Origin of the sequence: Ralstonia sp. GX3-BWBA (genome assembly GCF_003290055.1) — a bacterium.
GTDB lineage: Bacteria > Pseudomonadota > Gammaproteobacteria > Burkholderiales > Burkholderiaceae > Ralstonia > Ralstonia holmesii.
This window is the reverse complement of record NZ_QMKS01000010.1, coordinates 1-54,142: the sequence shown is the minus strand read 5'-3', so window position 1 is coordinate 54,142 and position 54,142 is coordinate 1. Positions and strand designations below refer to the sequence as shown.

General features: G+C 63.5%; 59 protein-coding genes. 36 read left to right on the top strand and 23 right to left on the bottom strand.

Annotated elements, in window-relative coordinates; all coding sequences use genetic code 11:
- Window positions 1–104: 104 nt before the first annotated feature.
- The 3 genes from DOD19_RS13705 (at window position 105) to DOD19_RS13695 (ending at window position 4,856) form a co-directional block, all read left to right on the top strand.
- Window positions 105–1,394 (top strand): dicarboxylate/amino acid:cation symporter, encoded by a 1,290-nt coding sequence (locus tag DOD19_RS13705; protein WP_024976780.1) that lies wholly within the window; start codon window positions 105–107, stop codon window positions 1,392–1,394.
- A gap of 101 nt (window positions 1,395–1,495) precedes the next feature.
- Window positions 1,496–3,514, top strand: coding sequence for a sensor histidine kinase (locus DOD19_RS13700; protein ID WP_112186097.1), 2,019 nt, complete (start codon window positions 1,496–1,498; stop codon window positions 3,512–3,514).
- A gap of 25 nt (window positions 3,515–3,539) precedes the next feature.
- Entirely contained in the window at window positions 3,540–4,856 is a 1,317-nt protein-coding gene (locus tag DOD19_RS13695) for a sigma-54 dependent transcriptional regulator (RefSeq protein WP_024976778.1), read from the top strand.
- Between the two features lie 57 nt (window positions 4,857–4,913).
- Here DOD19_RS13695 and DOD19_RS13690 read toward each other — a convergent pair whose 3' ends face one another.
- The 3 genes from DOD19_RS13690 to DOD19_RS13680 form a co-directional block, all read right to left on the bottom strand.
- Complete coding sequence (locus DOD19_RS13690; protein WP_112186095.1) at window positions 4,914–5,651, bottom strand: DUF2278 family protein; 738 nt, start codon at window positions 5,649–5,651, stop codon at window positions 4,914–4,916.
- Between the two features lie 143 nt (window positions 5,652–5,794).
- Window positions 5,795–6,355 (bottom strand): TlpA disulfide reductase family protein, encoded by a 561-nt coding sequence (locus DOD19_RS13685; protein ID WP_112186093.1) that lies wholly within the window; start codon window positions 6,353–6,355, stop codon window positions 5,795–5,797.
- 102 nt (window positions 6,356–6,457) lie between these two features.
- Window positions 6,458–6,973 carry an O-acetyl-ADP-ribose deacetylase gene (locus tag DOD19_RS13680; protein WP_024976775.1) on the bottom strand — a complete coding sequence of 172 codons (516 nt, stop codon included), beginning with the start codon at window positions 6,971–6,973 and terminating at the stop codon, window positions 6,458–6,460.
- Between the two features lie 86 nt (window positions 6,974–7,059).
- Here DOD19_RS13680 and DOD19_RS13675 point away from each other — a divergent pair, with 86 nt between their 5' ends.
- Both DOD19_RS13675 and DOD19_RS13670 read left to right on the top strand, forming a co-directional pair.
- Entirely contained in the window at window positions 7,060–7,629 is a 570-nt protein-coding gene (locus DOD19_RS13675; RefSeq protein WP_024976774.1) for a hypothetical protein, read from the top strand.
- A gap of 96 nt (window positions 7,630–7,725) precedes the next feature.
- Entirely contained in the window at window positions 7,726–8,367 is a 642-nt protein-coding gene (locus DOD19_RS13670; RefSeq protein ID WP_024976773.1) for a LysE family transporter, read from the top strand.
- A 64-nt stretch (window positions 8,368–8,431) separates the two neighbouring features.
- Here DOD19_RS13670 and DOD19_RS13665 read toward each other — a convergent pair whose 3' ends face one another.
- From DOD19_RS13665 to DOD19_RS13655, 3 genes are all read right to left on the bottom strand, one after another.
- Window positions 8,432–9,964 carry a YifB family Mg chelatase-like AAA ATPase gene (locus DOD19_RS13665; protein ID WP_112186091.1) on the bottom strand — a complete coding sequence of 511 codons (1,533 nt, stop codon included), beginning with the start codon at window positions 9,962–9,964 and terminating at the stop codon, window positions 8,432–8,434.
- A gap of 214 nt (window positions 9,965–10,178) precedes the next feature.
- Window positions 10,179–10,691: a hypothetical protein gene (locus tag DOD19_RS13660; RefSeq protein WP_024976771.1), complete on the bottom strand. Its 513-nt coding sequence runs from the start codon at window positions 10,689–10,691 to the stop codon at window positions 10,179–10,181.
- Window positions 10,692–10,859: 168 nt separating this feature from the next.
- Window positions 10,860–11,117 carry an accessory factor UbiK family protein gene (locus DOD19_RS13655; RefSeq protein WP_024976770.1) on the bottom strand — a complete coding sequence of 86 codons (258 nt, stop codon included), beginning with the start codon at window positions 11,115–11,117 and terminating at the stop codon, window positions 10,860–10,862.
- A 531-nt stretch (window positions 11,118–11,648) separates the two neighbouring features.
- Between DOD19_RS13655 and DOD19_RS13650 the strand changes: the two genes are divergently transcribed.
- From DOD19_RS13650 to bfr, 10 genes are all read left to right on the top strand, one after another.
- Window positions 11,649–12,464 (top strand): TorF family putative porin, encoded by an 816-nt coding sequence (locus tag DOD19_RS13650; protein WP_112186089.1) that lies wholly within the window; start codon window positions 11,649–11,651, stop codon window positions 12,462–12,464.
- Between the two features lie 46 nt (window positions 12,465–12,510).
- Window positions 12,511–12,849 carry a P-II family nitrogen regulator gene (locus tag DOD19_RS13645; RefSeq protein WP_004637070.1) on the top strand — a complete coding sequence of 113 codons (339 nt, stop codon included), beginning with the start codon at window positions 12,511–12,513 and terminating at the stop codon, window positions 12,847–12,849.
- 30 nt (window positions 12,850–12,879) lie between these two features.
- Complete coding sequence (gene amt, locus DOD19_RS13640; RefSeq protein WP_112186087.1) at window positions 12,880–14,445, top strand: ammonium transporter; 1,566 nt, start codon at window positions 12,880–12,882, stop codon at window positions 14,443–14,445.
- A 367-nt stretch (window positions 14,446–14,812) separates the two neighbouring features.
- Entirely contained in the window at window positions 14,813–16,108 is a 1,296-nt protein-coding gene (gene gshA, locus DOD19_RS13635) for a glutamate--cysteine ligase (protein WP_024976767.1), read from the top strand.
- Between the two features lie 31 nt (window positions 16,109–16,139).
- Window positions 16,140–17,111 (top strand): glutathione synthase, encoded by a 972-nt coding sequence (gene gshB / locus DOD19_RS13630; RefSeq protein WP_024976766.1) that lies wholly within the window; start codon window positions 16,140–16,142, stop codon window positions 17,109–17,111.
- Window positions 17,112–17,230: 119 nt separating this feature from the next.
- A complete protein-coding gene (locus tag DOD19_RS13625; protein WP_024976765.1) occupies window positions 17,231–17,686 on the top strand; it encodes a PTS sugar transporter subunit IIA in 456 nt (151 codons plus the stop codon).
- Window positions 17,655–17,924, top strand: a complete 270-nt coding sequence (locus DOD19_RS13620) for an HPr family phosphocarrier protein (protein ID WP_004637085.1) — start codon at window positions 17,655–17,657, stop codon at window positions 17,922–17,924. Before DOD19_RS13625 ends, DOD19_RS13620 begins: the two co-directional genes overlap by 32 nt.
- A gap of 44 nt (window positions 17,925–17,968) precedes the next feature.
- Window positions 17,969–19,720 (top strand): phosphoenolpyruvate--protein phosphotransferase, encoded by a 1,752-nt coding sequence (ptsP, locus tag DOD19_RS13615; RefSeq protein ID WP_112186086.1) that lies wholly within the window; start codon window positions 17,969–17,971, stop codon window positions 19,718–19,720.
- 231 nt (window positions 19,721–19,951) lie between these two features.
- Entirely contained in the window at window positions 19,952–20,227 is a 276-nt protein-coding gene (locus tag DOD19_RS13610; protein ID WP_024976763.1) for a bacterioferritin-associated ferredoxin, read from the top strand.
- 148 nt (window positions 20,228–20,375) lie between these two features.
- The gene (gene bfr / locus DOD19_RS13605) at window positions 20,376–20,855 is read left to right on the top strand and encodes a bacterioferritin (RefSeq protein WP_004637092.1); all 480 of its coding nucleotides are present in this window, start codon (window positions 20,376–20,378) and stop codon (window positions 20,853–20,855) included.
- A 67-nt stretch (window positions 20,856–20,922) separates the two neighbouring features.
- Here the strand turns inward: bfr and moeB are convergent, their stop codons facing one another.
- From moeB to gpmA, 3 genes are all read right to left on the bottom strand, one after another.
- Entirely contained in the window at window positions 20,923–21,672 is a 750-nt protein-coding gene (gene moeB / locus DOD19_RS13600; RefSeq protein WP_112186084.1) for a molybdopterin-synthase adenylyltransferase MoeB, read from the bottom strand.
- Between the two features lie 69 nt (window positions 21,673–21,741).
- Window positions 21,742–23,358, bottom strand: a complete 1,617-nt coding sequence (locus tag DOD19_RS13595; protein ID WP_024976761.1) for a S41 family peptidase — start codon at window positions 23,356–23,358, stop codon at window positions 21,742–21,744.
- Window positions 23,359–23,476: 118 nt separating this feature from the next.
- Window positions 23,477–24,223 (bottom strand): 2,3-diphosphoglycerate-dependent phosphoglycerate mutase, encoded by a 747-nt coding sequence (gene gpmA / locus DOD19_RS13590; RefSeq protein WP_112186159.1) that lies wholly within the window; start codon window positions 24,221–24,223, stop codon window positions 23,477–23,479.
- A gap of 174 nt (window positions 24,224–24,397) precedes the next feature.
- On the opposite strand from gpmA, the gene DOD19_RS13585 reads away from it, so the two are divergent.
- The 4 genes from DOD19_RS13585 (at window position 24,398) to DOD19_RS13570 (ending at window position 26,913) form a co-directional block, all read left to right on the top strand.
- Complete coding sequence (locus tag DOD19_RS13585) at window positions 24,398–24,820, top strand: rhodanese-like domain-containing protein (RefSeq protein ID WP_024976759.1); 423 nt, start codon at window positions 24,398–24,400, stop codon at window positions 24,818–24,820.
- 18 nt (window positions 24,821–24,838) lie between these two features.
- A complete protein-coding gene (gene grxC / locus DOD19_RS13580) occupies window positions 24,839–25,096 on the top strand; it encodes a glutaredoxin 3 (protein WP_024976758.1) in 258 nt (85 codons plus the stop codon).
- 173 nt (window positions 25,097–25,269) lie between these two features.
- Complete coding sequence (gene secB / locus DOD19_RS13575; protein ID WP_024976757.1) at window positions 25,270–25,788, top strand: protein-export chaperone SecB; 519 nt, start codon at window positions 25,270–25,272, stop codon at window positions 25,786–25,788.
- A gap of 108 nt (window positions 25,789–25,896) precedes the next feature.
- Entirely contained in the window at window positions 25,897–26,913 is a 1,017-nt protein-coding gene (locus tag DOD19_RS13570) for an NAD(P)H-dependent glycerol-3-phosphate dehydrogenase (protein ID WP_112186082.1), read from the top strand.
- Between the two features lie 33 nt (window positions 26,914–26,946).
- On the opposite strand, the gene trmL is transcribed toward DOD19_RS13570, so the two are convergent.
- Both trmL and DOD19_RS13560 read right to left on the bottom strand, forming a co-directional pair.
- Window positions 26,947–27,417, bottom strand: a complete 471-nt coding sequence (gene trmL, locus DOD19_RS13565) for a tRNA (uridine(34)/cytosine(34)/5-carboxymethylaminomethyluridine(34)-2'-O)-methyltransferase TrmL (protein ID WP_024976755.1) — start codon at window positions 27,415–27,417, stop codon at window positions 26,947–26,949.
- Between the two features lie 111 nt (window positions 27,418–27,528).
- On the bottom strand, window positions 27,529–28,251 hold the full coding sequence (locus DOD19_RS13560; protein WP_112186080.1) for a ComF family protein: 723 nt from the start codon (window positions 28,249–28,251) through the stop codon (window positions 27,529–27,531).
- A gap of 108 nt (window positions 28,252–28,359) precedes the next feature.
- Here DOD19_RS13560 and DOD19_RS13555 point away from each other — a divergent pair, with 108 nt between their 5' ends.
- The 8 genes from DOD19_RS13555 (at window position 28,360) to DOD19_RS13525 (ending at window position 34,845) form a co-directional block, all read left to right on the top strand.
- The gene (locus tag DOD19_RS13555; protein WP_112186078.1) at window positions 28,360–29,301 is read left to right on the top strand and encodes a methyltransferase domain-containing protein; all 942 of its coding nucleotides are present in this window, start codon (window positions 28,360–28,362) and stop codon (window positions 29,299–29,301) included.
- A 193-nt stretch (window positions 29,302–29,494) separates the two neighbouring features.
- Complete coding sequence (locus tag DOD19_RS13550; protein WP_080693665.1) at window positions 29,495–29,680, top strand: hypothetical protein; 186 nt, start codon at window positions 29,495–29,497, stop codon at window positions 29,678–29,680.
- Between the two features lie 247 nt (window positions 29,681–29,927).
- Complete coding sequence (gene coxB, locus DOD19_RS13545; protein ID WP_024976751.1) at window positions 29,928–31,184, top strand: cytochrome c oxidase subunit II; 1,257 nt, start codon at window positions 29,928–29,930, stop codon at window positions 31,182–31,184.
- Between the two features lie 41 nt (window positions 31,185–31,225).
- A complete protein-coding gene (gene ctaD / locus DOD19_RS13540; protein WP_012761054.1) occupies window positions 31,226–32,830 on the top strand; it encodes a cytochrome c oxidase subunit I in 1,605 nt (534 codons plus the stop codon).
- 61 nt (window positions 32,831–32,891) lie between these two features.
- Window positions 32,892–33,020, top strand: a complete 129-nt coding sequence (locus tag DOD19_RS27940; RefSeq protein WP_239498010.1) for a cytochrome oxidase small assembly protein — start codon at window positions 32,892–32,894, stop codon at window positions 33,018–33,020.
- A gap of 49 nt (window positions 33,021–33,069) precedes the next feature.
- Window positions 33,070–33,678 (top strand): cytochrome c oxidase assembly protein, encoded by a 609-nt coding sequence (locus DOD19_RS13535; RefSeq protein WP_112186076.1) that lies wholly within the window; start codon window positions 33,070–33,072, stop codon window positions 33,676–33,678.
- 4 nt (window positions 33,679–33,682) lie between these two features.
- Window positions 33,683–33,895, top strand: coding sequence for a DUF2970 domain-containing protein (locus DOD19_RS13530; protein ID WP_024976749.1), 213 nt, complete (start codon window positions 33,683–33,685; stop codon window positions 33,893–33,895).
- Between the two features lie 89 nt (window positions 33,896–33,984).
- On the top strand, window positions 33,985–34,845 hold the full coding sequence (locus tag DOD19_RS13525) for a cytochrome c oxidase subunit 3 (protein ID WP_024976748.1): 861 nt from the start codon (window positions 33,985–33,987) through the stop codon (window positions 34,843–34,845).
- 126 nt (window positions 34,846–34,971) lie between these two features.
- Here DOD19_RS13525 and DOD19_RS13520 read toward each other — a convergent pair whose 3' ends face one another.
- Window positions 34,972–35,181 carry a twin transmembrane helix small protein gene (locus tag DOD19_RS13520; protein ID WP_024976747.1) on the bottom strand — a complete coding sequence of 70 codons (210 nt, stop codon included), beginning with the start codon at window positions 35,179–35,181 and terminating at the stop codon, window positions 34,972–34,974.
- 69 nt (window positions 35,182–35,250) lie between these two features.
- Here DOD19_RS13520 and DOD19_RS13515 point away from each other — a divergent pair, with 69 nt between their 5' ends.
- The 5 genes from DOD19_RS13515 (at window position 35,251) to DOD19_RS13495 (ending at window position 39,462) form a co-directional block, all read left to right on the top strand.
- On the top strand, window positions 35,251–36,021 hold the full coding sequence (locus tag DOD19_RS13515; protein ID WP_112186074.1) for an SURF1 family protein: 771 nt from the start codon (window positions 35,251–35,253) through the stop codon (window positions 36,019–36,021).
- Between the two features lie 52 nt (window positions 36,022–36,073).
- Window positions 36,074–36,730, top strand: a complete 657-nt coding sequence (locus tag DOD19_RS13510) for a cytochrome c oxidase subunit I (RefSeq protein WP_024976745.1) — start codon at window positions 36,074–36,076, stop codon at window positions 36,728–36,730.
- A 3-nt stretch (window positions 36,731–36,733) separates the two neighbouring features.
- On the top strand, window positions 36,734–37,825 hold the full coding sequence (locus tag DOD19_RS13505) for a COX15/CtaA family protein (RefSeq protein WP_112186072.1): 1,092 nt from the start codon (window positions 36,734–36,736) through the stop codon (window positions 37,823–37,825).
- 20 nt (window positions 37,826–37,845) lie between these two features.
- A complete protein-coding gene (gene cyoE, locus DOD19_RS13500) occupies window positions 37,846–38,787 on the top strand; it encodes a heme o synthase (RefSeq protein ID WP_024976743.1) in 942 nt (313 codons plus the stop codon).
- A gap of 69 nt (window positions 38,788–38,856) precedes the next feature.
- Window positions 38,857–39,462, top strand: coding sequence for an SCO family protein (locus DOD19_RS13495; RefSeq protein ID WP_024976742.1), 606 nt, complete (start codon window positions 38,857–38,859; stop codon window positions 39,460–39,462).
- 68 nt (window positions 39,463–39,530) lie between these two features.
- On the opposite strand, the gene rpoH is transcribed toward DOD19_RS13495, so the two are convergent.
- Complete coding sequence (gene rpoH / locus DOD19_RS13490; RefSeq protein ID WP_024976741.1) at window positions 39,531–40,460, bottom strand: RNA polymerase sigma factor RpoH; 930 nt, start codon at window positions 40,458–40,460, stop codon at window positions 39,531–39,533.
- A 199-nt stretch (window positions 40,461–40,659) separates the two neighbouring features.
- Complete coding sequence (locus DOD19_RS13485; RefSeq protein ID WP_112186071.1) at window positions 40,660–43,578, bottom strand: diguanylate cyclase; 2,919 nt, start codon at window positions 43,576–43,578, stop codon at window positions 40,660–40,662.
- Window positions 43,579–43,819: 241 nt separating this feature from the next.
- On the opposite strand from DOD19_RS13485, the gene DOD19_RS13480 reads away from it, so the two are divergent.
- Both DOD19_RS13480 and DOD19_RS13475 read left to right on the top strand, forming a co-directional pair.
- Window positions 43,820–44,224 (top strand): OsmC family protein, encoded by a 405-nt coding sequence (locus DOD19_RS13480; protein ID WP_024976739.1) that lies wholly within the window; start codon window positions 43,820–43,822, stop codon window positions 44,222–44,224.
- 13 nt (window positions 44,225–44,237) lie between these two features.
- Complete coding sequence (locus tag DOD19_RS13475; protein WP_112186068.1) at window positions 44,238–45,107, top strand: pirin family protein; 870 nt, start codon at window positions 44,238–44,240, stop codon at window positions 45,105–45,107.
- Between the two features lie 14 nt (window positions 45,108–45,121).
- Here the strand turns inward: DOD19_RS13475 and ybiB are convergent, their stop codons facing one another.
- The 6 genes from ybiB to DOD19_RS13450 all read right to left on the bottom strand — a co-directional run bounded on the left by ybiB (window position 45,122) and on the right by DOD19_RS13450 (window position 50,903).
- Window positions 45,122–46,132: a DNA-binding protein YbiB gene (gene ybiB, locus DOD19_RS13470; protein WP_112186066.1), complete on the bottom strand. Its 1,011-nt coding sequence runs from the start codon at window positions 46,130–46,132 to the stop codon at window positions 45,122–45,124.
- 171 nt (window positions 46,133–46,303) lie between these two features.
- Window positions 46,304–47,107 carry an ABC transporter ATP-binding protein gene (locus tag DOD19_RS13465; protein WP_024976736.1) on the bottom strand — a complete coding sequence of 268 codons (804 nt, stop codon included), beginning with the start codon at window positions 47,105–47,107 and terminating at the stop codon, window positions 46,304–46,306.
- Between the two features lie 19 nt (window positions 47,108–47,126).
- The gene (gene ntrB, locus DOD19_RS13460) at window positions 47,127–47,978 is read right to left on the bottom strand and encodes a nitrate ABC transporter permease (RefSeq protein ID WP_024976735.1); all 852 of its coding nucleotides are present in this window, start codon (window positions 47,976–47,978) and stop codon (window positions 47,127–47,129) included.
- Window positions 47,979–48,033: 55 nt separating this feature from the next.
- Window positions 48,034–49,314, bottom strand: a complete 1,281-nt coding sequence (locus tag DOD19_RS13455) for a CmpA/NrtA family ABC transporter substrate-binding protein (protein WP_112186065.1) — start codon at window positions 49,312–49,314, stop codon at window positions 48,034–48,036.
- Window positions 49,315–49,492: 178 nt separating this feature from the next.
- Window positions 49,493–50,239 (bottom strand): hypothetical protein, encoded by a 747-nt coding sequence (locus DOD19_RS27520; protein ID WP_162634370.1) that lies wholly within the window; start codon window positions 50,237–50,239, stop codon window positions 49,493–49,495.
- Window positions 50,240–50,264: 25 nt separating this feature from the next.
- The gene (locus tag DOD19_RS13450) at window positions 50,265–50,903 is read right to left on the bottom strand and encodes an ANTAR domain-containing protein (RefSeq protein ID WP_024976733.1); all 639 of its coding nucleotides are present in this window, start codon (window positions 50,901–50,903) and stop codon (window positions 50,265–50,267) included.
- A 148-nt stretch (window positions 50,904–51,051) separates the two neighbouring features.
- Between DOD19_RS13450 and DOD19_RS13445 the strand changes: the two genes are divergently transcribed.
- The gene (locus DOD19_RS13445; protein ID WP_024976732.1) at window positions 51,052–51,753 is read left to right on the top strand and encodes a fumarylacetoacetate hydrolase family protein; all 702 of its coding nucleotides are present in this window, start codon (window positions 51,052–51,054) and stop codon (window positions 51,751–51,753) included.
- An 18-nt stretch (window positions 51,754–51,771) separates the two neighbouring features.
- Complete coding sequence (gene maiA / locus DOD19_RS13440) at window positions 51,772–52,416, top strand: maleylacetoacetate isomerase (protein ID WP_112186063.1); 645 nt, start codon at window positions 51,772–51,774, stop codon at window positions 52,414–52,416.
- A 146-nt stretch (window positions 52,417–52,562) separates the two neighbouring features.
- On the opposite strand, the gene DOD19_RS13435 is transcribed toward maiA, so the two are convergent.
- The 3 genes from DOD19_RS13435 to DOD19_RS27715 form a co-directional block, all read right to left on the bottom strand.
- Window positions 52,563–53,384, bottom strand: a complete 822-nt coding sequence (locus tag DOD19_RS13435) for an IS3 family transposase (protein WP_112186061.1) — start codon at window positions 53,382–53,384, stop codon at window positions 52,563–52,565.
- On the bottom strand, window positions 53,381–53,695 hold the full coding sequence (locus tag DOD19_RS13430) for a DUF1153 domain-containing protein (protein ID WP_112186059.1): 315 nt from the start codon (window positions 53,693–53,695) through the stop codon (window positions 53,381–53,383). The genes DOD19_RS13435 and DOD19_RS13430 overlap by 4 nt, the downstream gene beginning before the upstream one ends.
- A gap of 137 nt (window positions 53,696–53,832) precedes the next feature.
- Window positions 53,833–54,142, bottom strand: a 310-nt coding sequence (locus DOD19_RS27715) for a hypothetical protein (protein WP_204360062.1), incomplete at its 5' end; no start/stop codon positions are given.

Here is a 54,142-nt window from a genome sequence, read left to right as displayed (position 1 = left end):
GCCGGACACATCGGCGTATCGAGGCAGGAGAGAGACCACACCAGGGCGGGTCGGACCGGGCGAGCAGTTGAGCGCACGGCCGGTCTGTGACACTCGAGGAAGACATGAAAAAACCGTTCTATAAAATCCTGTACGTACAGGTGCTGGCGGCCATCGTCATCGGCGTTCTGCTGGGCCATTTTTCGCCCGCACTTGCCGTCAAGATGAAGCCGCTGGGCGATGGCTTCATCCAACTGATCAAGATGGTGATTGGGCCGATCATCTTCTGTACCGTCGTCTCCGGCGTTGCCGGCATGCGCGACATGAAGAAGGTGGGCCGCGTGGGCGGCAAGGCGCTGCTCTACTTCGAGGTCGTCTCGACTTTCGCGCTGGTGATTGGCTTGGCCGCGGGCCACATCTTCAACCCGGGCTCGGGCTTCAACGTTGATGTGAACACCATCGACGCCAAGGCCGTTGCCCAGTACGCCGCCAAGGCGCATTCGGCCAGCACGGTCGACTTCTTGCTCAACATCATCCCGAGCACGGTTGTCGACGCCTTTGCCAAGGGCGACATCCTGCAGATTCTGCTGATCGCGTTGCTGTTTGGCGGTGCGCTTTCGGCGATCGGTGACCGTGCACAGATCGTCACGGACTTCATCGACCAGGTCGCGCACGTGTTCTTCCGCATCGTGCACATCATCACGCGCGTGGCCCCGATCGGTGCCTTTGGCGCCATGGCATTCACCATCGGCAAGTACGGTGTGATCTCGCTGGTGCCGCTGCTCAAGCTGGTCGGTACGTTCTACCTGACGGCCATCATCTTCGTGGTGGTGGTGCTGGGCATCATCGCGCGGCTGGTCGGCTTCAACATCTTCCGCTTTGTGTCGTACATCAAGGAAGAACTGCTGATCGTGCTGGGCACGAGCTCGTCGGAATCGGCGCTGCCGCACCTGATGGAAAAGATGGAGAAGCTGGGCTGCTCGAAGTCGGTGGTGGGCCTGGTGGTTCCGACCGGTTATTCGTTTAACCTGGACGGCACCAACATCTACATGACGATGGCGGTGATCTTCATCTCGCAGGCGCTGAACATCGAGCTGACCTGGACGCAGCAGCTGACCATCCTGGCCGTTGCCATGCTGACGTCGAAGGGCGCATCGGGCATCACCGGTGCGGGCTTCATCACGCTGGCCGCAACGCTGGCCGTGGTGCCGGATATTCCGGTGGCGGGCATGGTGCTGATTCTCGGTATCGACCGCTTCATGAGCGAATGCCGTGCCCTGACCAACATCACCGGCAACGGCGTGGCCTGCGTGGTGATCTCGGCCTGGGAACGTGAACTGGATCGCGCCAAGCTGGCTCGCGTGCTGTCGGGCGACCGTAGCGATGAGCGCGTGCCGGCCACCCCGGCAGTTTGATCGATCCAATCTGGCTGGCGCCTGCGGGCGCCGGCGCTTGAAAGCGCAAAGCGTATGATTGCGGGGCCTGTCCTTCCAGACGGCCCCGCTTCTTTTTTGGGATGCACCTCGTGAAGCACCTCGGCGGCATGCCGACTGCGGGCACGGCGTTGGAAGGCACGGCAACACTCTCTGCCGCCGACCTCCAGCCGATGTCCGATCCCGATTTCTCTTTGAGCAGCACTTCCGGCTCGCGACGCGGCTTCTGGTGGCTGGTAGCGCTCGGGCTCGTGGTGGTGATGGCCGTGGTGTGCGCGACCACGTTTGTGGTGGCGTGGAACCGGGGGCTCACGCAGGCCCAGCAGGCAGCCGGGGGGCGGGTCGACCGCTATGCCGCCAACCTCAAGAGCACGCTCGACCGCTACGAATACCTGCCGGCGCTGGTGGCGTTGCATCCGTTCATCCACGATCTGCTCTCCAATCCGACGCCTGCCAACGTTGACCGCGCGAACCGCTATCTGCGCGAAGTCAACGATCGCGCTCACGCCACTGCTACGTATGTGATCGCCCCCAACGGCAAGGCACTGGCCGCATCCAACTACAACCAGCCCGACAGCTTCGTTGGTGCTGAATATCTGTTCCGGCCGTATTTCCAGCAGGCGGCGGAAGGCCACGTCGGGCGCTTTTACGGCATTGGCATCACGCGCGAAGAGCCCGGCTATTACATCTCGCAGCCTGTCATGCAGGACGGTCGCGTGATCGGCGTGACGGTCGTCAAGCTGAACCTCGAATGGTTCGGCCGTGCCAGCCACGACGCGTCGGAACCCGTGATGGTGGCGGACGAGAACGGTGTGATTTTCCTGTCGTCCGTGCCCGCGTGGCAGTACCGCACAGTGGAGCCGCTCACCTCCAAGCTGCAGGCGCAGTTGGAGGCGACGCGCCAGTATTACCGCAAGCAGATCACGCCACTGCCGCTGCAGCCTGAGGCGCCGGCCTTCCTGCGATTGACCGGACGGCTGCCGGAAGGCGCAGAACTGATTCGCGTTGGCGAGCGCACGAACGCCACGCGCTATCTGCAGGTTTCGCGTGACCTCGTCGAGCCTGACTGGACGCTGATGTACCTCACACCGGTGGACCCTGTGATGAGCGCCGCCCGCAGCGCCACCGTGGCGGCGGCGTTTGCCTTTGCGTTTGCCTGCCTGCTGCTGTTCTACTGGCGCCAGCGCCGCCTGCGCATGATGGAGATGCTGCGCAGCCGCCGCCTGCTCGAAGCCGCGTATGACCAGCTCGAACGCCGCGTCGAAGACCGCACGGCCGACCTGATGGCCACCAACGAACAACTGCAACACGAGATCGTCGACCGCACGCGCGCCGAGGCCGAGTTGCGCGCCACGCAGGACGAACTCGTGCAGGCCAGCAAGCTCGCGGCCTTGGGCCAGATGGCCGCCGGCATCACGCACGAACTCAACCAGCCGCTGGCCGCGCTGCGCACGTTCTCAGACAACACGCGCATCCTGCTTGAACGCGGCCAGCACGGCGCCGCCACGGACAACCTGCAGGCGATTGCCGACCTGACCGAGCGCATGGGCAAGATCACCGCGCAGCTCAAGCTGTTCGCGGGCCGCTCCCGGCGCAAGGTGGTGGATGTGCAGGTGCGCGTGGCGCTCGATCACACGCTCGCGCTGCTGCGTCCGCGCCTGGGCGACGTGGCACTCGAACTGCACTGGCATATCCCCGAAGCAGATGCCGTCGTTCGTGCGGATGAACTGAAGCTGGAGCAAGTGCTGATCAATCTGATTGGCAACGCGCTCGATGCGATCAACGCCAATGAACCCGCCCGCGCCGGACGCATCGACATCAGCATCGGGCCCCCCGAGGGGGCGCCGGCGCAATCGAATCAACTGACCATTGCCGTGCGCGACAACGGCCCTGGCATTCCGCCAGACGCCATGCCGCACCTGTTCGAGCCGTTCTTCACCACCAAGGAGATCGGCCAGGGGCTCGGCCTTGGGCTGGCGATCTCCACCAGCATCGCGCGCGACTTTGGCGGCTCGCTGTCGGCTGCGAACATGCCAGGTGGCGGCGCGCAATTTACGCTGACACTGGTACGCGCCGACGTCACCTCCGTGGCGTCCACCTGATCCGATTTCTACACAGATACGAACCATGTCCGAAGGCTTGAACGTTCTCTTCATCGAAGACGACCCGCCTGTGCGCCAGGCCACCGCGCAGAGCCTGGAACTTGCCGGCTTCAACGTGCAGGCGTTCGGCAGCGCCGAAGAAGCCGTCGGCAAGATCGACGCGAACTTCCCCGGCGTGGTCGTGAGCGACCTGCGCTTGCCGGGCGCAAGCGGCCTGGACGTGCTCGCGCACTGCCAGTCGTTTGGCACGGGGATTCCCGTGGTGCTCGTCACGGGCCACGGCGACATCACGATGGCCGTGCAGGCGATGCGCGAAGGCGCATTCGATTTCATCGAGAAGCCATTTCCCGCCGAGCGCCTGACCGAAACCGTGCGCCGTGCCGTCGAGCGTCGCGCGCTTGAGCTGGAAAACCGCGCGCTGCGCCGTGAACTGGCTGGCCCGGCGGCAGGCACGCGCATCATCGGGCGCTCGCCTGCGATGGGCGCAGTGCGCGCGCTGATCGAGAACGTTGCGACCACCGATGCGCCGGTGCTCATCAACGGCGAGACCGGCACGGGCAAGGAGCTGGTCGCGCGCAGTCTGCACATGCTCTCGCCGCGTCACGACAAGCCGTTCATCGCGCTGAACTGCGGCGCCGTGCCTGAACAGATTTTCGAGAGCGAGATGTTCGGCCACGAAGCCGGTGCCTTCACCGGCGCGGGCAAGCGGCGCATCGGCAAGCTCGAACATGCCTCGGGCGGTACGCTGTTCCTCGACGAGATCGAGAGCATGCCGATCGCGTTGCAGGTCAAGCTGTTGCGCGTGCTCCAGGAGGGCGCGCTGGAGCGGCTTGGCTCGAATGTTTCGGTGCGCATCGACGTGCGCATCGTTGCGGCCGCCAAGGGCGATATGGAAGCGCTGATTGAGGCGGGTGGTTTCCGGCGCGATCTGTACTATCGCCTGAACGTGGTCGTCATCGATTTGCCCCCGCTGCGTGAACGCCGCGAAGACATCATCCCGCTGTTCGAACATTTCCTGCTTGAGGCCGCCGTGCGCTATCAACGCCCGCTGCCGATGCTGGCTGAGCGCCAGCGCCACGAGCTGATGCAATCGAACTGGCCCGGCAACGTGCGCGAACTGCGCAACGCGGCCGATCGTCTTGTGCTTGGCGTCGGCCGCACGCCGGTCGTGCCGGATGCATCGGAAGACGGCATGCCGCTCAAGGAGCGCGTCGAACGCTACGAGCGCACGGTTATTGCGGAAACCTTGGCGCGCACGGGCGGCTCGGTGCACCAGGCGGCGGATATTCTGCAGGTTGGCCGTGCGACGCTGTATGACAAGATCAAGCGATACGGCCTTTGACTTGGCATGCCCGCACGCAACAACGCCCGGCATCGACCGGGCGTTTTCTTTTCGTGCTCAACCCAGAATCGGATGGGCATCCGCCACCGGGTATCCACGGTCGTCCGTCGGAATCCGCTGGGTTTGGAATGCGATCAGCAATGCCTGAAACTTGCCGTCGATTTCCACAATGACAGCACCGTCCTGCTGTGTGCCGTTCTCGCGCGAATGATCCTTCCCCCCCGGTGTATGCACGACCGGGTTGCCCTGGTTCATGTGGGTTTCGTGCAGGCCGTTGTGCTGCGGCTCGAACAGGAAGCCGAAGCCGTAAACCATCACGTCGGTGCGCGGCGGCCAGCCTTTGCGGTCGTCGTCGCCGGAGCTGCCGTGGTAGACGTAGTCGATCGGCGTGGCGGTGCGGTCGAGGTTGAGCATGTCGTCAACGAGCGCGTTGATGTCGTTGTGCTCGGTCTCGGTATCCAGCGCGATCGGCCGCATGCTCGGAAAGTCGACCAGCCCGGCGTCGCGCACGTAGTCCAGACGCGGGAAACCGCTCTCGTGCAGCCCGGGGGCCAGCGCAGTCAGGTCGGCGGTGATCGGCAACTGCAGATCGGCCGTCCACTGATACAGCACGTGATAACCGGCGGCACCCGCGCCCGGCATGCTGGAGTCGGATTTCACGTTGGCGAGCACCACGAACTCCGAACCATCCGGCGCTTCCACCACGATCGCGTAATGCGGATTGCCGTTGTAGCCCTCCAGATAGGGCACGCCGAATTTCAGCTTGCCCTTGAACATGCAGTAGTGATTGGCCATGCAAACTCCATCGAACCTAGGATTGACGGACCGCCATTGCAACAGGCCCGCGTGAACCTAGTGTGGAACGTGCGTCGCCCAGAAACAAAAACGCCCGGCGTTGACCGGGCGTTTCGTTTGAACTGCGGGGAGGCGCGGACCGCTCAGGCCTGCTTGCCCAGCGTCTGCTTGAGCAGCGCGTCGAACGACGACCATTCCGGTTCGCCCACGTAGCGCTTGAGGATGCGGCCGTCGCGGTCGACCAGGAACGTGGTCGGCGTGAGCTGCACGTCGCCGAAGGCCTTGGCGGCCGAGCCGTCGGCGTCCATTGCAACCTTGAAGGGCAACTGACGCGTCTGGCTGAAGTTCATCACGTACATTGGCGCGTCGTAGTTCATCGCCACGGCCACGTATTCCAGCCCTTCGCCCTTGTACTTGTTGTACGTCTGGATCATGTTGGGCATTTCCTTGATGCACGTGGCGCAGCTCGTGGCCCAGAAGTTGACGAGATAGACCTTGCCCTTCAGGTCTTGCGTCGAGAGCTTTTTCCCATCCAGCAACGTGAAGGTGGCGGCGGGCACCTGCTGCGACGGCGAGAACGCACGCCAGCCGAACCAGCCGGCCACTGCCAGCACCAGCACGATCAAGGGGAGCAACCAACGGCGGCCGCCGGACGTGGCGGTAGCTAGCGGTGAGGTTGCGGAGGAAGTCAGGGTCGAGGCCATGGCGGCAACGGGTCCGGAAGGAAAATCAAGCATCTATTGTAGGCCCGCCGTGCCAGCGCCGCATGTCGGCCGCGACAATCCGTCCGCGATGAGATTTTCGCATCACTTTTCATTGGCGAGGGCGGCTTCATACAAGGCCAGGTCTGTGGGGGAAAAGCAGCAAAAGCTGATCGTGTCCAGGCCGGCGCCGTGTTCTCGCGCGGCACGTACGGCAATCGGCGCAGCCAATTGGGGCGGGAAGCCGTACACGCCGGTGCTGATGCATGGGAATGCGATGCTGCGAACGTCGTGCTTGCGCGCCAGTTCCAGACTGTTTCGGTAACACGCGGCCAGCAACCCAGCCTCGTCTTGCCGGCCGCCGCGCCAGATCGGCCCGACGGTGTGGATGACGTAGCGGGCGGGTAGTCGAAAACCGGGCGTGAGCTTGGCCTCACCGGTGCGGCAGCCGTGGAGCGCGCGGCATGCCTCCAGCAGTTCCGGCCCCGCCGCGCGATGGATAGCGCCGTCCACGCCGCCTCCGCCGAGCAGCGAGCTGTTCGCCGCATTGACGATGGCGTCGCAGTCCAGCGTGGTGATGTCGGCGCGCAAGGCACGCAGGGTGACGGAGGGGATTGGCATGGCGCGGTCCTTGGCGAGCGAAGGGCGGGCATCTCTGTCCGATAATAGGCGGCTCGAAAACGGACAGAAAACCTACAGGAGGCGATGTGGCAGTCACAGCAACGGCAGGCCGGCGGATCGGGTTGGGTGCGGTGGCGTGCGCGCTGCTGATGGCCTGCTCCCCCAAATACGACTGGCGCACGGTCCATTCCAACGAGGGCGCCTACGCCGTGGATTACCCCGCCAAGCCCACCGCAGAAGCCAGGCCCATCGCCATCAACGGCCAACGCATGCCGATGACGATGCAGGCCGCCAGCGTTGACGGCACGCTGTTCGCCATCGGTGTGGTGGAACTGCCCGAGGATGATCCGGTCTGGCGCCAGCGCGCGGTGGAGGCGCTGCGCAATGGCTTGTCCGCCAATCTGAAGGGCCGTGTGACCGAACGAGACATCGCCGTGCAGACCGCCGCACAGCCGCCTTTGTCATTGCCGGCGGTGGAATTGATCGCCCAGGGGGCGGGCGGGGACGATCCCGCGCCGCGCCGGCTGACCGCGCGCGTGGTCGCGACGGGCAAGCGCGCATATCAAGCCGTCGTGCTGGAATCGGGTGATGCCGCACGCGATGCCCGCCAGCAGGAGCAGGTCGACCAGTTTCTCTCCAGCTTCCATCCGTACTAGGCCCTAATCAGGTCCGTGCGCACTGGCCGCAGCCGGTGCACAATCGCCGTCTTCCGCTTTACCGCAACACAACTCACCACATCACGGGGAACCATCATGACGTTGCAAGTCTGGCTGGCCTTCTTTTTGGCTGCCTGGGTGATCGCCATCTCGCCGGGGTCGGGCGCCATCCTTTGCATGAGCCACGGCCTGACGCATGGCGTGCGCCGCACGTCGGTCACGATTGCGGGGCTGGAACTGGGCATTGTCGTGATCCTGTTCATTGCGGGTGCCGGCCTGGGCGCGTTGCTGATCGCGTCGGAGCACGCCTTTACGGCCATCAAGATCGTCGGTGCGATGTACCTGATCTACCTCGGCATCGTGCAATGGCGCACACCCATTCAGATCGCCAAGCCGGCTGAGAGCGAGCCCGTGAAGGTCTCGGGCAGTGGCGCGCGCCGCCGCTTCCTGGTGGGGTTGCTGACCAATCTGACGAACCCAAAGGGCATTCTGTTCATGGTGGCCGTGCTGCCGCAGTTCATCGATCCGGCCAAGCCGCTGCTCTCGCAGCTCGGCATCCTGGCGGCGACGATGGTGTTCGTCGACTTGATCGTCATGCACGGTTATGCGCTGCTGGCCTCGCGGGCGCAGCGGCTGTTCCGCAATCCGCGTGCGCTGCGTTGGCAGAGCCGCTTCTTCGGCGGCATGCTGATGAGCATCGGCGCAGCGCTGTTTTTCGTGAAGCGGCAGACTGCCTGAGTTTCACACGCCGCCCCCAGGGCGACTCGCCAAGTGGGTTGAAGGCGTAGCGCGTGGATGGAAGCTAATCAGCCTTCACCCCGCGTCGATACTGAATTGCCTCGCCCACATGTGCTGCATCGATCTGCTCGTCGCCTGCCAGGTCAGCAATCGTGCGGGCGAGCTTGAGCACGCGCGCATAGGCGCGGGCGGACCACGAGAAGCGCGTCATCGCGTGGCGCAGCAAGCCATCGGCTGCATCGGTGCGGCTGCAATGCAGATCGATTTCATGACCACCCAGCAAGGCGTTGCGTTTGCCTTGCCGTGCAAGTTGTCGCGCGTGTGCAGCAGAAACCCGCTCGGCTACGTTGAGCGTCGGTTCACCAGGCGGCCCGTCGAGCAACTCTTCCTGCGATGGCGTCGGCACTTCGATCTGCACGTCGATGCGATCCAGCAGCGGCCCCGAAATGCGCGCCTGGTATCGCTCCACTTGATCCGGCGTGCAGCGGCACGCCCGCAACGGATGCCCGCGATAGCCGCACGGACACGGGTTCATTGCGGCAATCAGTTGGAAGCTGGCAGGGAAGTCTGTCTGATGCGCGGCGCGTGAGATGGTGATGTGGCCCGTCTCCAATGGCTCACGCAGGACTTCGAGCACGCGGCGCTCGAACTCTGGAAGTTCGTCAAGGAAGAGCACCCCCTGATGCGCCAGCGAGATTTCGCCTGGTCTTGGCGTGTTGCCCCCGCCCACCATCGCCACCGCAGACGCCGTGTGGTGTGGCGAACGGAACGGCCGCACCTTCCAGCGCCGCGCGTCGAAGCCGCGCGTGGTCAGGCTCATCACGGCGGCGGCAGAAAGCGCTTCGTCATCGCTCATGTCCGGCAGCAAGCCGGGAAACCGTTGTGCGAGCATCGACTTGCCGGTGCCAGGCGGCCCGATCATCAGCATGGAATGACCGCCGGCGGCGGCGACTTCCAGCGCGCGCCGCGCTTGCGGCTGCCCGCGCACGTCCGCCAGGTCGGGATAGCGGATGTCCATGTCGACCGGCGCGGGCAGCGCGGCGGCGAGCTTGCGGTCCGGCGCGCTCAAGTGGTCGCATACCTCGATGAGCGTGCGTGCCGGGAGGACTTTTGTGCCGCTCACGAGCGCGGCTTCGGCGGCGTTCTCGGCGGGCAGCACGAAGGCGCGGGCAAGCGGTGTGTCGCCATCGGCCAGTACGGGGTTGCGCGATAGCGCATACGCCATCGCCAATGCACCGCGAATCGGCCGCAGATCGCCGGACAGCGACAGCTCACCCGCAAACTCGTGCGCGTCCAGATGCGTGTGCGGAATCTGGCGACTGGCGGCGAGGATTCCCAGCGCGATCGCCAAGTCGAACCGGCCCGATTCTTTCGGGAGATCCGCGGGCGCCAGGTTAACGGTGATACGCCGTGCCGGAAATTCAAAGCGGCTGTTTTGGATGGCCGCCCTTACGCGATCCTTGCTCTCCTTCACCTCGGTGTCGGGCAGACCGACGATGGTGAACGAAGGCAGGCCATTCGCCAGATGGACCTCCACCGAGACGGCCGGTGCATCGATCCCCGAGAGCGCGCGCGAACGCAGTACAGCAAGGCTCATCGCGCGGCCCTCCGAGAGAACTCACGAGCAAGGCGGTGGGCGTGGCATCGGTGCATGGCGTGACGGAGCGTGGCGGTTGCGGAACCCTCCACTGTGCCAGCCGCGTTGCGCCGCCATGTTCACCGGCATCCAAATTTGACGATCGCCGTCGGCATGAGAAATGGGCAAAAAAAACCGGAGCACGGGGCTCCGGCTTCGTTGTCGGCAGATCAACTCAGGGGAAGGCCGGCATGGCCGTGTCTTCGCCGCTGAAGTGGCCTTCGGGATGCGTCTTCTGCAGCAGCGCGCGTACCTCTTTCACGCGCGAGCGCGGCACATCGACCATCAGCAGGATCTGCCCATCCTCCACTGCCTGCTTGAACGGTTTCAGGCGGCTGTTTGGCACCGAGCTGCCGATCATGCTCGAGGCCCAGGCGCCAAACAGCGCGCCAACGACGGTGGTAATGCCGACCATGCCCCACTGCGGCCCTTCGCCGATGATCGGGAAGATGGCCGCCACGATGCCCGCCAGCACGCCCGCACCCCCGCCGATCACCAGCCCATTCTGAGTGGCGTGGACGATGTCCGAAGTCTGGAGGATGTTGGCTTCGTGCAGGCCGGTGAGATCGATGCCGGGCTTGGAGACGAAGTGGATGTGGCGCTCGGTGATGCGCGCCAGCAGGAGGTCGTTCATCACGCGCCGGGCGCTGACGACGTCCGGCATCAGGAAGTAGAGACGATGTTGCATGATCTTCTCCTCAAGCGCGGTGCGCGCGCGTCTTAAGGACGTTCTAGATCAGTTCGTCAGCCGCAACAAGGCGGCGCATCGATCTTTTCGCTGTGCGCCGCAGCAAGGGTGCGGCGGCCGGCACCGCAGCCTTGCAGATGCGCGCCAGGCGCAACACCCGGCGGCGGATTACTGATCAGCCGGGGTAGCTGACTTGAGTTGCGCTTCCAGCGCGGCCACGCGCGTTTCCAGTTCTTCCAGACGCGCACGCGTACGCGCCAGCACTTGCGATTGCACGTCGAATTCCTCACGCGTGACCAGATCGAGCTTGGAGAAGCCCTGGGTCATCATCGCGCGGACGTTCTTCTCGATATCAGCCGCCGGCGAGTTACGCAGGGCTTCGCTTACGCGGTTTTGAAAGTCGGAAAAGAGATCGGTCGGTTTCATGTGTTTGCTCCGTGGGTCGTGCTGTCTGCGCCAAGCCGGTGCATGCACCGCAACTGTGCGTGAAAATTGCTGTGCCGTGGTGCGAAGGCCTGTGCTTGGCGCGTGGTTTCGGTGCTGCCGGTCGCGATGGTACCGGCTGGGCGCTCTGAACGGCACACCTTGCGTCAAATCTCGCTGCGATGCGGCATTGGCGGCGCCATACAAACGGGGACAGAATCGGTCTTCACAGTTTCCGCACCCGGCCGTGCGAGCCATTGCATGGGGCTGAAATCACTCTATCACATGGTTTTTATCGCGCCATGACGGTGTAGGCCCCCGTGCGTGAATCCGCCTGCGGCAAGCGTTGGCGGCCAGCAGGCGGTGCCAGGAGAGACCCGTCCCCAATTTCCTGCGGTTTTGCGCCCTGGCGCAGCGCGACGCTGTGACCGAAGACACCCTCCAATCCGACGACATCAACATGGCATGACAGTTGCAGAACTGGTGCGAATTTTTTCCATTGCCGTTGCGACTTTCTAAAGGGGGAGAGCCGTTATGAAGAAGTTTGCGTACGCAGCCAGCCTTGTACTCCTGACCGGTGCCGTTGCCGGTGTGAGCCAATCTGCCATCGCGCAGTCCGCACCTGCGGCGGATGCACCGGCCGCCGCGCCCGCGCCGGCGCCTGCCGCGCTCACGGCCAACGTCACGCTGGCCAGCCAATACCGCTATCGCGGCATCATGCAGACCAACAACAAGCCCGCCATCCAGGGCGGCTTTGACTATGCCATTCCGGGCGGTGTGTTGCCCGAAGGCTTCTACATCGGTAACTGGAACTCGTCGATCAGCTGGTTGAGCGATTCGAACTCGAACGTCTCCGCGCCGATCGAGATGGATTTCTACGGCGGCTACAAGACCGAGATCGTCAAGGACGTGCCGATCGACGTGGGCGTGCTCCAGTACTACTACCCGGGCAGCTATCCTGACGGTTTCACGCGTCCGCACACGACCGAAGGCTATGCGCAGATCGGCTACGGCCCGGTCGCCTTTAAGTATTCGCACGCGTTCTCGAACCTGTTCGGCACGCCTGATTCGCATCACAGCCAATACTTCGATCTGTCGGGCAACTTCGACACCGGCTTCTGGGGCCTGACGCTGAACCTGCACGCCGGCTACCAGCAAGTGCCGCATCAGACCGTGCGCGCCTCGTATGCCGACTGGAAGGTCGGTGTGACGAAAGACTTCGGCAACGGCTGGGCGGCGTCGCTGGCCTACATCGATACGAACGCTTCGCGCGCGTTCTATACGAACACGCGCGGCAACTACATGGGCAAGGCCACGGCCCTGCTGTCGATCACCAAGACTTTCCAATAACGATGCGCGGCGGCGCTCCGGTGCCGCCGACCGAGGAGGAACCAGCATGAAACTCATCATGGCCATCATCAAGCCGTTCAAGCTCGACGAGGTCCGCGAGGCGTTGTCCGAAGTGGGGGTGTCGGGCATTACCGTCACGGAAGTCAAAGGCTTCGGACGTCAGAAGGGTCATACCGAGCTTTACCGCGGCGCGGAGTACATCGTCGACTTCCTGCCTAAAGTAAAGATCGAAGTGGCCGTGCCCGACGACGTGGTCGAGCGCGCCGTCGAGGCCATCGAAAAATCCGCGCGCACCGGCAAGATTGGCGACGGCAAGATCTTCGTGGCCGACGTCGAACAAGTCATCCGCATCCGCACCGGTGAGACCGGCGGCGACGCCCTATAAGCCCCAATCCGCCAAGGAAGAGGTCAAAACATGAAAACCTGGTTCACACGATTCCTGACGGCTGGGGCCGTCGTTGCCGTGCTCGCGGGCGCCGTGATGTCGGCGCCGGCCGTGGCACAGGACAAGCCGGCAGCTGAAGCTTCGGCGCCGGTTGCAGCCGCCGCTGCTTCCGAGCCGGCCGCTGCTGCACCGGCTGCAGCCCCCGCCGCTGCAGCAGCCCCCGCCGCTGCAGCAGCTCCGGCCGCCGCAGCTGCTGCGCCTGCTGCACCGGCTGCCGCTACACCTGTCCCCAACAAGGGCGACACGGCGTGGCTGCTGATCTCCACCGCGTTCGTCATCCTGATGACGCTGCCGGGTCTGGCGCTGTTCTACGGCGGCCTGGTGCGTAAGAAGAACATGCTGTCCGTGCTGATGCAGTGCATGGGCATCTTCTCGCTCATCATCATCCTGTGGGCCGTCTACGGCTACAGCTTCGCGTTCACCGAGGGCAACGCGTTCTTCGGCGGGCTGGATCGTCTGTTCCTCAAGGGCCTGACGCCGGATTCGGTGGCTGCCACCTTCAGCAAGGGCGTGGTGGTGCCGGAATACGCGTACTTCGCCTTCCAGGGTGCGTTTGCGGCGATTACCTGCGCGCTGATCATCGGCGCCTTCGCCGAACGTGCGAAGTTCTCGGCTGTTCTGCTGTTTGTGGTGCTGTGGTTCACCTTCAGCTACCTGCCGATCGCGCACATGGTCTGGTTCTGGCCGGGTCCGGACGGCTTTACCGACGCCAAGGCGGCCGAGGTGATGACCGCTAAGTCGGGCTGGCTGTTCCAGAAGGGCGCGCTGGACTTTGCCGGCGGTACCGTGGTGCACATCAACGCCGCCGTGGCGGGTTTGGTGGGTGCCTTCCTGTTCGGCAAGCGCATCGGTTTTGGCCGTGAGGCGCTCAAGCCGCACAGCCTGACGCTGACGATGGTTGGTGCCTCGCTGCTGTGGTTCGGCTGGTTCGGCTTCAACGCCGGTTCGGCCCTGGAAGCCAACGGCAGTGCCGCGCTGGCCTTCGTCAACACGCTGCTGGCGACCGCCGCAGCCGTGCTGTCGTGGAGCTTCGGCGAGTGGTTCGGCAAGAGCAAGCCGTCGATGCTGGGTGCTGCATCCGGTGCCGTGGCTGGCCTGGTGGCCATCACGCCGGCTGCTGGCTTTGTCGGCCCGATGGGTTCGATTGCGCTCGGCATCATCGCCGGCCTGCTGTGCCTGTGGGGCGTGAATGGCCTCAAGCGCATGCTGGGCATGGACGACACGCTCGACGTGTTCGGTGTGCACGGCGTGGGCGGTATCCTCGGCGCGCTGCTGACCGGCGTGTTCGCGGCACCGAGCCTTGGCGGCACCGGCATCTACGACTATGTCGCCAACAAGGTTGCCGACGATTACTCGATCGGCGGCCAGTTGTGGATCCAGTTCCAGGGCGTGGCGACCACGGTCATCTGGTCCGCGGTGGTGGCGTTCATCTCGTACAAGATCGTCGATGCCATTGTCGGCCTGCGCGTGCCGGAAGAAGAGGAGCGCGAGGGTCTGGACATCACGTCGCACGGCGAAACCGCCTACGAAGACTGATGGTCCGCCTCATCCTGCAAAAGACCCGGCTGTGCGCCGGGTTTTTTGTTACGCAGCCCCTGAGCTGGACGTCCTTAAGTCCGATGTAAAAAACCTTCAATTGCCTCTCGTTATGCGGACGCTTACATTGCAGACGTGGTTTCCTCCACCTGCAGAACGCTCCCCGTATCTGTCAGGCTATTCCCCAAGCGCGGCAGCCCCGCGCTTTTTTTTTTGCCCGTTTTTTGTGTGGCTTGCTGCACTGCCGCACTGCGCCTCTTGCGAATCCTCTTTCCTGACCACATATCGATAGCCCGCTGTCGTCTGCAAGCTATTGCCTGTTCCTCTACAATCGGAGTGGGCGATAAATAACATCAATAGGAAGGGTATGGTTCCGCACTTGATCACCGCGCTGAACGGGCCGCTGCTCGAGCTCGAGCAGAAGATTCTTGACGCCACGCCCGCCATCGAACGCTGGTTCCGCCTGGAGTGGCAGGAACACACGCCGCCGTTCTACTGTTCCGTCGATTTGCGCAACGCCGGCTTCAAGCTGGCGCCGGTCGACACGAACCTGTTCCCGGGCGGCTTCAACAACCTCGCGCCCGAGATGCTGCCCCTGGCCGTGCAAGCCGCCATGGCCGCCATCGAAAAGATCTGCCCGGACGCCAAGAACCTCCTGCTGATCCCCGAGCGCCACACGCGCAATATGTTCTATCTGCAGAACGTGGCGCGCCTGTCGCAGATCATGCGTCAAGCCGGGTTGAATGTGCGCCTCGGGTCGCTTTCAGAGGACATCACCGAGCCGACGCCGATCGACTTGCCTGATGGGCAACGGCTGGTGGTCGAGCCGCTCAAGCGCATCGGTACCAAGGGCCGCCGGCTGGGCATGGAAGATTTCGATCCGTGCTCGATCCTGCTGAACAACGATCTGTCAGCCGGCGTGCCGCCCATCCTCGAGAACATCAACGAGCAATATCTGCTGCCGCCGCTTCATGCCGGCTGGTCGCAGCGTCGCAAGACCAACCACTTTGCTGCCTACGACGAAGTGGCCAAGAAGTTCGCCAAGCTGATCGACATCGACCCGTGGATGGTCAACCCGTACTTCACCAAATGCAGCGGGCTGGATTTCCATGAGCGGGCCGGCGAGGAAGAACTCGCCCACGCAGTGGAGACGGTGCTCAAGAAAACCGCCAAGAAGTACAAGGAATACGGCGTGAATGAGACCCCGTATGTGGTGGTCAAGGCCGACGCCGGCACCTATGGCATGGGCGTGATGACGGTGCGCGATCCTTCCGAGGTCAAGGGCCTCAACCGGAAGGAGCGCAACAAGATGAGCGTGGTCAAGGAAGGCCTGGAGGTTTCCGAGGTGATCGTGCAGGAAGGCGTGCACACCTTCGAGAAGATCAACGAAGCTGTGGCCGAGCCCGTCGTCTACATGATCGACCGCTATGTGGTGGGCGGTTTCTACCGGGTTCACACGGGCCGTGGCGTGGACGAGAATCTCAACGCGCCGGGCATGCATTTCGTGCCGCTGCCGTTTGCGTCGAATTCGCTGCCGGACAGCCATGCCAAGCCGGGCGCCGGCGAGCCGAACCGCTTCTATATGTACGGCGTGGTGGCGCGCTTGGCGCTGCTGGCTGCCTCGCTCGAGCTTGAGAAGACCGACCCGAACCCGCTGATCTGATCGGCTGTACCCCGCTGCAGAAGGAGCCGCCATGCGCATCCTGTTCATCGTCGATCCGCTGTCGACGTTCAAGACTTACAAGGATTCCACCTTTGCGATGATGCGCGAGGCGGCAGCGCGCGGCTATGCCATCTACACGTGCCTGCAGTCACAGCTCACGCTGGCGAACAACGTGGTCGAAACCGTTGCCACGCCTATCGCCCTGACCGGCGACGAGCACGACTGGTATCGCGCCGGTGATGCGCGCCTGCTGCCGCTCACTGGCTTTGACGCGGTGCTGATGCGCAAGGACCCGCCGTTCGACATGGAGTACGTCACCAGCACGTGGCTGCTGGAGATTGCCGAACGTCAGGGCGCGCGCGTGTTCAACAAGCCGCAGGCGATTCGTGACCATTCGGAGAAGCTCGCCATCGCGCAGTTCCGCGAATTCACCGTGCCGACCGTCGTGTCGCGCGATGCCAAGCGCCTGCGCGAATTCCACGCCGAGCAGGGCGACGTCATCTTCAAGCCGCTCGACGGCATGGGCGGCGCGGGCATCTTCCGCGTGGGGCCGGATGGCATGAACCTCGGGGCGGTCATCGAATCGCTCACCGACAACGGCGCGCGCACGATCATGGCTCAGCAGTACATTCCAGCGATCCGTGAGGGCGACAAGCGCATTCTCCTGATCGGCGGTTCGCCGGTGCCGCATTCGCTGGCACGCGTGCCGATGGCCGGCGAGGTCCGCGGCAATCTGGCGGCGGGTGGTACGGGCAAGGCGCAACCGCTGTCCGAACGTGATCAGGTGATCGCACATGCACTTGCACCCGTGCTCTGGCAACGCGGCCTGCTGCTCGTCGGCCTGGACGTCATTGGGGATTACCTCACCGAGGTCAACGTCACCAGCCCGACGTGCTTCCAGGAAATCACGCAACAGACGGGCTTCAACGTGGCCGGAATGTTCATCGATGCACTGGAGCGCGCCGCAGGCAAGAGCAGCGGATTGGCGCGCAAGCCCGCCTGATATGGCGGCATGGCCCCTCCGCCGAGGGTCCTCCACAAGGGGGAGGACCAGTACACGGCCGCACAATTGCGCCAAATGGCCCTGATACAATCAGCGTTATACCCATTTGCTTTTCGATCATGGCAGGGATTCTGATCATCGCTCATGCGCCGCTGGCCAGCGCACTGCGCGATTGCGCTGCACACGTCTATTGCGGTCCGCCCGAGCGGCTGGGCGCAATCGATGTCCTGCCCGATGCCGAGCCGGCTGCCGTGCTGGCTCAGGCGCGCGACAAGCTTGCCGAACTCATTGAGGCCAATGGCGCGCTGGTGCTGACCGACATCTTCGGAGCCACACCTGCCAATATCGCCTCGCGCCTGGCCGATCCCGGCCGCGTGCGCGTGCTGGCCGGCGTGAATCTGCCGATGCTCGTGCGCGCCATCTGCTATCGCTCCGAAAAACTCGAACAACTTGCCGCCAAGGCTCTGGCCGGCGGCGCGCAAGGCGTACTGCAGGTCGGCTCGACAGCCGTTCAGAACCAGGTTGCCAATCATCCAGACAAATATGCTGCAGAGGGATATCACCATCATCAATAAGCTCGGGCTGCATGCCCGCGCCTCCGCCAAACTCACGCAGCTCGCCAGCAAGTTCGACAGCCAGATCAAGATGTCGCGCAACGGCCGTCAGGTCGACGCCAAGAGCATCATGGGCGTGATGATGCTGGCTGCGGGCATCGGTTCCACCGTCACGCTGGAGATCGACGGGCCCGACGAGCACGACGCCATGGATGGTCTCGTCGCGCTCATCAACGATCGCTTCGGCGAAGGCGAATAACCCGCCCGCCGCATTCCACTTCAACGCCGCTCCGGCCAGCGTCTATGCCTTTTACCCTGCACGGTATTCCGGTCTCGCGCGGCATCTCCATTGGCCGCGCCCACATGCTGGCGCGTGCGGCGCTTGACGTGTCGCACTACCTCGTCGATGAAGACAAGGTTGAGGCCGAGGTCGAGCGTTTGCGCAGTGCCCGCGCCACCGTGCGCGCCGAGTTGGCCGCACTCAAGCGCGACCTGCCCACCGACGTGCCCGAAGAGATGGGCGCCTTCCTCGATGTGCACGCGATGATTCTGGATGACGCGTTGCTCTCGCAGGTGCCAGAGACGTTGATTCGCCAGCGACGCTACAACGCAGAGTGGGCGCTCACAACGCAACTTGAAGAACTGATCCGCCAGTTCGGCGAAATCGAAGACGAATACTTGCGCGAGCGCAAGGCCGACATCGAGCAGGTGGTCGAACGCATTCTGAAGGTGCTGGCCGGCGCGCCCGCGTTGGCGCCCGCGCCGGTGGCAGTCGGCTGTGATCCGGATGCCGGCATGATTGTCGTCGCGCACGATATTGCGCCGGCCGATATGCTGCAGTTCCGTGGCCAGACCTTCGCCGGCTTTGTGACCGATCTGGGCGGCCGCACTTCGCACACCGCCATCGTGGCGCGCAGCCTCGACATTCCGGCGGCCGTGGGGGTGCATAACGCGAGCACGCTGATTCGCCAGGACGACATCGTCGTCATTGATGGAGACAACGGCATCGTCATCGTCGATCCGAGCGCGTCCATCCTCGAGGAATACCGCCACCGCCGCAGCGAAGGCGAATTGCAGAAGAAGCGTCTCGAACGCCTGCGCCATACGCCCACCGTCACGCTCGACGGTACGCAAATCGATCTGCACGCGAACATCGAAATGCCGGAAGATGCGGCCGCGGCCGTCAAAGCCGGTGCCGTGGGCGTGGGCCTGTTCCGCTCCGAGTTTCTCTTCATGAACCGTCGTGGCGCGTTGCCCGACGAGGAGGAACAGTTCCGCGCTTACCGCACCGCCGTCGAATCGATGATGGGCCTGCCCGTTACGATCCGCACCATCGATATCGGGGCTGACAAGCCGTTGGACATCCGCGACGACGTGTTCGAGACTGCGCCCAATCCGGCGCTGGGTTTGCGCGCGATCCGCTGGTCGCTGTCGGAACCGGCGATGTTCCTGACGCAGTTGCGCGCGCTGTTGCGGGCGTCTGCGTTTGGGCCTATCAAGATTCTCGTGCCGATGCTCGCGCACGCCCGCGAAATCGACCAGACGCTCGATTTGCTGGCACGCGCCAAGGCTTCGCTCGACGCCGATGGCGTGGCCTACGACCCGACCATCAAGGTCGGCGCCATGATCGAGATTCCGGCCGCCGTGCTGATCCTGCCGGTGTTCCTGCGCCGCTTGGATTTCCTCTCGATCGGCACGAACGACCTGATCCAGTACACGCTCGCCATCGATCGTGCCGACAACGCGGTCGCGCATCTGTACGACCCACTGCACCCAGCGGTGCTGCAATTGATCGCGCGCACCATTCGCGAAGCGCATCAGGCGGGCACGCCGGTTTCAGTGTGCGGTGAGATGGCGGGGGACGCCACCATGACACGCCTGCTGCTGGGCATGGGTCTCACCGAATTTTCGATGCATCCGTCGCAGTTGCTGAGCGTCAAGCAACAGATCCTGCGCTCGGACCGCCCACGTCTGATGCGTGAGGCCGAACGCCTGCTGCACGCGTGCGAACCGGCCGAAATCGAAGAGGCGCTCGGCGCGCTGGCGCGGGCCTGATTCAGGCATTTCCAACGCGCCCGCTGTAACCGCGTGTCGTACCGGCGCATCGCCTTCCCGGGGCCAACCCTTCTTTAAGTGATTGAAATTGCACGTTTTTCTCTGGAAAGACGGCTCCCGTGCACCCGCATGACCCTCCGCTCAGAATGGGGTAGAACAAGAATTGTTCTCATTTCCATTCTCTGTTATTCTGGTTTTACAGCGCGTTCTGAGCGCTGCGGAGGAATCCCCGTGTACGTCTGCATCTGCAACCAAGTGACCGACCGCGAAATCCATGGCGCCGCCCGTCTGGGCGTGTCGACGATGGACGAACTCGCCGAAACGCTCGGCGTGGGTACGTGCTGCGGACAATGCCGGGACTGCGCCAAGCAGGTGCTCGCCGAAGCGGTGAGCTGTGTCCCTGTCGATCAGATTTTGGGCCGCGCAAGCACGCATGCCATAATCGAGCGTCGCGACGAGCCCGTCGCCAATGATCAGGCCCTCGTGCCCGGTGCATTGGCTGCCTGATTTCCCGTCTTTCCCTGTCGCCGCGAATTGCCGCCCAGGCGTTGAGCCTCGGTGGCATGTGTTGCTTGCTGGTCAGGCACAGGGCTCGCCTTGAGCGGACGCGTGCGTGCGTCCATCACCGCAGTTGCACTTTGCTGGAGCCCCAAGAATGAAAGGCGATAAGAAGGTCATCCAATATCTGAACGCCCAGCTCAAGAACGAGCTGACTGCCATCAACCAGTATTTCCTCCACGCGCGCATGTACGGCCACTGGGGGCTCAAGCGCATCGGGGACCACGAGTACAAGGAGTCGATCGGCGAGATGAAGCATGCCGATCGCTTGATCGAGCGCATCCTGATGCTCGACGGTCTGCCCAACCTGCAGGACCTGGGCAAGATCTTCATCGGCCAAGATACGAAAGAGATCATCGAGTGCGACCTGAAGCTCGAGCGCGCCGCACACGGCACCGTGGTCGAGGGCATCGCTTACTGCGAATCGGTCAAGGATTACGTGAGCCGCGAAATCTTGGTCGACATTCTGGACGACACCGAAGAGCACATCGACTGGCTGGAAACGCAGCTCGAGCTGATCGACAAGGTCGGCATTCAGAACTATCTGCAATCGCAGATGGAGCCCGAGGGCGAGTAAGCCTCGTCAACCGACGAAAAAGAAGGAGGCCTTGGCCTCCTTTTTTTGTTGCGCGTGTTCCGGCGCTTCAGTGCGCGCCGCCACAGACGGTGCATGACGGCTCACGCGCAATGCGCATCGTCGTCCATTCCATCGATAGACCGTCGAGCATCAGAAGACGTCCGGCAAGCGAACGGCCAATGCCGGTGATCAGCTTGAGCGCCTCGGCGGCCTGCACCGTACCCACCATGCCCACCATCGGCGAGAACACGCCCATCGTTGCACACGCCACATCGGGCGCAGGCTCGTCGGGCGGGAACAGGCAGGCGTAGCAGGGGCCCCCGGCACGGCTGTCGAATACGCTGATCTGTCCATCAAAGCGGATGGCGGCGCCCGATACCAGCGGCACGCCAGCCCGCACGCAGGCAAGGTTGGTGGCTTGGCGGGTGCCGAAGTTATCGGAGCAGTCCAGTACCACACTCACGCCATCGAGGAGCTCGCCGATTGCATCGGCATCGAGCCGGCGCTGCACGGCATTCACGCGCACGTCCGGGTTCAGCCGAGCGATGGCCGTCTGCGCGGATGCTACCTTCGGTTGCCCGACCGATTCCGTTGTGTGGATGATCTGGCGCTGCAGGTTGGTCAAGTCCACCGAGTCGTCGTCGACGATAGTGAGCGTGCCCACGCCAGCCGCCGCCAGATAAGGCAGGGCTGCAGCGCCCAGCCCGCCCGCGCCGATGACAAGCGCGTGGCTCTCAAGCAGGCGCGTCTGCCCCTCGATGCCGATTTCGTCGAGCAGGATATGGCGTGAGTACCGCAGCAGTTGATCGTCGTTCATGGTGATGCAATGAAAAAGGCCGTGCAGTGCACGGCCTCGTAAGTTTGCCAGTATTTGCCGGCCGGTGTCTTATCGGGCGCCGGTGGGCTCCGGTGCAGGCTGCACGCCGCTGGCCGGAACATTGGGCTTCGGGGCAGCCGGCTCGGACGCCGGTGTCGCCTTGCCCTTGGGCAGCTTGGCCGGGGCGCTCGATTCCTTGGCCGCCGGCGACTTCACTGCCTTATCCGGCACCGCGGCAGCCGCGGCTTCCAGCACCGACTTCGAGCGTTTGACCGGCTGACCCTTCAGGTCGGCAATGGCCTGTTGCAGCATGAAGTCTTCCGCCGAACCGAACTCGATCGGCTTCTTGTTGCGCTCCTTCTCGCGCTGCTCGGGCGTCTTCTTGGCGTTTTCTTCTTCCAGACGACGCAGTTCTTCGATGCGGCGCTTTTCGCGCTCGGTCATCTCGGCTTCTTCCGACTCCTGCTTGTTGTGCAGGTGGCGTTCGGTGTCGATTTCGCGCGTAATCAGCGCATCGTCCGGGTCGCCGTCCGGGTTTTGGTCAACCGGAATATCCGGGCGGATGCCCTTGGCCTGGATCGACTTGCCCGACGGCGTGTAGTAGTACGCAATGGTCAGCTTGATGCCGGTGTCGTTCGACAGCGGACGCACGGTCTGCACCGAGCCCTTGCCGAACGTCGTCTTGCCCATCGTCTTGGCGCGGTGATGATCCTGCAGCGCACCGGCCACGATTTCCGAGGCCGAGGCCGTGTAGGCATTGGTCAGCACGATGATCGGCACGGTCTTGAACTCGGGGTCCAGGCCGACCAGCGGATCGGAATCGAAGTTGCTCAAGCGGTAGTTGGCGAAGCTCGCCTTGTACGTGCGCTTGGCATCCGGCACTTGGCCGTTGGTCGAAACCACCGTCGCGTCCGGCGGCAGGAACGCTGCCGACACGCCAACCGCAGCTTGCAGCACGCCGCCGCCGTTGTTGCGCAGGTCCAGGATCAGACCCTTCAGGTGGGCGTCTTGTTTGGCCAGGTCATTGAGCTTCTTGGCCAGGTCCGGCACGGTGCGTTCCTGGAAGCTGGTGATGCGCACCCACGCGATGCCGTTGTCCAGCATCTTGGCCTTGACCGACTGCACCTGGATCTCGGCGCGGGTGATGGTCAGCGGGAACGTGCGTTCTTCCTTCTTGCGATAGATCGTGAGCGTGACCTTGGTGCCCGGCGCGCCGCGCATGCGTTTGACGGCTTGCTCCAACGGCATGCCACGCACGGGTTTGTCGTCGATGCGGGTGATCAGGTCGCCCGGTTGCACGCCGGCGCGGAAGGCGGGGGTGTCTTCGATCGGATTGATGACCTTGACCAGGCCTTCTTCCTGCGAGATCTCGATACCCAGACCGGCGAAGCGGCCCTGGGTCCCTTCCTGCAGCTCCTGGAAGTCCTTCTTGTCCAGGTAGGCCGAATGCGGGTCGAGGCTGGCGACCATGCCCTTGATGGCTTCGGTCAGCAGCTTGTCATCGTCCACCGGCTCGACATATTCACGCTTGATCTGGCCAAAGATGTCCGCCATGAGCCTGAGCTTCTCCAGCGGAAGCGGGCCGACCGTCGCGTTTTGCGCAGTGGCGGAGAGCTGGAGCGTCGCCAGAACCCCGGTGACGAGGCCGATGGCGATCAAGCTGATGTTCTTGAGCGAAGTTCGCATGTGTCGAGCGTGGACGTGGGAACAGTAGATAAACATGGCCCGGGACGGCTCGCGCACATCCCGGGCTACAGGCTTCGACAGTATAAAGGCGTTGGAGTGCCGTAGCGCCCGTTACGGTTTATTTCGACTTGCCTTGGCTGGCCACCGCCGCGAGCGAAGCGGCAATCGCTTCCTGGTCACCCAGGTAGTAATGGCGGATCGGCTTGAGGTTGGCGTCCAACTCATACACAAGCGGCGTGCCGTTGGGGATGTTCAGGCCGACGATGTCTGCGTCGGAAATGCCGTCCAGGTACTTCACCAGCGCGCGGATGCTGTTGCCGTGCGCGGCGATCACCACGCGCTTGCCGCTCTTGATGGCCGGTGCAATCGATTCATCCCAAAGCGGCATCACGCGTGCGACGGTGTCCTTCAGGCATTCGGTCAGGGGCACCTGATCGCGCGTGAGGCCCGCGTAACGGGGGTTGCCGAAGGCGTCGTTGTCGGCGCCAGGCTCCAGCGCGGGTGGTGGCGTGTCGTAGCTGCGGCGCCACACCAGGACTTGCTCGTCCCCATATTGCGCGGCGGTTTCGGCCTTGTTCAGGCCCGACAGCGCGCCGTAGTGGCGCTCGTTCAGGCGCCACTCATTACGGGTCGGGATCCACATCAGATCCATTTCATCCTGCACATGCCACAGCGTGCGGATCGCGCGCTTGAGCACCGAGGTGTAGGCCAGATCGAAGGTGAAGCCGGCTTCGCGCAGCAGTTTGCCGCCTTGGCGGGCCTGGGCGACGCCCGTGTCGGTCAGGTCGACATCGACCCAGCCGGTGAAGCGGTTCTCCAGATTCCACGTCGATTCGCCGTGGCGGATGAGGACGAGCTTGTGCATGACTGCCATGATGAGAAGTGAGAAAACCTGCGGGCGGCTGCGGCGACGTGTCGTACGTCATCGTGCAGCCGCTGAAATCGACTATTTTATAATGCCGCGGGCATTGGGCCCCCGAATCGTTCGGCTGATGTTCGCCCATAAGACTTGCCCGACCCATCCCAGGAAACCGATACCGTGAAGTTCTTCGCCGATTACAACAACCTCGCACTGCTTGCCGTCGCCATCGTTTCGGGTCTGCTGCTGCTCTGGGCGCCCATCCAGCGCCGCATTGCGGGCGGCGGTGGCGCCAAGGTGGGTGCTTCGGCGGCCACCCAGCTCATCAATCGCCGCAATGCCGTGGTGGTGGATGTGCGTGAAAGCGCTGAATACGCCGCCGGCCATCTGCCGCAAGCCAAGCACGCGCCGCTGGGGGAGCTTGCAGGCAAGGCTTCCGGGCTTGCAAAGAACAAAGAGACCCCCATCATCCTCGTATGCCAGACCGGCCAGCGCGCTGGGCGGGCGCAAGCAGTCCTGAAGCAGGCCGGTTACAGTGAGGTGTATTCGCTCGAGGGCGGATTGGCCGCTTGGCAACAAGCTGGCCTTCCGGTTGTGAAATAAAGATACGAGGTTGAAGTTATGGCGCACGTGGTCATGTACAGCACCACCGTCTGCCCCTATTGCGTGGCAGCGGAACGACTCCTTAAGCAACGCGGTGTCGAGCAGATCGAGAAAATCCTGATCGATCGCGAACCCGGCAAGCGCGAAGAGATGATGACGCGCACGAACCGCCGCACGGTTCCGCAGATTTATATCGACGAGCGCCACATCGGCGGCTTCGATGATCTGTCTGCGCTGGACCGCGACGGTGGCTTGGTTCCGTTGCTGGCTGCCTGATTCGGCGGCCCGGTCTGGCGACCTGCGCGCCACACAGAAACGCCCGGTTTTGACCGGGCGTTGTACTTTTGGGCCGGCTCTTATAGCGGGCCCCATTTGGTCATGTACCATACGCGTTTTGTGCGGCGGAGGCTTCCGCCAAGCACTGACCACATCCCATTTGAAGGCGAGTCATGAGCGACCAGCAACAGCAGCAACCGGGCCAGGATGGCCAGCCGTTCTTCAACATCCAGCGCGTCTACCTGAAGGACCTGTCGCTGGAGCAACCGAACTCGCCGCACATCTTCCTCGAGCAAGAACAGCCGTCCGTGGAAGTGCAGGTGGACGTCGCCGCTTCGCAATTGGCTGAAGGCGTGTTTGAAGTGACCGTCATCGGTACGGTGACGACCAAGGTGCAAGAGAAGGTCGCGTTCCTGGTGGAAGCCAAGCAAGCGGGCATCTTCGATATCCGCAACGTGCCGGCCGAACAGATGGACCCGCTGCTGGGCATCGCCTGCCCGACCATCGTGTACCCGTACCTGCGCTCGAACATTGCCGACACCATCGGCCGCGCTGGCTTCCAGCCGATCCACCTGGCTGAGATCAACTTCCAGGCCCTGTATGAGCAGCGTTTGACTGCCGCCATGGAAGAGGCACAAGCTGGCGGCAATGCTGGCCTCGTGATGCCGGACGGCTCGAAGGCTACTCACTAAGTACGAGGCGCACTGCGCCAGAGGCCCGCGCCAGCCGCACGCTTGCGCGGGCTTTTTTTTTGCCCGACCTGTTGCTCGACTTTTGCCTGACCGATGTTGAATACGCGCATGCGAATTTCCGTTTTGGGTGCCGGTGCCTGGGGCACTGCCCTGGCCAGCCACGCCGCGCAATCGCACGACGTCGTGCTGTGGGGGCGTGACGCGAACCTCGTCGAGCAGATGGCCGCCACGCACATCAACGCACTGTATTTGCCGGGCATGGCGCTGCAGGCGTCGTTGCATTTTTCTGCTGATTTGCAGGCCGCGCTCGACCATGCGGCGGGCGACGACGGACTCGCCGTCATTGCTTCACCCGTCGCCGGGCTGGCAGACCTGGCGCGCACGATTGCCGCGCACGGCGGTGTGCGCAACGTGATCTGGCTATGCAAGGGTTTCGACCCCGAAACCAGTGCACTGCCGCACGCCATCGTCGCCGATGTGCTGAAGGCGTCGGGCCGTACCGACCTCGCTGTCGGTGTGTTGTCTGGGCCGAGTTTCGCCAAGGAAGTCGCGCAGGGTTTGCCGTGCGCCATGACCGTCGCTTCGACCAGCGAGGCGCTGTGCAAGCTCACGCAGCGCGGTTTTCACCATCACGCGATGCGCGTGTACGCAAGCGATGACCTCGTCGGCGTGGAAGTGGGCGGTGCCGTCAAGAACGTCCTGGCCATTGCAACAGGCGCCGCGGATGGCCTGGGCCTGGGGTTGAACGCGCGCGCCGCTCTCGTGACGCGCGGGCTGGCCGAGATGACGCGCCTTGGCCTGGCGCTGGGCGGTCGGCCCGAAACATTCATGGGGCTGACCGGCATGGGCGATCTGCTGCTGACCGCCACCGGCGATCTGTCACGCAACCGCACGGTCGGGATGCAGCTTGCGCAGGGCCGCTCGCTCGACGACATCCTCCATAGCCTCGGCCACGTCGCCGAAGGCGTGCGCTGTGCGCGTGCCGTGGCCGCCCTGGCTCGCGCCAAGGGCGTGGACATGCCGATCACCTTTACCGTCTGCGAAGTCTTGTTCGAAGGGCTTGCTGTTGCGAAAGCGGTCGAGCGTCTACTGCAGCGCGACGCCAAATCCGAATCGGCGCGTTAGTCACGCCGCAATCAACGGCGCGTCTGGTCTGAATCAGGCGCCACCCGCGAACCCGTTCTGGCGCCACGCTTCGAACACGACCACCGCCACGGTGTTCGATAGATTCAGGCTGCGGTTATCCGGCCGCATCGGCAGGCGAATCCGCTGGGAAGCGGGAAACCACTCGCGTCGCGCTTCCGACAACCCACGCGTTTCCGACCCGAAGACAAACCAGTCGCCCGGCTGGAACGCCATGCTGGCAAACGGCGTCGAGCCGCGCGTGGTGAGCGCGAACATGCGCGTGGGATCAGGCTGCGCAGCGCGCAGGAAGGCGTCCCAATCGGCATGCACGCGCATCGTCGCGTACTCGTGATAGTCGAGCCCCGCGCGGCGCATGCGGGCATCTTCGAGCGGAAAACCTAGCGGTTCAATCAGATGCAGCTGTGCGCCCGTGTTGGCGCACAGGCGGATCACATTGCCCGTATTGGGCGGGATTTCGGGCTCGACAAGGACGACGTTGAACATGATCGGGCGGCAGGAGGAATTTCGGCGGCGAGCTTATCCACATTGGGAAGGGTTGTCACCTCGCCACAGCTTGGCACAGGTGGCGCGACACAATGTCGCATAAGCACGTAATCAGGGCGTGCGCAAGGCGACAACGTTGGTGACGCGGGTGGCGCCGGCGCGTTTGAGTTGCGTGGCAATCTCGCCGAGGGTTGCGCCGGTGGTCATCACATCGTCAACGACGCCGACGTGGCGCCCCGCGATGCGCGCAGGCTCGGCGACGACGAATGCACCGTGCAGGTTGGTCAGTCGCTCGGCTCGGTCCAGCGTGGCCTGGGCGGGGTTGTCGCGCACACGGTGCAGGGCGTTGGCATGGGCGGGAATGTCCAATTGGCGCGCCAGCCTGCGGGCAATCTCCCACGCCTGGTTGTAGCCGCGCGAGCGCAGGCGTGCGGGCGAGAGCGGCACCGGCAGCAGCACGTCAGGCAAGCCGCCCGGCGCAGCGGCCAGTGCGTTGCCCAATCGGCCGGCCAGCCAGACTGCCAACGGCAATTGCGCCCGAAATTTCAACCCAGTGACAAGGTGGTCAAGCGGCCAGCCGTAGTCGGCAATGACGACGGTGGCGTCAAAGTCGGGCGCGCCGGCCAAACAGGCGTGGCAATGTCGAGCGGCATGCCGTGCCTCCAGTGCGATCGCACATTGGATGCAGCGCCGCCTGTGCAGATGCGGGGCCAGATCGCCCATGCAGCCGCTGCAGACAAGGCCGCTCTGCACCGCGCCGCAAAGCGCGCAGGCACACGGCAACAGATGACGCAGGCCGGCACGAAACCATGCCGATAACGCGTGTTTGTGCATACAAAAAGCCGCTATCCAAGCCGATTTGCGGCAACTGCGCTATCGGACGGCGCCTCAAACTGCGGGCCGGTATACTTGGCAACCGCAGTATTCCGCCTAGTCTTGTCGATGTCTGATCCCGCTCTTGCTCGTCCTGCCGCCTTGCGGCGCGCCTTTGATCGCCGCGCCGCGCGTTTCGCCGACGTGGATTTTCTGCTGCGCGAAGTCGGCAGTCGCATGCAGGACCGGCTGTCCTACATCAAAGCCACGCCCACGCGTGCGCTGGATTTGGGCTGCGGCCTGGGACAAGGCTTGGCGGTACTGCGCGCGCAATATCCGGACGCACAGATCTGCGGGGTCGACTGGTCGTCCGCCATGCTGGCGCAGGCGCAGAAACTCGACCCGCAGCGCACCGACGCCGGGTGGCTCGGACGGCTGCTGAAGAAGCGGCCGGTCTTTGATTTTGCCCAGGCGGACTTTCGCGCGCTGCCGTTCGCCGGGGCGTCATTCGATCTGCTGTGGTCGAATCTCGCGCTGCACTGGGACCCGGCGCCGCACGCGATCTTTCCGGAATGGCACCGCATCACCACGGAGGGCGGGCTGCTGATGTTCAGCCTGTTCGGCCCCGACACCTTGCGCGAGCTGCGCAGCGCTCTGGCCGGCATCGACGCGGGCGTCCATACGTTGCGCTTTGTTGATATGCATGACATTGGCGACATGCTGGTGCATAGCCGCTGGTCCACGCCCGTCATGGACATGGAGCAGCTCACGATCACCTACGAAACGCCGCAGGCGCTGCTGGCCGATGTGCATTTGCTTGGCGGCATGGCTGGTTTGACGGATGAGGCGGGCCGCAGCCTCGCCGGCGCTGGTCTGCACACGCCGCGCTGGCGCCAGCGGCTATTCGACGCACTCGATGCGCAACGCAATCCCGACGGGCTGATTCCGCTCACCTTCGAAATCGTTTACGGCCACGCCTGGAAGCTTGCGCCGACCCAGCGGCAGGCGTTGGACGAGCAGGGCCGGGCGATGATTCCAATCGATCAGATCGGTCGCAAACCGCGCGTCTGAAACGGTTTTAATGCGGGAACGGCATTGGCTCCACGTTGTCAAGCCGGGACTTGCATAAAGGCGCTTTACCTTGTTTGGGGTCAATCGCGGCCATATAATGCGCCAGTTTGTCGCAGCAGTCCCCCCAAAGGCCTATCCCGTTTTTTGCCACGGGCGAACCGTTCGGGTATGCATCCGAGGCAGGAGTGGTTCAATGCACGACATTGAAACCGCGCTCCACCCAGCATGCGGCGCGTCCACCATCTCGGAATCGCCGCGCAAGAACTGGCTCATGAAGCGAAACTGCTCGCTTTCAACCTGCCAGATTGGCTGGTCCACTCCCTTGGTCGTCATTCCCCCGTTCGTAATCGCTTGGTTTTCTGTCTGGCAACGCGCGTGATTGGTGTTGCCTGACGCGGGGCTGGAGGTCGCGATTCTCGGATGGGCATTGCTGTACTATGCCCGCCACGCCTCCGATTATGGGCAAGTCAAGCTGGAGATGGCCGGCCCGTGATCTAGCAGGTGAGCGTCAGGCGGCGCAAGCTTGCGGACGAGCTTTCCCGGTGTTTGGGACACGGGCAACCAACCCAGGTCTCATGAGCCGCGCACCGGGGCAGAGTGGAATCTGTCAATTGGGTAGATAAAAAATGAAAATGTTGAATAAGACATTGGCAAGTTTGCTGGCGGCAGGCTCTCTCCTCGCCCTCAGTCAAACGGCCCTGGCAGTGGAAGACATGCCGGGCGGCCCCGCAGTGCGGCAGCTCAATCTCGCGCCTCCGGTCACCAAGATCGCCGCCGAGATCCATTGGCTGCACTGGATGATGCTGATCATCTGTATCGTGATCTTCATCGGTGTATTCGGGGTGATGTTCTACTCCATTTTCAAGCACCGTAAGTCGGTCGGCCACAAACCGGCGACGTTCCACGAAAGCACCACGGTTGAAATCATCTGGACCATCGTGCCGTTCCTGATCGTGATCGGGATGGCGCTGCCGGCCACCAAGGCCGTGGTCGCAATGAAGGACACCACCAATTCCGACCTCACCATCAAGGCCACCGGCTACCAGTGGAAGTGGGGTTACGACTACCTGAAGGGCGAAGGCGAGGGCATTTCGTTCCTCTCCACGCTCACCACGCCGCGTGACCAGATCAACAACCAGGCGCCCAAGTCGAACACGTACCTGATCGAAGTCGACAACGAACTTGTCGTGCCGGTCAATCGCAAGGTGCGCATCGTCACCACCGCCAACGACGTGATCCACTCGTGGATGATCCCGGCGTTTGGTGTGAAGCAGGATGCGATTCCGGGCTTCGTGCGCGACGCATGGTTCAAGGCTGAGAAGGTCGGCGTGTATCGCGGCCAGTGCGCCGAACTGTGCGGCAAGGAACACGCCTTCATGCCGATCGTGGTGCGCGTGCTTTCGCAGGACGACTACACCAAGTGGGTCGACGGCAAGAAAAAGGAAATGGCCGCCAAGGCCGATGACCCGAACAAGACCTACACGCTTGAAGAGCTGAAGTCGCGCGGCGAGAAGGTCTACACCGCCAACTGCGCGGTCTGCCACCAGCCGAACGGCAAGGGCGGCGGTCCGTTCCCGGCGCTCGATGGTTCGAAGATCGCGAATGGTCCGCTGGCTGACCACGTGAATATCGTCCTGCATGGCAAGAATGCGATGCCGCCCTGGGCTTCGGCACTCAACGATGTGGAAATCGCCTCGGTCATCACTTACGAGCGCAACAACTGGGGCAACCACACGGGTGACCTGCTGCAGCCGACGCAAGTGAAGGATGCGCGCGGCGGCAAGATGCCCGAAGGCGGCGGCGCCAAGACCGCTGCAACTGAATCCGCCGGCAAGGTGGCGTCCCAACAAGCGAACGCGGCCGAAGACCGCAACGCTGGCTGATTGATCGTCTGCGTGACGAACCGAACCCTAGGAGTTCCTCGATGAGCACCGCTGTTACGCACCCGCAAGATCACGCGCACGGTCATGGAGACGACCACGCGCACGACCATCCGCATGGCTGGCGCCGTTGGCTGTTTGCGACCAACCACAAGGACATCGGTACGCTGTACCTGCTGTTCTCTTTCATGATGCTGCTCTCGGGCGGCACGCTGGCCCTGCTGATCCGCCTTGAGCTGTTCCAGCCCGGCCTGCAGTTCTTCCATCCGGAGCTGTTCAACCAGTTCACCACGCTGCACGGCCTGATCATGGTGTTCGGCGCGATCATGCCGGCCTTCGTGGGCTTTGCGAACTGGATGATCCCGCTGCAGGTTGGCGCCTCCGACATGGCCTTTGCGCGGATGAACAACTTCAGCTTCTGGCTGCTGCCGCCTGCGGCGCTGCTGCTGGTGGGCTCGTTCTTCGCACCGGGCGGCGCCACGGCTGCCGGCTGGACGCTCTATGCGCCGCTGTCGGTGCAGATGGGCCCGGGCATGGACATGGCGATCTTCGCGATCCACATCATGGGTGCATCGTCGATCATGGGCGCGATCAACATCATCGTGACCATCCTGAACATGCGCGCGCCTGGCATGACGCTGATGAAGATGCCGATGTTCTGCTGGACGTGGCTGATCACGGCGTACCTGCTGATTGCCGTGATGCCGGTGCTGGCAGGTGCGATCACCATGGTGCTGACCGACCGCCACTTCGGCACGAGCTTCTTCTCGGCCGCCGGCGGTGGTGACCCGGTGATGTACCAGCACATCTTCTGGTTCTTCGGGCACCCCGAGGTGTACATCATGATCTTGCCGGCGTTCGGCATCATCAGCCAGATCGTGCCGGCCTTCGCGCGCAAGCCGCTGTTCGGCTACAGCTCGATGGTGTACGCCACGGCTTCCATCGCCATCCTGTCGTTCATCGTGTGGGCCCACCACATGTTCACGACCGGCATGCCCGTGACCGGCCAGCTGTTCTTCATGTACGCGACGATGCTGATCGCGGTGCCGACAGGCGTGAAGATCTTCAACTGGGTCGCCACGATGTGGCGCGGCTCGATGACATTCGAGACGCCCATGCTGTTTGCGATCGGCTTCATCTTCGTGTTCACGGTGGGCGGCTTCACGGGCCTGATCCTGGCCGTGGCCCCGATCGACATCCAGCTGCAGGACACGTATTACGTGGTGGCGCACTTCCACTACGTGCTGGTGGCCGGCTCGCTGTTCGCGCTGTTCGCGGGCTTCTACTACTGGGGTCCGAAGTGGTCTGGCTACATGTACAGCGAGACGCGCGGCAAGATCCACTTCTGGGGTTCGATGATCACCTTCAACCTCACGTTCTTCCCGATGCACTTCCTGGGCCTGGCTGGCATGCCGCGTCGCTATGCCGACTATCCGCAGCAGTTCGCCGACTTCAACGCCGTGGCGTCGATCGGTGCCCTGGGCTTCGGCCTGATGCAGGTGTATTTCTTCTTCTTCGTGGTGCTGCCGTCGTACCGCGGTGGCGAGAAGGCTGCCGACAAGCCGTGGGATGGCGCGGAAGGCCTCGAGTGGACCGTGCCGTCGCCGGCACCGTTCCACACCTTTGAAGAACCGCCGCACGTGAAGTAATGCAGGTGTCGCGGGGCAGGCTGCCGATACTGGCGCCGGCTCCGCGATCCTTCGGACAACGATGTCGAATCCAGAAAAAAGCCCAACGCCCGAGCAACGCGCTGCCAATCGTCGCCTGGGGTTCATCCTCGGCACGATCGCGTTGGTTTTCTTTTTGGGTGTGATTTTCAAGCGCGTGGTGTTCGGCTAGCCCGACAGGCGACGCGCTGATCGCCGAACCGAGATTTCGCGAGACCCCTATGAGCCAGACACCGGCACAGCCGGACCCGACCCAAAACGACAAAGCATTCGAGCGCGGCCTGAACCGGTCCATGCTCGGCAAGCTGGCCGTTGTGGTTGTGATCATGTTCGGCTTCGGCTACGCGATGGTGCCGCTGTACAAGAAGATCTGCGAGCTCACGAACATCAACGTGTTGAACACACGGGATGAAGATGGCGGCGCGCTGCGCAACTCGCAGGTCGACAAGACGCGCACGATCACGGTGGAATTCGATTCGAACAGCCAAGGGCCGTTCCGCTTCCGCCCCGTCAAGAACAGCATGGATGTGCACCCCGGCGAGATCAACCAGATCGTCTACGAGGTGGTGAACAAGGAGGGGCGTACGGTCGAGGCTCAGGCCATCCCCAGTTACGCGCCCAAGCAGGCAACCGAGTTCTTCAAGAAGATCGAGTGTTTTTGTTTCAAGCAGCAGACGCTGACGGCCAACGAATCACGCGAAATGCCGGTGGTGTTTGTGATTGATCCGGATCTTCCCAAGGACGTGAAGACGATCACCTTGTCCTACACTTTCTTTGAAATCCACGCGCCGTCGGCCATTGCGCCGGCGATGCCGAACAAGGGAACGTGAGGACATGGACGAACTGAAGGAAGCGACCAAGCGACGCGCATCATTCGCACAGACGATGAAGGCGGTGTTCTGGTCCTTCTTCGGTGTGCGCAAGGGTCGCGATCATGACCGTGACATGGCGCAGTTGAATCCCGTGCACGTGATCATCGCGGGCATTCTGGCCGCGGTCATGTTTATCGTTGTGCTGCTGTTGATCGTGCGGGCAGTTGTCGGTTGAGGATTGAGAAGGTTGAGGAGACGGCCCGCGAAGCATGGGCTGGGCAACATCGAGTGGATTCCTAAAAAAATAGAGCTGGAGAAAAAGAGATGAGTGCGAATCGAGCAAACGCTCCGTACTACTTCGTGCCCGGGCCCTCGCGGCATCCGATTACGGCAAGCCTTGGCTTGCTGATCGTGCTGCTGAGCTCCGCTGCATGGGTGAATGCTCAGCCGTGGGCACCGTGGACATTCCTGATCGGCCTGCTGTGGTTCCTCTTTGTGCTGCGTGCGTGGTTTGCCGACGCCATCTCCGAATCCGAGACCGGCAAGTACGGCGACCGCGTGGATGCCTCGTTCCGCTGGTCGATGAGCTGGTTCATCTTCTCGGAAGTGATGTTCTTCGCGGCGTTCTTCGGCGCGCTGTTCTATGCCCGCACGATTGCCATGCCGTGGCTCGGCGATCTGAACAACAAGCTGCTGTGGCCCGACTTCAACGCGCTGTGGCCGAACGCCGGCCCGGCCGGCACGGTGACGCCATTCACGACGATGGGTCCGTGGCCGATTCCGACCATCAACACGGCGCTGCTGTTGACCTCCGGCGTGACGCTCACGTGGGCACACCATGCGCTGCGTGAAGGCAAGCGCGCGCAGGTCATCCAGGGCCTGCTGCTGACGATCCTCCTGGGCTTCACGTTCATGGGCTTCCAGGCGTTCGAGTACATCCATGCCTATCACGAACTGAACCTGAAGCTGACCTCGGGTATCTATGGTTCAACGTTCTTCTTGCTGACGGGCTTCCACGGCTTCCACGTGACGATGGGCGCGATCATGCTGTCGGTGGTACTGGGCCGCGTGATCAAGGGCCACTTCACGCCGGAGCATCACTTCGCGTTCGAAGGCGCTGCGTGGTACTGGCACTTTGTGGACGTGGTGTGGCTGGGTCTGTACGTGGTGGTGTACTGGCTGTAAGGCAGTATGGGACTGGGGTGGCGCTGCGTCGCCCCGTAGCTCTGCCGACGACCGGCGAAGACAATGCCGCAGACGGGACACCGCTGCGGCGTTTTCGTTTTTCTGGCGTGAGAGATTTGCCGGTGGCTATTGGCCGAAGCGGATGCCAGTACTGTGAATCCACCCCAGCCGGTTCGCGACCAGGATGAAAATGAACAGCGCGATCGAGAAACCGACGCGGAACATCAACGAGCGAACGGTGCGGTTGCTGTGGCCTTTGTCCCGCATCAGGAAGAACAGCGCGGAGGCAAGGCTGCCGAGGATCAGCAGAAACGCAATGGCAACGACGATGCGCATGGAGGGCTGCGGGTTGGGCGATGAAGGGTTGGAAATGGCTGCCGAGCATTATCTCACCGAGGCCACGCAATGACCGTGCGCGTGCCGATGCGACGTTGGTTTGCGCCTGTCCCGATGCTGGCGGGTGTGGCGCTGATCGCGCTCACGTGCTCGCTTGGGCGTTGGCAGCTTTCGCGTGCGCACGAGCGCATCGAGCGGCAGGCCCGCATCGTGGCGCTGGAAAATGCGCCCGCCCAGCGCATCACTGCTCAGCCCGTGACGGCAGATTCAGTGATGTACCGGCCGGTGCTGCTGCGTGGAACGTTCGACGTGGCGCACACGGTGCTGCTGGAGAATCGCCCACACGTCACCAACGACGTATCGCGCCCCGGTTTCGAGGTGCTCATCCCGCTGAAGCTGGAAGGGGCGGGCGGGCGGGCGGTGTTGGTCAACCGGGGCTGGTTGCCGCGCGATCCGACCGACCGCACGCGCATCGCGCCATACACCACGCCAGCGGGCGAAGTGCAGGTCGAAGGGATGGCGGTGCCACATGCCAGCCGGGTCTTCAGTCTGGGCCGCAAGGATGGCGCGGATGAAGTTGGCCAGCGACTTAGGCAGAATATCGACCTCGACGCGTTCTCGCGCGAAATCGGCGTGCCGCTCCAACCGTTTGTGGTGCAGCAGCAATCCGACGCGCAGGACGGCCTGGTGCGCGATTGGCCGCGTGCAGACTTGGGCGCCGACCGCAATTACGGCTACGCATTCCAGTGGTTTGCGATGGCAGCGGCGGTGCTGGGGTTAATGGTCTTCTACAGCGTGCGGCGTTATCGCCGCCTGGCGGGCACGTCCGGGCCCGCTTGAACACGAACTCGCGTTGCGGCTTAGTGCCGCAGCTGAATGTATTGGGAATCACATGGTGAATCAGGAATCCGCACCCGGCGCGCCCGGCACACTCGGGGCGTCCGAAGATCCGCGCATTGACGCGCGTACGCGCCGCGGCCGCTTGATGATGCTGTTCCTCCTGCTGGTGTGCGCCTCGCCGGTGATCGCGTCGTACCTTGCGTATTACGTCTTCACCCCGGCCGGCGGCAAGGCGGCATACGGCGCGCTGGTCGATCCGCAGCGCCCCATTCCGACCGGCCTGATGGTGCAGGACGAGCACGGTGCTGAAGTGCCCCTCGCCAGCCTGAAGGGCAAATGGCTGATGGTGTCAGTGGATGCCAGCGCCTGCGACGACAACTGCGCGCGCAAGCTTTTCACCATGCGCCAACTGCGCATTGGTCAGGGCCCCGACCGAGACCGCATTGTCCCCGTCTGGCTTGTGACCGACCGCGGCGAAATCGACCCGCGCCTGATCAAAGCCTACAACGACGATTACGGCGCCGTGCGCTTCCTGCGCGCGCCCGAACTGCCGAAGAACTGGCTGGGCGACGGCAAGACGCCGCCCACGGATCATCTCTTCCTGGTCGATCCGCTTGGCAACCTGATGATGCAGTTCCCGAAAGATCCGGACCCGAAGAAGGTGCGCGGGGACATGGCGCGGCTCTTGAAGTACTCGCGCATCGGATAAGCCATGCTGCTGCAACTTGCTTCCATCGGCATCCTGATCGCACTGATCCCGCTGTGCTACGTGCTGGTCAAAGGCGATCGCAACAAGTACCGCAAGCTGGTGTGGATCACTGCTTTCCTGACGCTGGACCTGATCATGTTCGGCAGCTTCACGCGTCTGACCGATTCGGGTCTCGGTTGCCCGGATTGGCCGGGCTGCTACGGCACGTCCAACCCGTTCCACGCACGTGACGATATCCATGCCGCACAGGCCGCCATGCCGAGTGGCCCGGTCACGTGGATGAAGGCGTGGATCGAGATGACGCATCGCTACTTCGCGCTTGCTTTGGGCGTTCTGATCATCACGCTGGTGGTGCTCGCGTGGGTCAAGCGCAAGGAACTGAAGCAATTCCCGTGGTATGCAACGGCCGTGCTCGCACTGGTGTGTGTGCAGGGCGCCTTTGGCGCCTGGACGGTCACGCTCAAGCTACAGCCAGCCATCGTGGTGACGCACTTGCTGTTGGGCATGTCGCTGCTGGCCGCGCTGATCTGGCTCGGCTGCAAGAACGATGTGCCGCGGGTGGTGGATGAGCGTGGCGCGTCATTGCGTGTGGCCGCGGCCATCGGGCTCGTCCTGCTCATTGTGCAGATTGCGCTGGGCGGCTGGGTCAGTACGAACTACGCTGTGCTGGCCTGTACAGATTTTCCGCTGTGCAACGGCCAGTGGGTCCCGCCGATGGACTTTGTGCATGGCTTCACGTTCTGGCGCCAGCTCGGCAAGACCGCGGGCGGCGATTTCATCTCGCACGATGCGCTGGTCGCCATCCATTGGACGCACCGCGTGTTTGCAGTCGTCGTGCTGAGCTATCTGGCGTGGCTGGGCTTGCGCGCTCGTCGCATTGGCGGCATCGGCCGTGTCGCGACAGTGCTGCTCGTCGTGCTGGCCGTCCAATTAGCGACCGGCCTTTCGAACATCGTGCTGGGCTGGCCGCTCCTGGCTGCCGTGGCGCATAACGGCGGCGCGGCCGTGCTGCTACTGCTGATGGTGCGTCTGCATTACCTGATTGGGCTCGCACAAGCGCGGGCGCCGATGTCTGTGGCGGCTGCCGTCGTCTGAAAGCTGTCTGACCGTTTTTTATGAATACCGTGGCAACCCCAACAACTTCCACTCAACTTCCTGGCTGGCGAACGACCGCATCGCAGTATGCGGCGCTGACCAAGCCGCGCGTCACGCAGCTTGCCGTGTTCTGCGCCGTGATCGGCATGTTCCTGGCCACCCCGGGCATGGTGCCGTGGCCGGTGCTGATTGGCGGCGCGGTCGGCATCTGGCTGTTTGCCGGCGCTGCCTTCGCCATCAACTGCCTGGTCGAGCGCAAGATCGACGCGATGATGCGCCGCACGGCCTGGCGCCCCTCAGCCAGCGGTGAGTTGGGCACGCGACAGATCCTGGTGTTCTCGGTGGTGCTGGGCGGTGCGGGCATGTGGACGCTGCACGTGTTCGCCAACGACCTGACGATGTGGCTGACGTTCGCCACCTTCATCGGCTACGCGATCATCTATACCTTGCTGCTCAAGCCGGCCACGCCACAGAACATCGTGATCGGCGGGCTGTCTGGGGCGATGCCGCCGGCGCTGGGCTGGGCGGCCGTCGCCAACAGCGTGCCGGCCGAGGCTTGGATTCTGGTGCTGATCATCTTTACCTGGACGCCACCACACTTCTGGGCGCTCGCGCTGTACCGCCGTGCCGACTACGCCAAGTCCGGCCTGCCGATGCTGCCGATCACGCACGGCGAGAAGTACACGCTGCTGCATATCCTGCTGTACACGCTCATCATGATCGCCGCGACCATCCTGCCGTTCGTCTACGGCATGAGCGGCTATATCTACCTGGCGACGGCGCTGGTGCTCGGTTTCGGCTTTCTCTCGTATGCGTGGCGCATGTACCGCAAGTATTCGGACGCACTGGCGCAGAAGACCTTCCGCTACTCGATCATCTACCTGTCGATCCTGTTTGCCGCACTGCTGGTGGACCACTACTTCAAGTTCGGCCCCGCGCTCATGCAAAGCGCGGCGCTGTGACGCACAGGGCCGCCAGCAAGCATGTGCCGTTGGCGTTACGCTAGGCGGTCTGTTTCCAACACGATGACCATGCTTTCTTTCCGACACTTCCGCGCCGCGCTCTTCGCCATGCTGGCCGTCACCGTGATGGCGCTGACGGCGTGCAGCGACAAGCCCGCTTTCAAGAACCTCGACATCACCGGGTCCAAGAGCTTCGGCACCGATTTCTCGCTGACGGACCACACCGGCAAGCGCCGCACGCTCGAGGATTTCCGCGGCAAGGTCGTCGTCATGTTCTTCGGTTACACGCATTGCCCCGATGTCTGCCCGACCACGCTGGCCGAACTGCGCGCAGTGATGGACACCCTCGGCAAGGACGCCGACCGCGTCCAGGTGCTGTTCGTCACCGTCGACCCGGAGCGCGATACGCAAGACCTGCTGGCCAAATACGTGCCCGCGTTCGATCCGCGCTTCATCGGCCTGCGTCCGGCAAACGAAGCTGAACTGAAGAAGGTCGCGTCCGACTTCAAAGTGTTCTACAGCAAGGTGCCGGGCAGTTCGCCCGACAACTACACCATGGACCACACCGCCGGCAGCTACATGTTTGATCCAAAGGGCAACCTGCGCCTGTTCATCAAGCACGGTCAGGGCCCCGAGCCGATCGCCCACGACATCAAGCAATTGCTCGCCGACTGATCTTCGATCGTCGCACAAAGAAAAAGCCCGCCAGTTTGGCGGGCTTTTTTATGGCGGAGGCGGGCAGCTTAGGCGAAGGCCTGCAGTGCACCCTTCATCTTCTTCATCGCGGCCGATTCGATCTGTCGAATGCGCTCGGCTGACACACCAAACTCGTCAGCCAGCTCGTGCAGCGTCGAGCCGCCCGATCCGTCGTCGTTCACGTTCAGCCAGCGGGCTTCGATGATGCGGCGGCTGCGGTCGTCCAGCTTGGCGAGGGCGGCTTCGATGCCTTCGCTTTGCATACGGTCGTTGCCACGCGCTTCGATCACGCGGGTCGGCTCATTGTGCGTGTCCGCCAGATAGGCGATCGGAGCGAAGGATTCTTCGCCGTCGTCCATCTGGCCTTCGAGCGCGATGTCGCCGCCCGAGAGGCGCGTTTCCATCTCGCGCACTTCTGCGCCCTTGACGTTCAACTCGGCCGCCACGGCGTCGATCTCATCCGACGTGAAGGTCGCCTGCGCGTCCTGCTTGTGGCTGCGCAGGTTGAAGAACAGCTTGCGCTGGGCCTTGGTGGTGGCCACCTTGACCATGCGCCAGTTCTTCAGGATGTACTCGTGCATCTCGGCTTTGATCCAGTGCATCGCGTACGAGACAAGACGCACGCCCTGATCCGGGTCGAAGCGCTTGACGGCCTTCATCAGGCCGATATTGCCTTCCTGGATCAAGTCGGCATGCGGCAGGCCGTAGCCGAGATAGCCGCGGGCGATCGACACCACCAGACGCAGGTGCGAGAGCACCAGACGGCGGGCGGCATCGAGATTGTCGTTGTCGCGATATTCGCGGGCCAGACGTTGTTCTTCTTCGGCCGACAGCATCGGCACACGGTTGACGCTTTGGATATAGGCGTCGATGTTGCCCAGATTGCCAGGGAACGCCAGCGCCCATCCATTACCGGCGTTGCCGGACGGCTGGGTGGCGATTGCGGAAACGGTATTCACGGGGATGACTGCGTTCACTCAGGACTCCTGTCGAAATCCAGTGGAGGTTTGGAAAGGCATCTTAGCACTCCAACCGGATGAGTGCTAATAGGACATTTTTGTCCGGTTAATAGTTCCCGTAAATCAAGGTGTATCCATCGATAGTGTGATGTTTGCGACGCAACAAAAAGCGTGTCATGTCCAGTCATAGACCGTGGCGGGGGTTATCGGTTCTCGACTATGCCGCCGTGTTGCGGCCGCGTGACTTAGCCCAATAAAGTGCGCGATCGGCTTCGCGCAGGGCGGCGTCTGGGTCACGCACTTCGGAGCCCGGGCAGGCGACACCAATGCTCGTCGTGACGTGCAGGACGGTATCGCTCGACAGATTGATGGGCGGCCGGATCGCGCCAACGATCTTCTGCGCGGTGTGCAGCGCATCATCCGGGGCGTCGATCGGGTCGAGCAGGATGATGAACTCGTCACCTGCGAGGCGGGCGACGGTGTCGGTGCGGCGCACGGCACGTTGCAGGCGGTGCGCGACCTCCACCAGCACGGCATCGCCAGCGGCGTGGCCGTAGGTGTCGTTGATGTGCTTGAAGTGATCCACGTCCAGATACAGCACGCCCAGCGGCGCGGGCAGGCGCTGACGGCGTTCCAGCGCGGCGCGCAGGCGCTCGTAGAGTTCGTAGCGGTTGGGCAGGCCGGTGAGGGCATCAAAGCGCGCCATGCGCGAAAGCTCCATCTCGCTGCGCTTGGCTTCGGTTACGTCCTGCACAAAGGCGTAGAAACCGCAGCGGCCGTCGCGCGCTTCTCCGGCATCGGGGACGAGCTGGCCGCGGAAATGCCGGGTGCGGCTGCGCGGGCCGGCGGTGTGCGGCTTTTCGTACCACGGCGCGGTGATCTCGAATTGGACGGATTCTCCGCGCTGGGCGCGCACCAGATACGGTGCCAGCAAGGCGTACGTGCCCGGCGTGAACACCCGTTCCGGCGTTTGGCCGCAGACCTCCTCGGGCGTGCGCTGCAGCCAGCGCGCATGCGTGACGTTGCAGAAGGTGAAGACGCTGTCGGGGTTGATGTGCGACACCAGCAGCGGCGCGTTGTCGAGCACGAGCTTGAGTGCGCGTTCACTGCGCGCCAGGGCCAGCTCGGCGCTGGTGCGGGCCGTCAGATCCTGCAGCACCGAGAAATAGCCGCGCAGCGTGCCGCGATCATCGTAGTCAGGAAAGTAGTGCCCGCTCAGGTAGCGGGGCACGCCGGTGCGCACGGACTGGATCTCGAATTGCACCGGGTAACCGGCCAGCACCTCCGTCATGTAGGGCAGCAGCGCGCGGTAGTCCTCGGGGGTGTAGATGTCGCGCACATGGCGGTCGAGCGTCTCATCTTCATTGCGGCCGAAGGCTTCGAGCAGCGTGCGGCTGGCAAAGCGGACGATGCCGTCGGGGTCGACATAGCTGAGCTGCGCGGGCACGTTGTCGGCCACCAGGCGCAGTTGTTCGCGGCTGGCGCGCAGGGCGTCACGGCGGCGCTCGAGGCTTTCGTTGGCGGTGCGCAGCGCGCGTTCGGACGCGGCCAGCCGGCTGGCAAACGGCCGCACCGTCAGACGGATGGCCAGCACGCTGCCGATCATCAGGCACAGCATGAAGGCCGCAAGCCGCTCGAACTGCACGCGCATCGGGGCGTACAGCTCGGCGCTGGCGATCTTGCTGATCAGTGCCAGACCCGTGTGGCCGATGGGCGTATAGCTGAACGACGTCGGCATGCCGTGGATGTCCTGCCACTGGCCGTAGCCGGCCTCGCCCGCCAACGCCAGGCGCGACGGCAGGGGCCGGTGGTCGACCGTGAGGGGCGGCAGCTCGAACACATAGGCATCGAAGCGCTGCGGAAACGACATGGCGCGGCCGCGCGCATCAAAGCCCGACATCGCCAGCGTTTCCGTCATCCCCGTACCGCGTTGGCTGTTGTAGCGGCCTGTCATATGGGCGAGTGGTTGCTCGGCGACCAGCCAACCGATCTGCATGCCGTCTGCCATGACGGGCGTTTCGGTGCGCATGGCAAAACCGTGTACCCATTGCAGCGTGACACGCTCGGGCGCGAGGCCGACGTGCAGCGGTATCGACAGTTCGGGTTCAAGCGTTTGCGTCCCCAGGCTGACGATGCCCTCGCCCGCGAGCGTACGCAGTTGCAGGTACGAGTAGCCTTGCTCGCGATACGCCTGCAGCGCACGCTCGCTGCGCAGGCGCGCTGCGTTGTCGGCCGGATGGCGCAGCACTTCCTGGATGTGCGTGGCGGCGGCCACCAGGCGGGGGCTTTCCGCGCGCATGGCCAGCAGTCGGTCGAACTCTTCAGCGTAGCTGGACAGGGCTCGCGCCCGTGTGGTGCCGAATGTCAGTGTGGCGCTATCCACCTGGATGATGAACGCCGTGACAGTGGCCCCCAGGCCCGCCAGCACCACACAGCCGCCGCTGATCCACACGATGGTGTCTTCCGGCGACAAGCGCAGGCGCAACAGGCCAGGATGCCGGGCTACCGCGGCGCACAGTGTGCCCGTGATCACCAGCAGCGAGCAGACGGCGGCCGCGTCCGGGGCGTGCCATCGCAGCCACGCCGGGTACAGATATTCGAGTGCCATGGCGCGGCCGAGCAGGTCGCCAGCGCAGAGCAGCATCGCCAAGCCGATGAGTCCCCAGAACCACTGCGCGTGGTGCGGTTTGCGCAGGGTGGGCACGAGGCTGAGAGCCGTCGCCGATGCGGCTACCGCCAGCGCGTGGCTGGGGTGCATGCCGCCAATCCATCCGGTCACCCATTGGCGGCCGAGCCAGGCGTGCAGGCCAGGAAAGTCCAACCCGATCGGCCATCCCGTGATCATCTCGGCCAGCCGCAGCGTGGACAGCACCGCCACCGCGCCGCCCAGCCCGCGAGCCGCCGGGTCTGCCCAGCGCGCGTTTGGTCGTACCGTCCCGAGGAGCAGCGCCCCCAGGCCAGCGCCCAACAGCGTCAGGTTGATCCCCGTGGCAAACACGATCAGCAGGCGGTCCGTGCCCAGCCTCACCGCCCATGGCCAATGCTGCAGCCAGCCGACCATCACGGTCAGCCCAATCAGGACGAGGAGAAAGCCGATGCCGCCGGCAATGGCGACAAGCGGCCGGCGAGGAACCATGCAGGTGACGCGTAAGCGGGGCGGTTTCAGGGCGGATGTCTTCTAACCGGAAGATCGGCGGAAAACCGCGCCGCTTGAGCGTTTCCACCCAAATGGGTGGGCTGAATTGCCATGTCTGCAATGTCGAGTGATCGAAGCGCCAATAAATGCGCTGCACTCCGCACATCGCGCCACCTCCCGTGCCTTCACGCAAGTTAGCTACACTGCCCGGACATCGCAGACACCGTTACAGGAGCCGTCAATGACCATCGTCGTCAGCAAGGACACCGAAGGCCTTTTCCGTCACAAGGTCACCTTCCCCGAAGGCGTGACCTACACTGACGTGCCCAAGCCGACGGGCGAGGGCAGTGCGCCCGATCCGCACGCCTACTTTGACGCGGCCCTGGCCAGCTGCAAGGCGCTGACCGTCACGCTCTATGCGCGCCAGCGCAAGTACCCGCTCGATTCGATCGACGTGGCCGTCGAGCACGACGGCAGCCAGGAGCGCCAGGGCCGCTACAAGCTGCGCACCGTGCTGACCCTGCATGGCGATCTAAGCGACGAGCAACGTGCCGACCTGCTGCGCGTAGCCGGCAAGTGCCCCGTTCACAAGCTGATGACCGAGGTGGAGATCAGCATCGACACCGAACTTGCCGAGCGCGCCTGAGGAGCTTTCCGCCATGACTTCCATTCAGCACATCATCGGCCCGCACGTGCGCGATCTGGGCGGTTTCTCGGTTAAGCGCGTGCTGCCCTCGGCGGCGCGCCAGACGGTGGGGCCGTTCATCTTCTTCGACCACATGGGCCCCGTGGATTTCGCCCCCGGCGAGGGCATCGACGTGCGTCCGCACCCGCATATCGGCCTGGCCACCGTCACGTATTTGTTCGACGGCAGCATGGTCCACCGTGACAGCCTCGGCAGCGTGCAGACCATTACGCCCGGCGATGTGAACTGGATGACGGCCGGCAACGGCATCGTCCACTCCGAGCGTTCTTCGCCCGAGGGGCGTGAAAAGGGCGCCCGCGTGCATGGCATCCAGACCTGGGTGGCGCTGCCGAAGAATCAGGAAAAGGTGGACGCCAGCTTCGCCCATCACGCCGCCGACACGTTGCCCAAGCTCGAATGCCCTGGCGTGCAGGGCGTGGTCATCGCGGGGGATGCGTTCGGGCTGACGTCGCCCGTGAAGGTGAGTTCGCGCACGCTGTATGTGGCGCTGGAACTGGCGGCCGGTGCGTCGCTGGTGATTCCGCCCGAGCATGCAGACCGAGGGCTATATCTTGTCGACGGCGCCGTCAGCATCGACGGCGAGGCGCTCGACCCGCAGCACCTCGCTGTGCTGGAGCCCGGCGGTGACGTGACGCTCACCGCACAGGTGTCGTCACGCGTGATGCTGCTGGGCGGTGACCCGACCGACGGCCACCGCCACATCTACTGGAACTTCGTCGCCAGCGACAAGGCTGACATTGAAGACGCCAAGCAGCGCTGGGAGAACGACACCTTCGCCCACGTGCCGGGCGAGACGGAGCGCATTCCGCTGCCGTCCAAGTAAGACCGAGCGATCGATCAGGCAGCCTGCGCCGGTCGTGCACACCGCACGATCGCGCGGACCTGCTTGGCGATCGGCTCCGGCACCGGCTGCTTGCCGTCGAGCACCGCTTCAATCCACCGCGCCGTTGCCGCCACGTCCGTCCCCGCAGGCAATTCAGGCGGCGTATCGCTCGATCCTTCCACCGCCTCAATCACGGTTTCGTGTGATCCGTCGTGCAGCCACTCCACCGCGCTGCCGCGCCGTGCATCGGCCACGGTCTCGCCTTCGGTGCCGCGTGCGAGCAGCACATTGGCCGGATGGCGCAGGAAGTAATCAGTGAGCGTGTCGCGGTATTCCGGGTGCGTGTAGCTCACCAGCCGTAGCGCCTCGTGCGGTGCGTGTCCGCCAATGGGCTGCAGCATCTTCACCACCGTGTGGGCCGAATTGCGTAGGCCGACGATCTCGCGCTTGTCCAGCAGCGACGCCAACTCGGGCGATAGCACGTCAATCGGCACGAACGCTAGCCGATCGCTCTCCAGGCGCTCGCGGGCGTCGTCCATGTGTTCGCAGACGGGCCAGCCAAGCGCTTCGAACAGTGCGGCCGTGGTGATGCGGCCGTCGAAGCGGCGAATGCCATGCACCAGCACCGGCACCCCTTCGCGCGCCAGCAGCTTGGCCAGCAACGGCACGAGGTTCGGCTGGCGGCGGGCACCGTTGTAGCTGGGGATGACGACCGGCAACGCGCGCTCAGGCGTGTCCGGTGCCGGCAGCGGCCGGCAGTGCGCATGCGAGGCTTCCAGCATGCCGTCGAGTTCTTCCGGGGTCTCGCCTTTGATGCGGTAGGCCATGAGGATGGCGCCGAGCTGCACGTCGGAGATACGGCTTTCCAGCATGGCGGTGAAAAGCGCGCGGGCGTCGTGCTTGACCAAGGCACGGGCGCCGTCTGCGCCGCGGCCGATTTCCTTGATGAAGCGGGCGGCGGGGAAGGGGCCGGTGGAGAGGGCGTCTTCAGCGGCGTTGTCGGGGAGGATGGGGGGAGCGGGCATTGTTCATGGCGCGGGTGATTGGCTTGGGGTTGATCATAGCGCTGTGGATTCTGCGCTGGCGCCATGGGGTGGTTTTTTTGCGTCCTGTGGTGCGTCCCTTGTTTCAGCCCCGGCAGGGGGGCGAAAGGGAGGCAGACCACCAAGGCCAAAACCCAGATCCAACAACAGACCTCAAGCCGCCTCCGCCACCGGATGCCGCTGCTTCCGATAAAGAAAATCCAGCACCGCAGTCCGACAAGCGTGATACGCCGGATCATCCGCCAACGCCATCCGATCCCGTGGCCGCGCCAGCTCCACCTTCAACACTTCACCGATGGTGGCAGCTGGTCCATTGGTCATCATCACGATCCGGTCAGCCAACAAAACAGCTTCATCCACGTCATGGGTGACCATAACCACCGTGCTGCCGGTGGCGGCAACAATCTTCAGCAGCTCATCCTGCAGATGCGCGCGCGTGAGTGCATCCAGCGCGCCAAAGGGCTCATCCATCAGCAGCACCTTCGGCTCCATGGACAGCGCCCGCGCAATCCCCACCCGCTGCTTCATCCCGCCGGAGATCTCGTGTGGATGCTTCTGCTCAGCATGCGTGAGCCCCACCAGCGCCAGCGCCGCATGCGTGCGCTCACGCAATTGGGCCTTCGTCTCGGTCTTGCCAAACACACGCTCGACGGCGAGATACACGTTGTCAAAGCACGTGAGCCAAGGCAGCAGCGAGTGGTTCTGAAACACCACCGCCCGATCCGGCCCTGGTCCGGCGATCTCCCGTTCGGCCAGGATCAACCCACCAGTGGTCGGCCGCGTGAGCCCGGCAATGAGATTGAGCAACGTCGATTTGCCGCAGCCCGAGTGGCCGATCAATGCGATGCACTCACCGCGCGCGACGGTCAGGTCGATGTCGCGCAGGGCAACGAACGGGCCCCTCTTGGTCTTGAACGTCTGCCCGACGTTTTCGATGCGCAGGAATTTGTCTGTCATGGCGATCCCCCCATTTACCTCAAACCGCGTCGTATGAGAAGCGCCGTGCAATCGCCAGCAGCGCGTGCTCCAGCAGCAAGCCCACCACCCCAATCACGAAGATGGCGATGACGATGTGCTCGACCTTCAGGTTGTTCCACTCGTCCCACAGCCAGAAGCCGATGCCGACACCGCCGGTGAGCATCTCTGCCGCCACGATCACCAGCCACGCGGTGCCGATGGACAACCGCACGCCCGTCAGCATGTACGGCAGCACGGCGGGAAACAGCACGCGCGTGAACACCTTCCACTCAGACAGGTTCAGCACACGCGCCACGTTCAGGTAGTCCTGCGGCACGCGCGTCACGCCCACGGCGGTGTTGATGACCATCGGCCAGATCGAGCAGATGAAGATCGCCCAGATGGCCGCCGGGTTGGCCGACTTGAACAGCAGCAGCCCGATCGGCAGCCACGCCAGCGGCGACACCGGCCGCAGCAGGCTGATGATGGGCGAGGCCATCGCATTCAGAAACGCAAAGCGCCCGATGATGAAGCCCGCCGGAATGCCGATGACCGCGGCCATGCCGAAGCCCGCACCCACGCGCGCCAGCGACGCCAGCACGTTCCAGCCCACACCTTGGTCATTCGGGCCATTGCGGTAGAACGGATCGGCAAACAGTGTGACCGCCGCTTTCCACGTCACCGCCGGTGTGGGCAGCGCCGGGATGGCCGAGGCGATGCCCTGCCAAGCCAGCACGAACAGTGCGAAGCCCAGCGCGGGCGGAAAGCCTTTCACTACAGCTGCAACAAACCAGTCGCGCGCAACCAAGCGGCGACGTTCAGGGGCGGCGTCGGACTGCACGCCGGACAACGTTTTGACGAGCGTGTTCATGTCGGGCTCCATCGACGTGAGGGACCGCAATCAGAAATTCAGGAGGGCAGCAGCGTCAGGCTTTCAGCTTGAAGCCGTCGGCATATGCGGCGGGGTTCTTCGCATCCCACACCACGCCGTCGATCAGCTTGGCGGTGCGCATGTCGCTCTTGGGCAGCGGTGTGCCGGTGGCGGCAGCGGCTTGCTTGAAGATGTCGACGCGGTTGACCTGCTTGGCCACGGCCAGGTAATCCGGATGCGCCTTCAGCAGGCCCCAGCGCTTGTGCTGCGTGAGGAACCACATGCCGTCTGACAGGTACGGGAAGTTGACCGCCCCATCGTGATAGAAGCGCATCGGGTCCGGGTCGTCCCAGGTCTTGCCCAGACCATTCGAGTAGCGGCCCAACATGCGGTCGAGAATGATGTCCATGTCGGTGTTGACGTAGGACTTGGCGGCAATGGTCTCGGCCGTCTTGCGGCGGTTCGATGCCGACGCATCGATGAACTTGCTTGCCTCCAATACCGCAGCCGTGAGCGCGCGTGCCGTGTTCGGATACTTCTGCACGAACTCCGCCGTGGTGCCCAGCACCTTCTCCGGATGGTCTTTCCAGATGGCCTGTGTGGTCTCGGCGGTAAAGCCGATGTTGTCGGCAATCGCGCGGGCGCCCCACGGCTCGCCCACGCAGAAGCCATCCATGTTGCCCACGCGCATGTTGGCCACCATCTGCGGCGGCGGCACGGTGATCGCCTTGGCGTCCTGCAGCGGGTGGATGCCGTGCGCGGCCAGCCAGTAGTACAGCCACATCGCGTGCGTGCCGGTCGGGAAGGTCTGCGCGAACACATATTCGCGCTTGTCCTTCGCCATGACGGCCTTCAACGACGTGCCGTCCTTGACGCCTGCTTCCTTGAGCTTGGATGACAGCGTGATCGCCTGGCCGTTGTTGTTGAGCGTCATCAGCACGGCCATGTCCTTCTTGGGGCCGCCGATGCCGAGCTGCACGCCGTAGATCAAGCCGTAGAGCACGTGCGCCGCATCCAGGTCGCCCGACACGAGCTTGTCGCGCACGCCGGCCCACGAGGCTTCTTTCGACGGCGTGATCTTGATGCCGTACTTCTTGTCGATGCCCAGCGTGGACGCCATGACCACCGAGGCGCAGTCCGTGAGCGGGATGAAGCCGACCTTCAGCTCCGTCTTCTCGGGCGCATCGGAGCCAGCGGCCCAGGCACCGGCACGCACCAGCGGATCGATCAATGCCACGGCACTGCCTCCTGCAATCGTCGCCGCGGCTTTCATGATGCTGCGGCGCTTGGGGTTGATCGGATTGACGAAGGCGTCGGTCTTGTCTGGCGCGGCCATCCATGGCTCCAAAGAAAAGGCGTCCCGACGCGCGCCATCGACCATCGCAGAGAAGGGGTCGCAGAGCTGTGCGTCGGGACGCCGTTGTCCCATGCCGATACCCACGTTGGCATCGGCTTCGCAGCGACACTCGCAAGGGGTATGCCAACGTTGAGCAATGGGGCTCGGCGTTCCGAGTTCAGAGCTCGGCGCGCGAGGCTTTTAGCTCGGCGGTTGAGGTTAGGAACCCGGCGCGCGAGGCTTTTAGCTCGATGGCTGAGGTTCGGAACTCGGCGCGTGAGGCTTTTAGCTCGGCGGATGGGGTTCGGAACTCGGCGCGTGAGGCTTTTAGCTCGGCGGATGGGGTTCGGAACTCGGCGCGTGAGGCTTTTGGCTCGGCGGTTGAGGTTCGGAACTCGGCGCGTGAGGCTTTTAGCTCGACGGTTGGGGTTCGGAACTCGGCGCGTGAGGCTTTTAGCTCGACGGTGGGGGTTCGGAACTCGGCGCGTGAGGCTTGTTGCTCGGCCGTTGGGGTTCGGAACTCGGCGCGTGAGGCTTGTTGCTCGGCCGTTGGGGTTCGGAACTCGGCGCGTGAGGCTTGTTGCTCGGCCGTTGGGGTTCGGAACTCGGCGCGTGAGGCTTGTTGCTCGGCCGTTGGGGTTCGGAACTCGGCGCGTGAGGCTTGTTGCTCGGCCGTTGGGGTTCGGAACTCGGCGCGTGAGGCTTGTTGCTCGGCCGTTGGGGTTCGGAACTCGGCGCGTGAGGCTTGTTGCTCGGCCGTTGGGGTTCGGAACTCGGCGCGTGAGGCTTTTAGCTCGACGGTTGGGGTTCGGAACTCGGCGCGTGAGGCTTTTAGCTCGACGGTTGGGGTTCGGAACTGAGCCTGTGAGGTCCGGAAAGCCGCGCGCGACTGGTGCGTTTCCAGCGCCGGAGTTGTGCGACGCACCAAAACTGGGCGGTGGCCCGACCGCTCAACTGGCCATCACATCGATGACGCGTTGGGCGGCTTCCACCAGCTTGATGTTGCGGTCCATGGCCATTTTGCGCAGGCGCTTGAAGGCGTCGTCCTCCGACAGGCTCATCTGCTTCATCAGCAGGCCCTTGGCGCGTTCGAGCACCTTGCGTTCGGCCAGCTGCGTCTTGGCGGTATCCAGTTCGGCGCGCAACGCACTCTCGTGCTCGAAGCGAGCGTAGGCCACGTCCAGCACGGCCTTGACGCGCGTGGGCTTGATGCCGTCGACGATGTAGGCCGTGATGCCGGCGGCAAACGCCGTCTTGATGCGTGTGGCGTCGTCGTTGTCGGTAAACAGCACGATCGGGCGCGGCGCGTGCTGTGTGGCCACGCAGACGTGCTCGATGGTGTCCCGCGCGGCCGATTCGGACGCGACGATCACCATGTCGGGCTGTGTCTCTGCAATGCGCTCCGGCAGCGTCAGGTCGGCATCCGCCAGGCCCACGTCAACAAAACCGGCCTCCGCAAGGCCGGCGCGGATCAGCTCCAGGTTGATCTGTTCAGCATCGAGCGGATCGCGCACGAGCAGCACGCGCATCGGCGCGGCCGGGTGCAGGGCGGCAGGCGGGGCAGATGGGGCGGGCGGTTTCGTTTGCATGGTGCAAAGTGGGGCAGGGTGCACGCCACTCATGCAAGAACCGCGCCGGGCCGGTGCGGGTGTATTCTCGCAAACTCGTCGGTCGCCGGGGGGCGGTGGCCGCAGTGTCCCCACCTGTTCCAATCCAGCTTAGTCCCAGGAGACCCGCATGACCGAGTTCGTCGTCACCCCGCCCGCCGTCAATGGCATTCCCGTCCGTGGCGGGCATGGCCAGTTTCCGGTGCGCCGCGTGTATTGCGTCGGCCGCAACTACGCCGCCCATGCCCGCGAGATGGGCTCCGACCCCGACCGCGAACCGCCGTTCTTCTTCTGCAAGCCGGCCGACGCCGTGCGCTACATCCCCGACGGTGAGACCGGCCAGTTCGTCTACCCGACCGAAACCAAGGATTGCCACTACGAGATCGAACTCGTGGTCGCCATCGGCACGGGCGGCCGCGACATCTCTGTGGAAACCGCAGCCAACCACATCTACGGTTACGCCGTCGGCCTGGACATGACGCGCCGCGACCTGCAGAACGCCGCCAAGAAGGGCGGTCGCCCGTGGGAAACCGGCAAGGCGTTCGACGGCTCGGCACCCATCGGGCCGATCGTCCCGGCCAAGGATGTCGCCCACGCAGACAAGGGCGCCGTCACGCTGTCGGTCAATGGCCGCGAACACCAGCGCGGTGACCTGTCGGACCTGATCTGGTCGGTGCCGGAAACCATTGCGTATCTGTCGCGCCTGTTCGAACTGCGCCCCGGCGATCTGATCTACACCGGCACGCCCGAAGGCGTCGGCCCGGTCGTCGTCGGCGATTTGATGGTCGGCAAGATCGACGGCGTGGGCGAGCTGCATGTGAAGGTCATTTGAGCGGAAGAGTCAGAAGCCATGTCGATCAAGCTGTATAACTACTTCCGCAGCTCGGCGTCGTTCCGTGTGCGCATCGCCCTGGAGTTGAAGGGCTTGCCGTACGACTACGCGCCGGTGCACCTGCTCAAGGGCGAGCAGATGGCGCCCGACTTCGTCAAGCTGAACCCCGACGCGCTGGTGCCCGTGCTGTGCGACGGCAACGACGTGCTGAACCAGTCCTTGGCGATCGTCGAATACCTGGAAGAGACACATCCCGAGCCCACGCTGCTGCCGGGCTCGCCAAGCAACCGCGCCCACATCCGTGCGATTGCGCTGGCCATCGCGTGCGAGATCCATCCGCTGAACAATCCGCGCGTGCTCAAGTATCTGAAGAACACCTTCAACGTGGAAGAAGAGGCGCGCAACGACTGGTACCGCCACTGGGTGAAGCTGGGGTTTGCAGCATTGGAGACGCGGCTGTCGGCGTCACCGCTCACGGGCGCCTACTGTGTTGGCGACACGCCGACGCTGGCGGACGTGTGCTTCGTGCCGCAGGTGTTCAACGGCAAGCGGTTTGATGTGGCGGTGGAGGATTACCCGACGCTTGCGCGCATCTTTGAGCACTGCATGGCGCAGGAGGCGTTTCAGAGGGCTGCGCCTGGGGTGCAGCCGGATGCGGCGTGATTGAGATGTGGGGCGTCGCGGTGGCGACGCCTTTTTTTGCGCCATCGGACATCCAACCCTAGGAACAAAAGTCGGTTCGCTAGTTGTTGATAGAGATGATCTGGATCGTCGGCTTACTTGTAATGACCCAGCGAAACCTGCACAGGTTAAGCGGCTAAAGCGAACGCCTCGGCCGGGGTCTTCATCTTCAGCGCCTGGTGGGGCCGTCGATGGTTGTAGAACTGAATCCAGTCGGCGATTGCGCGGTTGGCATGCCGCAGGGTCTCGAAGCGATGTCGGTGCACGCATTGCTCCTTGAGCGTGCGGATCACGCGCTTGACCATCCCGTTCTGCTGCGGGCAGTGCGGCGTGATGAACTCCTGGCGCAGGCCATAACCACGCACCAAGGCCGTGTAATCGCGGCTGGTAAAGACCAAGCCGTTGTCGCTGCGAAGCAGGAATGGCGTCGGAACCTTTCCCAGCGTACCGAACCGGGCGATCAACGCATGTTCCAGCGCGCTCGACGCCGTGGTGGCCTTCCCGCTGCGCGACAGATGCCAGCCGAGTAGCTCTCGCGTGTGGCAGTCGATCACCAGCGCCAACGTCGCCCAACCGTCTCGTCCTGCCCAGACGCGGCACATATCGGTTGACCAGCGCTCGTTCGGTGCGGTGGCCACCGATGGCATGGCCTGAACGCGCGGCCGGAAGCCAATTGGCCGCTTGCGAACCTGCCACCCCTTCAACTGGAAGATGCGTTGGACCGTGTTCTTGTTGAATCCCAGTAGGTGTGCGACCGTGCGATAGCCGAACGACGGCGACTCTTCGATCATCGCCTTGATCGGCTCCGCGAAGCGGGCCTGTACCTTCGGTTCTGCCTTCACTGGCCGGTAGTACACCGTGCGGCGCGGTACGTTAAACCACCGGCACAGCTTCGAGATCGAGACGGTAATGCCTTCAGCCTGCAGTCCCTGGCGGATCGTCTCGATCACTTGTCGTCCTCGCCCAGCAGGGACTGCAATTTTTTTCTCGCACGCAGCTCCAGCATGGCTTCGCCGTACGCCTCCTGCAGGTCCTTGATCTGCCGCTCGTATTGCTCTTTCACGTCCAGCGGGTTGGCACGCAGCGCGTTCTCCATGCCCCGCTTGCCGTCCTCCACCCACCCCTCGACCTCGGAGGGCGACAGATCATAGGCCCTGCTGGCCTCCGCTACCGTCGTCTTGCCCTGAATGATGTCCAGCACCAGCGCGCTCTTGCGCTTGGCCGTCCAGCGTTTGATGTCTTCTTCCATCTTCGTGCTCATCGTCTTTTCTCCTGTTGTGACGTGAGCAGGTTTTCACTGGGTCATTAAATAACTCCTGAATCTCGAATTGAGAAGAAAGAAAAATCCCGCTGAGAACGTATTTTGCTTTTATATCTGTTTTTTATTCTGCCTCTTCTTTACCATTGCGACATTTCTAAGAGATTTTTAAGGAATGAATTTTGTGCCTTCCTGAGTCCATAGAGGCATTCCTCATAAATTGCAGGATACATGGTTCCATCGGAACTCCTTTCCCATTTTGCGCCCGCGTCTCGTTGTAGCTCGCAAAATTTTTCAGCGTGCGATTGCGAAGTCATGTATTCGTCCAATAGTCGAGCATGAGAATTTCCATGGGGAATTGATTTCGAAACACTCTTGTAAATTATCTCGTTCTCTTTTGTGAGATTAATTCTTAGTGCTTGGTAACATTGCGCATCCCCGTATCCACCC

Coding starts and splice junctions, on each gene's coding strand:
- DOD19_RS13705 (WP_024976780.1), top strand. CDS start 105: ATGAAAAAACCGTTCTATAAAATCCTGTACGTACAGGTGCTGGCGGCC.
- DOD19_RS13700 (WP_112186097.1), top strand. CDS start 1,496: ATGCACCTCGTGAAGCACCTCGGCGGCATGCCGACTGCGGGCACGGCG.
- DOD19_RS13695 (WP_024976778.1), top strand. CDS start 3,540: ATGTCCGAAGGCTTGAACGTTCTCTTCATCGAAGACGACCCGCCTGTG.
- DOD19_RS13690 (WP_112186095.1), bottom strand. CDS start 5,651: ATGGCCAATCACTACTGCATGTTCAAGGGCAAGCTGAAATTCGGCGTG.
- DOD19_RS13685 (WP_112186093.1), bottom strand. CDS start 6,355: ATGGCCTCGACCCTGACTTCCTCCGCAACCTCACCGCTAGCTACCGCC.
- DOD19_RS13680 (WP_024976775.1), bottom strand. CDS start 6,973: ATGCCAATCCCCTCCGTCACCCTGCGTGCCTTGCGCGCCGACATCACC.
- DOD19_RS13670 (WP_024976773.1), top strand. CDS start 7,726: ATGACGTTGCAAGTCTGGCTGGCCTTCTTTTTGGCTGCCTGGGTGATC.
- DOD19_RS13665 (WP_112186091.1), bottom strand. CDS start 9,964: ATGAGCCTTGCTGTACTGCGTTCGCGCGCGCTCTCGGGGATCGATGCA.
- DOD19_RS13660 (WP_024976771.1), bottom strand. CDS start 10,691: ATGCAACATCGTCTCTACTTCCTGATGCCGGACGTCGTCAGCGCCCGG.
- DOD19_RS13655 (WP_024976770.1), bottom strand. CDS start 11,117: ATGAAACCGACCGATCTCTTTTCCGACTTTCAAAACCGCGTAAGCGAA.
- DOD19_RS13650 (WP_112186089.1), top strand. CDS start 11,649: ATGAAGAAGTTTGCGTACGCAGCCAGCCTTGTACTCCTGACCGGTGCC.
- DOD19_RS13645 (WP_004637070.1), top strand. CDS start 12,511: ATGAAACTCATCATGGCCATCATCAAGCCGTTCAAGCTCGACGAGGTC.
- amt (WP_112186087.1), top strand. CDS start 12,880: ATGAAAACCTGGTTCACACGATTCCTGACGGCTGGGGCCGTCGTTGCC.
- gshA (WP_024976767.1), top strand. CDS start 14,813: ATGGTTCCGCACTTGATCACCGCGCTGAACGGGCCGCTGCTCGAGCTC.
- gshB (WP_024976766.1), top strand. CDS start 16,140: ATGCGCATCCTGTTCATCGTCGATCCGCTGTCGACGTTCAAGACTTAC.
- DOD19_RS13625 (WP_024976765.1), top strand. CDS start 17,231: ATGGCAGGGATTCTGATCATCGCTCATGCGCCGCTGGCCAGCGCACTG.
- DOD19_RS13620 (WP_004637085.1), top strand. CDS start 17,655: ATGCTGCAGAGGGATATCACCATCATCAATAAGCTCGGGCTGCATGCC.
- ptsP (WP_112186086.1), top strand. CDS start 17,969: ATGCCTTTTACCCTGCACGGTATTCCGGTCTCGCGCGGCATCTCCATT.
- bfr (WP_004637092.1), top strand. CDS start 20,376: ATGAAAGGCGATAAGAAGGTCATCCAATATCTGAACGCCCAGCTCAAG.
- moeB (WP_112186084.1), bottom strand. CDS start 21,672: ATGAACGACGATCAACTGCTGCGGTACTCACGCCATATCCTGCTCGAC.
- DOD19_RS13595 (WP_024976761.1), bottom strand. CDS start 23,358: ATGCGAACTTCGCTCAAGAACATCAGCTTGATCGCCATCGGCCTCGTC.
- gpmA (WP_112186159.1), bottom strand. CDS start 24,223: ATGCACAAGCTCGTCCTCATCCGCCACGGCGAATCGACGTGGAATCTG.
- grxC (WP_024976758.1), top strand. CDS start 24,839: ATGGCGCACGTGGTCATGTACAGCACCACCGTCTGCCCCTATTGCGTG.
- secB (WP_024976757.1), top strand. CDS start 25,270: ATGAGCGACCAGCAACAGCAGCAACCGGGCCAGGATGGCCAGCCGTTC.
- DOD19_RS13570 (WP_112186082.1), top strand. CDS start 25,897: ATGCGAATTTCCGTTTTGGGTGCCGGTGCCTGGGGCACTGCCCTGGCC.
- trmL (WP_024976755.1), bottom strand. CDS start 27,417: ATGTTCAACGTCGTCCTTGTCGAGCCCGAAATCCCGCCCAATACGGGC.
- DOD19_RS13560 (WP_112186080.1), bottom strand. CDS start 28,251: ATGCACAAACACGCGTTATCGGCATGGTTTCGTGCCGGCCTGCGTCAT.
- DOD19_RS13555 (WP_112186078.1), top strand. CDS start 28,360: ATGTCTGATCCCGCTCTTGCTCGTCCTGCCGCCTTGCGGCGCGCCTTT.
- DOD19_RS13550 (WP_080693665.1), top strand. CDS start 29,495: ATGCACGACATTGAAACCGCGCTCCACCCAGCATGCGGCGCGTCCACC.
- coxB (WP_024976751.1), top strand. CDS start 29,928: ATGAAAATGTTGAATAAGACATTGGCAAGTTTGCTGGCGGCAGGCTCT.
- ctaD (WP_012761054.1), top strand. CDS start 31,226: ATGAGCACCGCTGTTACGCACCCGCAAGATCACGCGCACGGTCATGGA.
- DOD19_RS27940 (WP_239498010.1), top strand. CDS start 32,892: ATGTCGAATCCAGAAAAAAGCCCAACGCCCGAGCAACGCGCTGCCAAT.
- DOD19_RS13535 (WP_112186076.1), top strand. CDS start 33,070: ATGAGCCAGACACCGGCACAGCCGGACCCGACCCAAAACGACAAAGCA.
- DOD19_RS13530 (WP_024976749.1), top strand. CDS start 33,683: ATGGACGAACTGAAGGAAGCGACCAAGCGACGCGCATCATTCGCACAG.
- DOD19_RS13525 (WP_024976748.1), top strand. CDS start 33,985: ATGAGTGCGAATCGAGCAAACGCTCCGTACTACTTCGTGCCCGGGCCC.
- DOD19_RS13520 (WP_024976747.1), bottom strand. CDS start 35,181: ATGCGCATCGTCGTTGCCATTGCGTTTCTGCTGATCCTCGGCAGCCTT.
- DOD19_RS13515 (WP_112186074.1), top strand. CDS start 35,251: ATGACCGTGCGCGTGCCGATGCGACGTTGGTTTGCGCCTGTCCCGATG.
- DOD19_RS13510 (WP_024976745.1), top strand. CDS start 36,074: ATGGTGAATCAGGAATCCGCACCCGGCGCGCCCGGCACACTCGGGGCG.
- DOD19_RS13505 (WP_112186072.1), top strand. CDS start 36,734: ATGCTGCTGCAACTTGCTTCCATCGGCATCCTGATCGCACTGATCCCG.
- cyoE (WP_024976743.1), top strand. CDS start 37,846: ATGAATACCGTGGCAACCCCAACAACTTCCACTCAACTTCCTGGCTGG.
- DOD19_RS13495 (WP_024976742.1), top strand. CDS start 38,857: ATGCTTTCTTTCCGACACTTCCGCGCCGCGCTCTTCGCCATGCTGGCC.
- DOD19_RS13485 (WP_112186071.1), bottom strand. CDS start 43,578: ATGGTTCCTCGCCGGCCGCTTGTCGCCATTGCCGGCGGCATCGGCTTT.
- DOD19_RS13480 (WP_024976739.1), top strand. CDS start 43,820: ATGACCATCGTCGTCAGCAAGGACACCGAAGGCCTTTTCCGTCACAAG.
- DOD19_RS13475 (WP_112186068.1), top strand. CDS start 44,238: ATGACTTCCATTCAGCACATCATCGGCCCGCACGTGCGCGATCTGGGC.
- ybiB (WP_112186066.1), bottom strand. CDS start 46,132: ATGCCCGCTCCCCCCATCCTCCCCGACAACGCCGCTGAAGACGCCCTC.
- DOD19_RS13465 (WP_024976736.1), bottom strand. CDS start 47,107: ATGACAGACAAATTCCTGCGCATCGAAAACGTCGGGCAGACGTTCAAG.
- ntrB (WP_024976735.1), bottom strand. CDS start 47,978: ATGAACACGCTCGTCAAAACGTTGTCCGGCGTGCAGTCCGACGCCGCC.
- DOD19_RS13455 (WP_112186065.1), bottom strand. CDS start 49,314: ATGGCCGCGCCAGACAAGACCGACGCCTTCGTCAATCCGATCAACCCC.
- DOD19_RS13450 (WP_024976733.1), bottom strand. CDS start 50,903: ATGCAAACGAAACCGCCCGCCCCATCTGCCCCGCCTGCCGCCCTGCAC.
- DOD19_RS13445 (WP_024976732.1), top strand. CDS start 51,052: ATGACCGAGTTCGTCGTCACCCCGCCCGCCGTCAATGGCATTCCCGTC.
- maiA (WP_112186063.1), top strand. CDS start 51,772: ATGTCGATCAAGCTGTATAACTACTTCCGCAGCTCGGCGTCGTTCCGT.
- DOD19_RS13430 (WP_112186059.1), bottom strand. CDS start 53,695: ATGAGCACGAAGATGGAAGAAGACATCAAACGCTGGACGGCCAAGCGC.